Annotated in this window: 51 protein-coding genes, 4 tRNA genes and 2 pseudogenes (1 of these 57 only partly in view); 26 read left to right on the top strand and 31 right to left on the bottom strand. The window is 60.0% G+C overall.

Going from position 1 to position 56,178, the window contains the following annotated elements:
* From clpB to J1G18_RS28355, 7 genes and pseudogenes are all read left to right on the top strand, one after another.
* Window positions 1-1,965, top strand: partial view of an ATP-dependent chaperone ClpB gene (clpB, locus tag J1G18_RS05600; RefSeq protein ID WP_027612807.1) — the 3' portion only. 600 nt of this gene lie to the left of the window's left edge; only the last 1,965 of its 2,565 coding nucleotides appear in the window; its start codon lies off the left edge, out of view; its stop codon occupies window positions 1,963-1,965.
* Window positions 1,966-2,261: 296 nt separating this feature from the next.
* Window positions 2,262-2,337 (top strand) — tRNA-Asn (locus tag J1G18_RS05595).
* Between the two features lie 9 nt (window positions 2,338-2,346).
* A tRNA-Pro gene (locus J1G18_RS05590) sits at window positions 2,347-2,423 on the top strand.
* A gap of 5 nt (window positions 2,424-2,428) precedes the next feature.
* A tRNA-Lys gene (locus tag J1G18_RS05585) sits at window positions 2,429-2,504 on the top strand.
* A 97-nt stretch (window positions 2,505-2,601) separates the two neighbouring features.
* A tRNA-Pro gene (locus J1G18_RS05580) sits at window positions 2,602-2,678 on the top strand.
* A gap of 162 nt (window positions 2,679-2,840) precedes the next feature.
* Window positions 2,841-3,611, top strand: a pseudogene (locus J1G18_RS28360) (MCP four helix bundle domain-containing protein); the annotation flags it as partial.
* On the top strand, window positions 3,603-4,466 hold the full coding sequence (locus J1G18_RS28355; protein ID WP_410477706.1) for a methyl-accepting chemotaxis protein: 864 nt from the start codon (window positions 3,603-3,605) through the stop codon (window positions 4,464-4,466). The pseudogene J1G18_RS28360 and the gene J1G18_RS28355, both read left to right, overlap by 9 nt.
* Window positions 4,467-4,608: 142 nt before the next feature.
* On the opposite strand, the gene J1G18_RS05570 is transcribed toward J1G18_RS28355, so the two are convergent.
* From J1G18_RS05570 to J1G18_RS05555, 4 genes are all read right to left on the bottom strand, one after another.
* The gene (locus J1G18_RS05570; RefSeq protein WP_003228306.1) at window positions 4,609-5,907 is read right to left on the bottom strand and encodes an NAD(P)/FAD-dependent oxidoreductase; all 1,299 of its coding nucleotides are present in this window, start codon (window positions 5,905-5,907) and stop codon (window positions 4,609-4,611) included.
* 63 nt (window positions 5,908-5,970) lie between these two features.
* Complete coding sequence (locus J1G18_RS05565) at window positions 5,971-6,144, bottom strand: DUF3094 family protein (RefSeq protein ID WP_003228304.1); 174 nt, start codon at window positions 6,142-6,144, stop codon at window positions 5,971-5,973.
* Window positions 6,145-6,195: 51 nt separating this feature from the next.
* The gene (locus J1G18_RS05560) at window positions 6,196-6,723 is read right to left on the bottom strand and encodes an MOSC domain-containing protein (protein WP_096795222.1); all 528 of its coding nucleotides are present in this window, start codon (window positions 6,721-6,723) and stop codon (window positions 6,196-6,198) included.
* Entirely contained in the window at window positions 6,720-7,346 is a 627-nt protein-coding gene (locus J1G18_RS05555) for a DUF1780 domain-containing protein (RefSeq protein WP_025108806.1), read from the bottom strand. The genes J1G18_RS05560 and J1G18_RS05555 overlap by 4 nt, the downstream gene beginning before the upstream one ends.
* A 117-nt stretch (window positions 7,347-7,463) precedes the next feature.
* Between J1G18_RS05555 and J1G18_RS05550 the strand changes: the two genes are divergently transcribed.
* Window positions 7,464-8,153: an energy-coupling factor ABC transporter permease gene (locus tag J1G18_RS05550; RefSeq protein ID WP_115988876.1), complete on the top strand. Its 690-nt coding sequence runs from the start codon at window positions 7,464-7,466 to the stop codon at window positions 8,151-8,153.
* A gap of 65 nt (window positions 8,154-8,218) precedes the next feature.
* The gene (locus J1G18_RS05545) at window positions 8,219-8,434 is read left to right on the top strand and encodes a hypothetical protein (protein ID WP_003228298.1); all 216 of its coding nucleotides are present in this window, start codon (window positions 8,219-8,221) and stop codon (window positions 8,432-8,434) included.
* 6 nt (window positions 8,435-8,440) lie between these two features.
* Here J1G18_RS05545 and yacG read toward each other — a convergent pair whose 3' ends face one another.
* From yacG to pilB, 5 genes are read right to left on the bottom strand one after another with little or no spacing between them, the layout of a single operon-like run.
* Complete coding sequence (gene yacG, locus J1G18_RS05540) at window positions 8,441-8,638, bottom strand: DNA gyrase inhibitor YacG (RefSeq protein ID WP_003228296.1); 198 nt, start codon at window positions 8,636-8,638, stop codon at window positions 8,441-8,443.
* Window positions 8,635-9,258, bottom strand: coding sequence for a dephospho-CoA kinase (gene coaE / locus J1G18_RS05535; protein ID WP_139054392.1), 624 nt, complete (start codon window positions 9,256-9,258; stop codon window positions 8,635-8,637). Before coaE ends, yacG begins: the two co-directional genes overlap by 4 nt.
* Window positions 9,255-10,127, bottom strand: a complete 873-nt coding sequence (locus J1G18_RS05530; RefSeq protein ID WP_223007211.1) for a prepilin peptidase — start codon at window positions 10,125-10,127, stop codon at window positions 9,255-9,257. The genes coaE and J1G18_RS05530 overlap by 4 nt, the downstream gene beginning before the upstream one ends.
* Before the next feature lies 1 nt (window position 10,128).
* Complete coding sequence (locus tag J1G18_RS05525) at window positions 10,129-11,346, bottom strand: type II secretion system F family protein (RefSeq protein WP_098965663.1); 1,218 nt, start codon at window positions 11,344-11,346, stop codon at window positions 10,129-10,131.
* A gap of 2 nt (window positions 11,347-11,348) precedes the next feature.
* Window positions 11,349-13,049, bottom strand: coding sequence for a type IV-A pilus assembly ATPase PilB (gene pilB / locus J1G18_RS05520; protein ID WP_097089222.1), 1,701 nt, complete (start codon window positions 13,047-13,049; stop codon window positions 11,349-11,351).
* A gap of 228 nt (window positions 13,050-13,277) precedes the next feature.
* On the opposite strand from pilB, the gene J1G18_RS05515 reads away from it, so the two are divergent.
* Entirely contained in the window at window positions 13,278-13,715 is a 438-nt protein-coding gene (locus J1G18_RS05515) for a pilin (RefSeq protein WP_097089220.1), read from the top strand.
* Between the two features lie 297 nt (window positions 13,716-14,012).
* Window positions 14,013-14,369 carry a BON domain-containing protein gene (locus J1G18_RS05510; RefSeq protein WP_025108814.1) on the top strand — a complete coding sequence of 119 codons (357 nt, stop codon included), beginning with the start codon at window positions 14,013-14,015 and terminating at the stop codon, window positions 14,367-14,369.
* Window positions 14,370-14,634: 265 nt separating this feature from the next.
* Here J1G18_RS05510 and J1G18_RS05505 read toward each other — a convergent pair whose 3' ends face one another.
* From J1G18_RS05505 to dksA, 16 genes are all read right to left on the bottom strand, one after another.
* Window positions 14,635-14,931 (bottom strand): DUF2845 domain-containing protein, encoded by a 297-nt coding sequence (locus J1G18_RS05505; protein ID WP_115988878.1) that lies wholly within the window; start codon window positions 14,929-14,931, stop codon window positions 14,635-14,637.
* The gene (locus J1G18_RS05500; protein WP_223007210.1) at window positions 14,931-17,879 is read right to left on the bottom strand and encodes a DUF748 domain-containing protein; all 2,949 of its coding nucleotides are present in this window, start codon (window positions 17,877-17,879) and stop codon (window positions 14,931-14,933) included. Before J1G18_RS05500 ends, J1G18_RS05505 begins: the two co-directional genes overlap by 1 nt.
* Window positions 17,880-18,098: 219 nt before the next feature.
* The gene (locus J1G18_RS05495) at window positions 18,099-19,115 is read right to left on the bottom strand and encodes a class I SAM-dependent rRNA methyltransferase (RefSeq protein WP_098965654.1); all 1,017 of its coding nucleotides are present in this window, start codon (window positions 19,113-19,115) and stop codon (window positions 18,099-18,101) included.
* Window positions 19,116-19,265: 150 nt separating this feature from the next.
* Window positions 19,266-20,138: an oxygenase MpaB family protein gene (locus J1G18_RS05490; RefSeq protein WP_223007209.1), complete on the bottom strand. Its 873-nt coding sequence runs from the start codon at window positions 20,136-20,138 to the stop codon at window positions 19,266-19,268.
* Between the two features lie 50 nt (window positions 20,139-20,188).
* Window positions 20,189-22,126: an acetate--CoA ligase gene (gene acs, locus J1G18_RS05485; protein WP_223007208.1), complete on the bottom strand. Its 1,938-nt coding sequence runs from the start codon at window positions 22,124-22,126 to the stop codon at window positions 20,189-20,191.
* A 262-nt stretch (window positions 22,127-22,388) separates the two neighbouring features.
* On the bottom strand, window positions 22,389-24,053 hold the full coding sequence (pgi, locus tag J1G18_RS05480; protein WP_027614102.1) for a glucose-6-phosphate isomerase: 1,665 nt from the start codon (window positions 24,051-24,053) through the stop codon (window positions 22,389-22,391).
* 230 nt (window positions 24,054-24,283) lie between these two features.
* Window positions 24,284-24,664: an aspartate 1-decarboxylase gene (gene panD / locus J1G18_RS05475; RefSeq protein ID WP_003228271.1), complete on the bottom strand. Its 381-nt coding sequence runs from the start codon at window positions 24,662-24,664 to the stop codon at window positions 24,284-24,286.
* A 199-nt stretch (window positions 24,665-24,863) separates the two neighbouring features.
* Window positions 24,864-25,724, bottom strand: a complete 861-nt coding sequence (gene panC, locus J1G18_RS05470) for a pantoate--beta-alanine ligase (RefSeq protein WP_223007207.1) — start codon at window positions 25,722-25,724, stop codon at window positions 24,864-24,866.
* A complete protein-coding gene (panB, locus tag J1G18_RS05465) occupies window positions 25,721-26,521 on the bottom strand; it encodes a 3-methyl-2-oxobutanoate hydroxymethyltransferase (protein ID WP_135296579.1) in 801 nt (266 codons plus the stop codon). The genes panC and panB overlap by 4 nt, the downstream gene beginning before the upstream one ends.
* A gap of 398 nt (window positions 26,522-26,919) precedes the next feature.
* Window positions 26,920-27,405 carry a 2-amino-4-hydroxy-6-hydroxymethyldihydropteridine diphosphokinase gene (folK, locus tag J1G18_RS05460; RefSeq protein WP_223007206.1) on the bottom strand — a complete coding sequence of 162 codons (486 nt, stop codon included), beginning with the start codon at window positions 27,403-27,405 and terminating at the stop codon, window positions 26,920-26,922.
* A gap of 3 nt (window positions 27,406-27,408) precedes the next feature.
* Window positions 27,409-28,809, bottom strand: a complete 1,401-nt coding sequence (locus J1G18_RS05455; RefSeq protein ID WP_223007205.1) for a polynucleotide adenylyltransferase PcnB — start codon at window positions 28,807-28,809, stop codon at window positions 27,409-27,411.
* Between the two features lie 723 nt (window positions 28,810-29,532).
* Window positions 29,533-30,969 (bottom strand): sigma-54-dependent transcriptional regulator, encoded by a 1,437-nt coding sequence (locus J1G18_RS05450; protein ID WP_134787346.1) that lies wholly within the window; start codon window positions 30,967-30,969, stop codon window positions 29,533-29,535.
* Between the two features lie 22 nt (window positions 30,970-30,991).
* On the bottom strand, window positions 30,992-33,946 hold the full coding sequence (locus J1G18_RS05445; RefSeq protein WP_027614096.1) for a sensor histidine kinase: 2,955 nt from the start codon (window positions 33,944-33,946) through the stop codon (window positions 30,992-30,994).
* A complete protein-coding gene (locus J1G18_RS05440) occupies window positions 33,930-34,106 on the bottom strand; it encodes a hypothetical protein (protein WP_003176118.1) in 177 nt (58 codons plus the stop codon). Before J1G18_RS05440 ends, J1G18_RS05445 begins: the two co-directional genes overlap by 17 nt.
* A 77-nt stretch (window positions 34,107-34,183) precedes the next feature.
* Complete coding sequence (gluQRS, locus tag J1G18_RS05435; protein ID WP_223007204.1) at window positions 34,184-35,080, bottom strand: tRNA glutamyl-Q(34) synthetase GluQRS; 897 nt, start codon at window positions 35,078-35,080, stop codon at window positions 34,184-34,186.
* 339 nt (window positions 35,081-35,419) lie between these two features.
* Entirely contained in the window at window positions 35,420-35,863 is a 444-nt protein-coding gene (gene dksA / locus J1G18_RS05430; protein ID WP_003228250.1) for an RNA polymerase-binding protein DksA, read from the bottom strand.
* Window positions 35,864-36,197: 334 nt separating this feature from the next.
* On the opposite strand from dksA, the gene J1G18_RS05425 reads away from it, so the two are divergent.
* Both J1G18_RS05425 and sfsA read left to right on the top strand, forming a co-directional pair.
* Window positions 36,198-37,370 (top strand): pyridoxal phosphate-dependent aminotransferase, encoded by a 1,173-nt coding sequence (locus tag J1G18_RS05425; RefSeq protein ID WP_135296576.1) that lies wholly within the window; start codon window positions 36,198-36,200, stop codon window positions 37,368-37,370.
* Window positions 37,370-38,083 (top strand): DNA/RNA nuclease SfsA, encoded by a 714-nt coding sequence (gene sfsA / locus J1G18_RS05420; RefSeq protein WP_223007203.1) that lies wholly within the window; start codon window positions 37,370-37,372, stop codon window positions 38,081-38,083. The genes J1G18_RS05425 and sfsA overlap by 1 nt, the downstream gene beginning before the upstream one ends.
* Here sfsA and J1G18_RS05415 read toward each other — a convergent pair.
* Window positions 38,080-38,397, bottom strand: a complete 318-nt coding sequence (locus J1G18_RS05415; RefSeq protein ID WP_223007202.1) for a Rieske (2Fe-2S) protein — start codon at window positions 38,395-38,397, stop codon at window positions 38,080-38,082. The genes sfsA and J1G18_RS05415 overlap by 4 nt on opposite strands.
* Before the next feature lie 162 nt (window positions 38,398-38,559).
* Here J1G18_RS05415 and J1G18_RS05410 point away from each other — a divergent pair, with 162 nt between their 5' ends.
* The 4 genes and pseudogenes from J1G18_RS05410 (at window position 38,560) to J1G18_RS05395 (ending at window position 42,108) form a co-directional block, all read left to right on the top strand.
* Entirely contained in the window at window positions 38,560-39,432 is an 873-nt protein-coding gene (locus J1G18_RS05410; protein WP_223007201.1) for a hemin ABC transporter substrate-binding protein, read from the top strand.
* A 50-nt stretch (window positions 39,433-39,482) separates the two neighbouring features.
* Complete coding sequence (locus J1G18_RS05405; protein ID WP_209318241.1) at window positions 39,483-40,466, top strand: FecCD family ABC transporter permease; 984 nt, start codon at window positions 39,483-39,485, stop codon at window positions 40,464-40,466.
* Window positions 40,466-41,236, top strand: coding sequence for a heme ABC transporter ATP-binding protein (locus tag J1G18_RS05400; RefSeq protein ID WP_223007200.1), 771 nt, complete (start codon window positions 40,466-40,468; stop codon window positions 41,234-41,236). The genes J1G18_RS05405 and J1G18_RS05400 overlap by 1 nt, the downstream gene beginning before the upstream one ends.
* 20 nt (window positions 41,237-41,256) lie before the next feature.
* Window positions 41,257-42,108 (top strand): annotated as a pseudogene (locus J1G18_RS05395) (ChaN family lipoprotein).
* A 226-nt stretch (window positions 42,109-42,334) separates the two neighbouring features.
* Here J1G18_RS05395 and J1G18_RS05390 read toward each other — a convergent pair.
* From J1G18_RS05390 to J1G18_RS05375, 4 genes are all read right to left on the bottom strand, one after another.
* The gene (locus J1G18_RS05390) at window positions 42,335-43,135 is read right to left on the bottom strand and encodes a Crp/Fnr family transcriptional regulator (RefSeq protein WP_223007199.1); all 801 of its coding nucleotides are present in this window, start codon (window positions 43,133-43,135) and stop codon (window positions 42,335-42,337) included.
* Window positions 43,136-43,151: 16 nt separating this feature from the next.
* Entirely contained in the window at window positions 43,152-43,424 is a 273-nt protein-coding gene (locus J1G18_RS05385; protein WP_003228231.1) for a TfoX/Sxy family protein, read from the bottom strand.
* A gap of 287 nt (window positions 43,425-43,711) precedes the next feature.
* Window positions 43,712-44,056 carry a pentapeptide repeat-containing protein gene (locus J1G18_RS05380; protein ID WP_139054376.1) on the bottom strand — a complete coding sequence of 115 codons (345 nt, stop codon included), beginning with the start codon at window positions 44,054-44,056 and terminating at the stop codon, window positions 43,712-43,714.
* Between the two features lie 91 nt (window positions 44,057-44,147).
* A complete protein-coding gene (locus tag J1G18_RS05375) occupies window positions 44,148-45,704 on the bottom strand; it encodes an AAA family ATPase (protein WP_223007198.1) in 1,557 nt (518 codons plus the stop codon).
* A 116-nt stretch (window positions 45,705-45,820) separates the two neighbouring features.
* Between J1G18_RS05375 and mrcB the strand changes: the two genes are divergently transcribed.
* Genes mrcB through J1G18_RS05360 form a run of 3 tightly spaced genes read left to right on the top strand, consistent with a single transcriptional unit; the run spans window position 45,821 to window position 49,252 of the window.
* Window positions 45,821-48,145 carry a penicillin-binding protein 1B gene (gene mrcB / locus J1G18_RS05370; protein ID WP_223007197.1) on the top strand — a complete coding sequence of 775 codons (2,325 nt, stop codon included), beginning with the start codon at window positions 45,821-45,823 and terminating at the stop codon, window positions 48,143-48,145.
* 16 nt (window positions 48,146-48,161) lie between these two features.
* Window positions 48,162-48,917, top strand: coding sequence for a hypothetical protein (locus tag J1G18_RS05365; RefSeq protein WP_098965620.1), 756 nt, complete (start codon window positions 48,162-48,164; stop codon window positions 48,915-48,917).
* A complete protein-coding gene (locus tag J1G18_RS05360; RefSeq protein ID WP_097089181.1) occupies window positions 48,917-49,252 on the top strand; it encodes a YqcC family protein in 336 nt (111 codons plus the stop codon). Before J1G18_RS05365 ends, J1G18_RS05360 begins: the two co-directional genes overlap by 1 nt.
* 45 nt (window positions 49,253-49,297) lie before the next feature.
* On the opposite strand, the gene J1G18_RS05355 is transcribed toward J1G18_RS05360, so the two are convergent.
* Entirely contained in the window at window positions 49,298-49,714 is a 417-nt protein-coding gene (locus J1G18_RS05355; RefSeq protein WP_223007196.1) for a DUF4124 domain-containing protein, read from the bottom strand.
* Between the two features lie 399 nt (window positions 49,715-50,113).
* Here J1G18_RS05355 and J1G18_RS05350 point away from each other — a divergent pair, with 399 nt between their 5' ends.
* The 6 genes from J1G18_RS05350 (at window position 50,114) to msrQ (ending at window position 56,089) form a co-directional block, all read left to right on the top strand.
* A complete protein-coding gene (locus tag J1G18_RS05350; protein WP_027614081.1) occupies window positions 50,114-51,838 on the top strand; it encodes an acetolactate synthase 3 large subunit in 1,725 nt (574 codons plus the stop codon).
* A gap of 2 nt (window positions 51,839-51,840) precedes the next feature.
* On the top strand, window positions 51,841-52,332 hold the full coding sequence (gene ilvN / locus J1G18_RS05345; protein WP_003205610.1) for an acetolactate synthase small subunit: 492 nt from the start codon (window positions 51,841-51,843) through the stop codon (window positions 52,330-52,332).
* A gap of 48 nt (window positions 52,333-52,380) precedes the next feature.
* Window positions 52,381-53,397 (top strand): ketol-acid reductoisomerase, encoded by a 1,017-nt coding sequence (gene ilvC / locus J1G18_RS05340; RefSeq protein ID WP_007959661.1) that lies wholly within the window; start codon window positions 52,381-52,383, stop codon window positions 53,395-53,397.
* A 146-nt stretch (window positions 53,398-53,543) separates the two neighbouring features.
* Entirely contained in the window at window positions 53,544-54,401 is an 858-nt protein-coding gene (pssA, locus tag J1G18_RS05335; protein ID WP_027614080.1) for a CDP-diacylglycerol--serine O-phosphatidyltransferase, read from the top strand.
* 63 nt (window positions 54,402-54,464) lie between these two features.
* Window positions 54,465-55,478 carry a protein-methionine-sulfoxide reductase catalytic subunit MsrP gene (gene msrP / locus J1G18_RS05330; RefSeq protein ID WP_135296568.1) on the top strand — a complete coding sequence of 338 codons (1,014 nt, stop codon included), beginning with the start codon at window positions 54,465-54,467 and terminating at the stop codon, window positions 55,476-55,478.
* The gene (gene msrQ / locus J1G18_RS05325; protein WP_134787334.1) at window positions 55,478-56,089 is read left to right on the top strand and encodes a protein-methionine-sulfoxide reductase heme-binding subunit MsrQ; all 612 of its coding nucleotides are present in this window, start codon (window positions 55,478-55,480) and stop codon (window positions 56,087-56,089) included. Before msrP ends, msrQ begins: the two co-directional genes overlap by 1 nt.
* Window positions 56,090-56,178: the final 89 nt, after the last annotated feature.

Here is a 56,178-nt window from a genome sequence, read left to right as displayed (position 1 = left end):
AACCCGGTGCTGATCGGCGAACCTGGCGTGGGTAAAACCGCGATTGCCGAAGGTCTGGCCCAGCGCATCATCAACGGCGAAGTGCCGGACGGCCTCAAGGGCAAACGTCTGCTGTCGCTGGACATGGGCGCGCTGATTGCCGGTGCCAAGTATCGCGGTGAGTTCGAGGAACGCCTGAAAGCGCTGCTCAACGAACTGTCGAAGCAGGAAGGGCAGATCATTCTGTTCATCGACGAGCTGCACACCATGGTCGGCGCCGGTAAGGGCGAAGGCTCGATGGATGCCGGCAACATGCTTAAACCGGCACTGGCGCGCGGTGAGCTGCACTGCGTCGGCGCTACCACGCTCAACGAGTACCGCCAATATATAGAGAAGGATGCGGCCCTCGAACGGCGTTTCCAGAAAGTGCTGGTGGACGAGCCGAGCGAAGAAGACACCATCGCCATCCTGCGTGGCCTCAAGGAGCGTTACGAGGTTCACCATAAAGTGGCGATCACCGACGGCGCGATCATCGCCGCGGCCAAGCTCAGCCATCGCTACATCACGGATCGGCAGTTGCCGGACAAGGCCATCGACCTGATCGATGAGGCTGCCAGCCGTATCCGCATGGAGATCGACTCCAAGCCGGAAGTGCTGGATCGTCTGGAGCGTCGCCTGATTCAGCTCAAGGTGGAATCCCAGGCGCTGAAGAAAGAAAGCGATGAAGCGGCGATGAAACGCCTGGAAAAACTCCAGGAAGAAATTGTTCGCCTTGAGCGTGAATATTCGGATCTGGAAGAAATCTGGAACTCGGAAAAAGCCGAGGTACAGGGTTCGGCGCAGATTCAGCAGAAGATCGAGCAGTCGCGGCAGGAGCTGGAAGCGGCGCGCCGCAAAGGCGATCTCAACCGCATGGCCGAATTGCAGTACGGGGTGATCCCGGATCTGGAGCGCAGCCTGCAAATGGTCGACCAGCACGGCAAGAGCGAAAACCAGTTGCTGCGCAGCAAGGTGACTGAAGAGGAAATCGCCGAAGTCGTGTCGAAGTGGACCGGTATTCCGGTATCGAAAATGCTCGAAGGCGAGCGCGACAAGCTGATGAAGATGGAAAGCCTGTTGCACCAGCGTGTGATCGGTCAGGACGAAGCGGTGGTCGCGGTCGCCAACGCGGTACGGCGCTCGCGTGCCGGACTGGCGGATCCGAATCGTCCGAGCGGCTCGTTCATGTTCCTCGGCCCGACCGGTGTCGGTAAAACCGAGCTGTGCAAGGCGCTGGCCGAATTCCTCTTTGATACCGAAGAGGCAATGGTGCGGATCGACATGTCCGAGTTCATGGAGAAACATTCCGTGGCGCGGCTGATCGGGGCGCCACCAGGCTACGTGGGTTACGAGGAGGGCGGTTACCTGACCGAAGCGGTACGTCGCAAGCCTTACTCGGTGATCCTGCTGGACGAGGTCGAGAAGGCGCATCCGGATGTATTCAACATCCTGCTGCAAGTGCTTGAGGATGGACGGCTGACCGACAGCCACGGACGCACGGTGGATTTCCGCAATACCGTGATCGTCATGACCTCGAACCTCGGTTCGTCGCAGATCCAGGAACTGGTCGGTGATCGTGAGGCCCAGCGTGCAGCGGTGATGGACGCGCTGACGTCGCACTTCCGTCCCGAGTTCATCAACCGGGTCGACGAAGTAGTGATCTTCGAGCCACTGGCGCGGGATCAGATCGCGGGCATTACCGAGATCCAGCTGGGCCGTCTGCGCAGTCGTCTGGCCGAGCGCGAGCTGAAGCTGGAACTGAGTCCGGAAGCGATGGACAAGCTGATTGCCGTGGGTTACGACCCGGTTTATGGCGCACGTCCACTCAAACGTGCGATCCAGCGCTGGATCGAAAACCCGTTGGCGCAGTTGATCCTGTCGGGGCATTTCCTGCCGGGCGATACAGCAACCGGCAAGGTCGTGAACGACGAAATCGTTTTCGACTGAGCGGCAACGCCAATGAAATAAGGAAGGCCTCGCTTTGCGAGGCCTTTTTTTCGTTAGGCTGTTGAAGTCTAAGGAAAAGGCTTGTAAAGTGCGCCCCGCAGTCAGTCACCCGCAGCATCTCAGCTCACTGAGCTGAAATCTGAAATAAGTTGCAAATCATTAACTTGAAAGCGATTTAGGGGGTTGACAGAGGTGTTCTAGGTTGTAGAATAGCGCGCCTCAGACACACGAACGCAGCGATGCGAACGGAAGTCTAAGAGCTGTAAGTTTCACCGTTGTAAATTGAAATATGTAGTTCCGTGATAGCTCAGTCGGTAGAGCAAATGACTGTTAATCATTGGGTCCCAGGTTCGAGTCCTGGTCACGGAGCCAATTTCAAACCGGGGTATAGCGCAGTCCGGTAGCGCGCCTGCTTTGGGAGCAGGATGTCAGGAGTTCGAATCCCCTTACCCCGACCATTTTTGGGTCGTTAGCTCAGTTGGTAGAGCAGTTGGCTTTTAACCAATTGGTCGTAGGTTCGAATCCCACACGACCCACCATTTTTGAAACCAGGTAACACTGGGATCGAATCTTAAGATCAGAGGCCAAAAGCGCTGATCGAAGAAGGCGATCTTTGATAGGTCGCCTTTTTTTTACCGGGGTATAGCGCAGTCCGGTAGCGCGCCTGCTTTGGGAGCAGGATGTCAGGAGTTCGAATCCCCTTACCCCGACCATACTAAAAATCCTCGTATCGAAAGATACGGGGATTTTTTTTGTCCTCGCGAAAGACGATTCCCTTCAAGTCATCGTACAACTTGCCGATAGCCCGCTAACGAGAGGGGACTGCCGCTGTTCGCCCCTTCAATCTGGCCAATACAAGAATAAGGGCGTCCGTCATGTTGCTTCGTCAGTTGAATATTGCTCCACGTGCCGCACTGGGTTTCGCCCTGATCGCGGTCTTGGTGGCGTTGCTCGGCGTATTCGCCTTGGGGCAGATGTCGAGCATCCGTAACAGTGAGGTCGCGGTAGAGAGCCAGTGGTTGCCTAGCATTCGCGGCGGTGACGAGATTCGCGAGCTGATGTTGCGGATCCGCACGATTTCCCTGCGCATGGCGCTTGATCAGGATCCGAAGAACGTCGCGACTTACCGCAGCCAGATGGATACCCGCGACAAGGAGCTGAGCGAGAAGATCGCCGCCTACGACAAATTGGTCACCACGGCGGAAGGCCAGCAGCTCTATGACCAGTTCAAAACAACCTTCGCCGCGTATCGCACCGGCATCGCGCAATCCTTCACCCTGGCCGATCAAGGCAAGCGTGATGAACTGACCAAATTGTTGCTGGTTGATATGAAAACCGTGGTCGACGGCTCCGGCAAGCAGCTCAATGACCTGGCGGATCTGTTCGCCAAACAGGTTGCTGCGGAGAGCCAGAAATCCGCTGACCACTACCAGACCTCACGCACCATCGTCAGTCTGTTCATCGCGCTGGCGGCGCTGGCCACCGTGGCGCTGGCCATGTTGCTCACCCGCAGCATCATTCGTCCGTTGAGCACGGCCGTCAGCGCTGCCGAAAGTGTGGCCCAAGGCGACCTGACCCGACCGATCGAAACCCACGGTAACGATGAAGTCAGCCGTTTGCTCAAGGCGCTGGCAACCATGCAGCAGAACCTGCGGGAAACGCTGCAAGGCATCAGCGGTTCGGCCACGCAATTGGCCACCGCTGCCGATGAGCTCAACGCGGTGACGCTCGACAGCACACAAGGCCTGCAGCAGCAGAACAACGAAATCGAACAGGCCGCCACGGCGGTCAATGAAATGACCACGGCGGTTGAAGAAGTCGCGCGCAACGCGGTGTCGACGTCCGATGCCACCCGCCAATCCAGTGAGTCGGCGCAACTGGGGCAGGCGCGGGTCAGTGACACCGCATCGGCGATCAATGCGCTGGCCAGCGATGTGCAGCACACCGGCGAGTTGGTGCAATCGCTGGCCAACCAGTCACAGGACATCGGCAAAGTGCTGGATGTCATCCGTGCGATTGCCGAGCAGACCAACCTGCTTGCGCTCAACGCGGCCATTGAGGCAGCTCGCGCAGGGGAGAGCGGACGCGGTTTTGCGGTGGTTGCCGATGAGGTGCGGGCGCTGGCCTATCGCACTCAGCAATCGACGCAGGAGATCGAGCAGATGGTGCAGGGCATGCGCACCGGTTCAAGCCTGGCGCTGGACTCTATGCAGGCCAGCGCTGCACGGGCCACGACCACGCTGGCGTTGGCCGAGCGCGCCGGGGAGGCGCTGGAAACCATCACCGCGTCAGTGCATGAGATTCATGAGCGCAATCTGGTGATCGCCAGTGCCGCCGAAGAGCAGGCGCAAGTTGCGCGGGAAGTGGATCGTAATCTGGTGAACATTCGCGACCTGTCGGTGCGTTCGGCAGCGGGAGCCGATCAGACCAGCGCGTCGAGTCACCAACTGTCGCAACTGGCCAACGCGCTGCAAGGCATGGTACGGCGCTTCCAGCTCTGATGTGCAGAGATCGATTGCTGGATTTTTGAGCTGCGCAAAACAGTGTGGGAGCGGGCTTGCTCGCGAAAAGCGGTGTATCAGTCGACATGAATGTTGAATGACACAACCTCTTCGCGAGCAAGCCCGCTCCCACAGTTTTAGATCAATGCAGCTTCAAGCGTGGCTCGGTGCCGCGACCGATCTTGCTGCCCAGCATCAGCATCGCCGTGCGGAACGGTCCGTACAGTGCCATCTGGTGCATGCGGTACAGCGACACGTAGAACATCCGCGCCAGCCAGCCCTCCAGCATCACACTGCCGGTCAGGTTACCCATCAAGTTACCCACAGCCGAAAAACGCGACAGCGAAATCAGCGAGCCGTAGTCGGTGTACTTGTACTCCGGCAGGGTTTTGCCTTCGATACGCAGCTTCAGCGACTTGGCCAGCAACGAAGCCTGTTGGTGCGCGGCTTGCGCACGCGGCGGCACGTTGCGATCCGAACCCGGTTGCGGGCAGGCGGCGCAGTCACCGAAGGCGAAAATGTTTTCGTCGCGGGTGGTCTGCAACGTCGGCAGCACTTGCAACTGGTTGATGCGGTTGGTCTCCAGGCCGTCGATGTCCTTGAGGAAACCCGGCGCGCGAATCCCGGCAGCCCAGACTTTCAGGCTGGCCTTGATCACGTTGCCATCGGCGGTGATCAGGCTGTCGGCGGTCACTTCGCTGACCGAAGCGTTGGTCATCACATTGACCCCGAGTTTCTCCAGGGTCTTGTGCACCGGGCCGCTGATGCGCTCCGGCAGGGCTGGCAACACCCGTGGGCCGGCTTCGATCAGGGTGATGTGCATGTTTTCCGGTTTGATTCGGTCCAGACCGTAGGCCGCCAGTTCGTGTGCGGCATTGTGCAGTTCTGCCGCCAGCTCGACACCCGTGGCGCCGGCCCCGACGATCGCCACACTGATCTGCTCGATCACATCGGTCTGCCCGGCATGCGCGCGCAGGTAGTGGTTGAGCAACTGCTGGTGGAAGCGTTCGGCCTGTTTGCGGGTGTCGAGGAACAGGCAGTGCTGCGCTGCGCCCTGGGTGCCGAAATCGTTGGTGGTGCTGCCGACGCTGATCACCAGCGAGTCGTAGGCCACTTCACGCGCAGGAACCAGTTCCACGCCGTTTTCGTCGTAGGTGGCGGCCAGCTGGATTTTCTTCTGCGCGCGATCAAGCCCGCTCATGCGCCCGAGCTGGAACTCGAAGTGGTTCCATTTCGCCTGGGCAACATAGTTGAGTTCATCCTCGGAAGAGTTCAGCGATCCGGCGGCCACTTCGTGCAGCAGGGGCTTCCAGATGTGCGTGAGGTTCGCGTCGACCAGCATCACACTGGCCGTGCCGCGCTTGCCCAGAGTCTTACCCAGACGGGTAGCCAACTCCAGACCGCCGGCGCCGCCGCCGACAATGACAATACGATGGGACATAGGGATAACTCGCAAGGTTTTTAAAGGAAATCGGTGCAATCACCTTCGCGAGCGCAATGCTGCTCATAGCGTCAGGTAACTGATAAGTCGGCTCAGCAGGCCCAGACCAATGGTCACTGCCAGCACCAGCACCAGGAGCATCCACGGCCGAAAAGGCCGGCGCTCGACACGGTGTTGGGACAGTTGCAGGTACTCTTCGACATGCTTTTGGTCTTCGGGGTTCAGGCGGCTGGTCATAAAGGCCTCGTCAGGTAGACGTTGCTGAATGTGCAGAAGCTACAGCGGTTTTCAACCGGGGTTGAACGCAGCATAGCCGCTGTCCGGAACCGGTTCGACAGACACACCGTCGTCGAGGCGAATGATCCCGCTTTGTAACACCCGCGCGGTAATTCCGCCATGCCCGCGCACCGCTTGAAAGGTGCCGGGACCGAGGTTGTTTTGCAGGCGCGCGCAGGGCTGGCACCAACCGGTGGTCTCGAATATTGCCTGACCGATGCGAAAGCGCCGACCCTTGAGACTAAACAGATTGATACCGCTGATGACCAGATTGCGCCGCAGGTCTTCAGGCCGCACGGGTTGATCTTCAGGCCGGCCCATCAACGCGCTGATGACCGCCAGGTGTTCGAACTGAATCAACGTTACTTGCCGCGCGTTCCGCACGCCGGGGCGGGCGTGGTCACCGGTCAATCCGGCTTCGAGCCGTGCCTCGACGGCGTCGAGCTCGATCATCGGGCCGCGAGACTCGGGGCGCACGCCGATCCAGCGTACGCGGCCAGTCTGCGGGACGTCGGCAATCAACTGCTGCAGCGGCGTCACAGGCTGATCCCGACATCGAAGACAATGCTGCGACCGAGGTTGCTGCGCAGAAAGTCCGGCGCATCGGGATGGGCGAACAGCACCCGGGCGAAGGTCGGGCCGACCAGCGACAGCGAGCGCCAACCCTGACGCAGATACTCGGTCGGCGGTGGAAAATGGCTGTTGAGGTCCAGCACCTCGCGCTTGAGGCTGGCGAAGGCAATGATGTCCAGTTCGCCCAGATCCATGCCGCGTTCCTTGTAGTTGTGCGCTTTTTTGCGCAAGGTCGGCGCCAGTCGCAGCAAGAACTCATTGGCCGGGATACGCCGTGGCTTGGCTTCACGGCGCACCAGTTGGCTGAGGGAAAACGCACTGCGGCGGCGTTGCAGTTCATCGCGCCATTCATCGTTGAGTCGGCGGCCTTCATCGAGAACGAAGAACACTTCGAAATTGGCATCACGAAACAGCACGTCCGGCGGCTCGCCGGCGGGGGCGAACTCATCGACACGGTAGGGAATGTTCAAGCCTTGCAGCAGGCGCTGGCAGACCCAACGCTCACGCTCCCATTTGCGGGCATTGGACAGGAACGCGTTGGCTTGCTCGGCCGCAATGGTCAGCAGGCGTAAGTAATCTGAGTCATCCATAGGCCAAGCTTAGCGTTCAAATGCGACAAGCAGAAAGCTTTGCATCGGCTGATGCCCGGAAGAGGGCGGTGTAGACTCCGATGAAGGAATCAAACCCATGGAGAAGGTAAGGGATTCATGATCGGTGCAGAACTGCTGTCGTCGACGAGCCTGACACTCGGCTGGTTGATTTACCTGCCGGTGTTGTTGTGGGCGATCTGTCGTGCGCCGTGGGTCGAGTTGTTCACTGACAGTCGCCGCCAGCATCTGCTGTTCGGCACTGTGTTCGCCTTGTTTCTGCTGTGGATGGTGCGCAGGGATTTCGACACCGGGGTTTCTTATCACTTCATCGGCATGACCGCCGTGACATTGCTGCTCGACTGGCCGCTGGCGATCATCGGCGGGCTGGTGGCGCAGCTCGGGCTGGTGTTGCTCGGACGTCAGGATCTGGCGGCGGTCGGGGTCAACGGTACGTTGCTGATCCTGTTGCCGGTGTTGATCACCGAGTGCGTGGCGATGGTGGTCGAGCGCGCCCAGCCGCGTAATCCGTTTGTGTATATCTTCTGTTCCGGGTTCTTTGCCGCAGCGTTGTCCGCATTGCTGTGTCTGACGCTGAGTCTGGGCCTGCTGTGGTACGACGGTCTGTTTGCCATGCCGGAATGGCTGGAAGATTTCATCGGCTACCTGTGGCTGCTGATCTTTCCCGAAGCGTTCATCAACGGCATGGTGATCAGCGCGCTGGTGGTGTTCAGCCCCGAGTGGCTGGAAACCTTCAACCGCACCCGCTACCTTTCGGCGCCCTGGAAGGACGACGATCCCAAGTCTTGATCCACATCAAATCCGTCATCCACGCGGCATTTCATGCTCGGCCAAATTCCTTCAGGAGCAGCGGCATGAGTGTTTACGAGTGGGCGAGGCAGGAGACCCGGCAGAGTCTGGACATGGCGCTGGAGGTGGGCTTCGATCCGGGCCTGAGTTTGCGCGCCTTGCTCAGCGCGGTGGTGCAACAGAGCAAGACGGTGCGCAACGCCGAAGACCTGGCCGACGAGTTGCGCTTTCTCGCGGAAAACCTCGACGACGATCAGGACTACGGCTTCATGCGGCCCTGATCGCGATCAGTGACGCGGGTCGAAATCGCCGGAGAACATTTCGTCTTCGGCATCCGGGGCGACCGGAATCTTGTGCTCTTCGGACGCCCAGGCGCCGAGGTCGATCAGCTTGCAGCGATCGGAGCAGAACGGGCGGAATTTGTTCTCGGGGGTAAATTCCACGGGGGCGCCGCAGGTTGGGCATTCGACGGTTGTAGGGCTCATGACTGGCCTCCGGATAAAGTCAGGTAAAAGTGATGCAGGCGCTCGACTTCGCTGTGCAACGAGGCGAGGTCGCGGTCGTTGACCACCACATCATCGGCACGGCTCACGCGGTCTTCACGGCTGGACTGGGCCTTGAGGATCGCCTGGACCTGCTGTTCGCTGGTCTGGTCACGCTGCAAGGTGCGTTCGATCTGCAGTTGTTGCGGGGCGTCGATCACCAGGATGCGCTGGGTCATCGCGTATTGCCCGGATTCGATCAGCAGCGGCGACACCAGAATCGCATAAGGCGATTTTGCCAGCGCCAGATGGTGAGCGATTTCCTCGGCGATCAACGGATGCAGCAGGGCTTCGAGCCAGCGGCGTTCTTCAGGCACTTCAAAGATCAACTTGCGCAGGGTCGCACGGTCCAGCGTGCCATCGGCTTGCAGGACACCGGAACCGAAGTGTTCAGCAATCTTCGCCAGTGCCGGGCGCCCCGGCTCGACCACCCAGCGCGCCGCGTGGTCGGCGTCGACCACATGGATCCCGAGATCGATGAAGTGCTGGGCCGCGGCGCTTTTGCCGCTGCCGATGCCGCCGGTCAGGCCGAGAATCCAGGGTTTTTCCACAGGGGTATTCATTTCAAACCGACAAACTGCCAATAGAAGTCGGTTATTTGACCACCCCAGAGCAAGGCAATCCAGCCGGCAATTGCCAGATACGGGCCGAAGGGGATCGGCGTCGAGGTTTTCTGCTCACGCAGACGTAGCAGAATCACTCCGACAATCGCCCCCACCAGCGACGACAGCAGGATTGTCAGCGGCAGAATCTGCCAGCCGCCCCAGGCCCCGAGCAGCGCCAGCAGCTTGAAATCGCCGTGGCCGATGCCGTCCTTGCCGGTCAGCAGCTTGAACAGCCAGAACACCGACCACAGCGCCATGTAACCGGCCACCGCACCCCACAACGCCGCGTGCAGCGAGACGAACAGCCCGAAACTGTTGACGATCAGCCCCAGCCACAACAACGGCAACACCAGCACATCGGGCAGCAGTTGATGTTCGGTGTCGATCAGGCTCATCGCCAGCAGCCCCCAGGTAAGGACGATCAACAGGCCCGCCGGCCAGCCGAAACCCAAATGCCAGGCAACGAATGCCGAAAGCAGGCCGCAGGCCAGTTCGGTCAGGGGATAACGTTTGCTGATGGGCGCGGCACACGCCGAACAGCGTCCGCGCAGCACCAGGTAACTGAGCAGCGGAATGTTTTCCCAAGCCCGAATCCGGTGGCCGCAGTGTGGGCACTGGGAGTGCGGCAGCATCAGGTTGTAGGTCGGCAGTGGTGTTTCGCTTGGCAGACCGAGGACATCCTGCGCCTGCTGGCGCCAATCGCGCTCGAGCATTTTCGGCAGGCGCCAGACCAATACATTGAGAAAACTGCCGACCACCAGACCCAGCAGCAGGGCGGTGCACACAAAGGCCAGCGGATACAGACTGAAGAGTTCGTCGATAGGCATGTCAGATCGCTGAGCCAAGCTGGAAGATCGGCAGGTACATGGCCACGACCAGCCCGCCGACGATGACCCCGAGCACCACCATGACGAACGGCTCCATCAGGCTGGTGAGGTTGTCGACCATGTTATCCACTTCCTCTTCATAAAAACCGGCGACCTTGTCGAGCATGTCATCCAGCGCGCCCGATTCCTCACCGATGGCGGTCATCTGCACCGCCATGTTGGGGAAGACTCCGGTGCTGCGCATGGAAAAATTCAGCTGCATGCCGGTGGCGACGTCCTGACGGATGCGCAGCACCGCGCGTTTGAACACCACGTTACCGGTGGCACCCGCCACCGAATCCAGTGCCTCCACCAGCGGTACGCCAGCGGCAAAGGTAGTCGACAGGGTGCGGGCGAATCGCGCCACCGCCGATTTGTACATCAGCGTGCCCACCAGCGGCAGCTTCAGCAGCCAGGTGTCTTTGCGGTCGCGCAAGGCCTGGGATTTCTTCAGCGCATGGCGGATGCCGAACACCGCCGCGATCAGCGCACCAAGTACCGCCCACCACCATTGCTGCAGGAACTCCGAGATACTGATTACCATCAGGGTGAAGGCCGGCAATTCGGCGCCGAAGCCGGAAAATACCGACTGAAACTGCGGCACCACTTTTACCAGCAGAATCCCGGTAACGACCATTGCCACCAGCACCACGGCGCTGGGGTAGGTCAGGGCTTTCTTGATCTTGGCCTTGAGCGCTTCGCTTTTTTCCTTATAGGTCGCGACCCGCTCAAGCAACGTATCGAGGGCGCCGGATTGCTCGCCGGCATCCACCAGGTTGCAATACAGCTCATCGAAATACTGCGGTTTCTTGCGCAGTGCGGCGGCGAAGCTGTTGCCGGCGGCCACTTCCTGCTTCACCTCGTCTACCAGTTTGCGCATCGCCGGGTTGTCGAAGCCTTCGCCAATGATGTCGAACGACTGCAGCAGCGGTACGCCGGCTTTCATCATGGTTGCCATCTGCCGGGTGAACAGGGCGATGTCCTGGGCCTTGATGCGTTTGCCGAGGCTGAGCAGGGAGGTGGATTTCTTCCGTACCTTGCCCGGATTGATTCCTTGCTTGCGCAGTTGGGCCTTGATCAGCGCGGGGTTCTGCCCGCTCAACTCGCCCGTGACTTTGCTGCCTTTGCGATCCGTGCCTTCCCAGGCGTAGATGCTGATTTTCGCTGCCTTGACCGCCATGTTCAGTCCTTGGTGACCCGGTTGATTTCTTCCAGGCTGGTGATGCCTTGCATGGCCTTGTGCAGGCCCGAGGTGCGCAGGTCGTCGAAGCCGTCGCGACGCATCTGGCTGTCGATTTCCAGCGAATTGCCTTCGGCCATGATCAGCCGTTGCAGGTCAGGGGTGTTTTTCACCACTTCGTAAATCCCCACGCGTCCCTTGTAGCCGCCGTTGCAGAGGTCGCAACCGACCGGCTCATAGATCGTGAAACTGCCGATCTGTTCCGGCGGGAAACCTTCCTTGATCAGTGTTTCGCGGGGGATCTCGATCGGTTTCTTGCAGTGGCTGCACAGCTTGCGCGCCAGGCGCTGTGCGATGATCAGGCTGACCGAGGTGGCGATGTTGAACCCGGGAATGCCCATGTTGTGCAGACGGGTCAGGGTTTCGGCGGCGCTGTTGGTGTGCAGCGTGGACAGCACCAGGTGGCCGGTCTGCGCGGCCTTGATCGCGATTTCGGCGGTTTCCAGGTCGCGGATTTCCCCGACCATGATCACGTCCGGATCCTGCCGCAGAAACGAACGCAGGGCCTGAGCAAAATCCAGCCCCTGTTTCGGATTGACGTTGACCTGGTTGATGCCTTCCATGTTGATTTCCACGGGGTCTTCGGCGGTGGAAATGTTGATGTCGACGGTGTTGAGGATATTGAGGCCGGTGTACAGCGATACGGTTTTCCCCGACCCGGTAGGTCCGGTTACCAGAATCATCCCTTGGGGCTGCTTGAGCGCTGCCATGTACAGCTCTTTCTGCGCCGGTTCGTAACCCAATGCATCGATGCCGATCTGCGCGCTGGACGGGTCGAGAATCCGGATCACCACTTTTTCGCCCCACAGGGTCGGCAGGGTGTTGACCCGGAAGTCGATGGACTTGGTCTTCGACAGGCGCATCTTGATCCGCCCGTCCTGGGGTTTGCGGCGCTCCGAGATATCCAGGCTGGCCATGACTTTCAGGCGTGCGGCGATTCGCCCGGCCAACTGGATCGGCGGTTTGGCCACCTCGCGCAGGATGCCATCGGTGCGCACCCGCACCCGGAAGGTCTTTTCGTAAGGTTCGAAGTGCAGGTCAGAGGAGCCACTCTTGATCGCGTCGAGCAGCATCTTGTGCACGAAGCGCACGACCGGCGCGTCATCGGCGTCGAGTCCGCCGATGGCGTCCTGGCGGCTGTCGTCGACGGACTCGACATCCACGCCGTCGAGATCGACGTCGGCCATTTCTTCGAGGCCGCTGGCGTGGGTGTCGAAGAATTTCTCGATGGCCTCGGTGAGCTTGTCGTCCTCCACCAGAATGGCTTCGGTGCTCAGCCCGGTGCTGAACTGAATGTCATTGATCGCCTGATGATTGCTCGGGTCGGAAATGCCCACGAACAGCTTGTTGCCACGCCTCCACAAGGGCAGGGCGTGATGCTGGCGCACCAGTTTTTCACTGACCAGGCCTTTGGGCTGGGTTTCCTTGTCCAGGCAATTGAGGTCCATGAAGGCCATGCCGAAATGCTCGGAAGCGATCTCGGCCACCTGTGAGCTCTTCACCAGTTTGTTCTGCACCAGGTAGCTGACCAGCGACAGCCGATTGCGCTGCGCCTGTTGCCAGGCCTGCTGGGCGCTTTTTTCCGTAAGCAGTTCGGCCTGCACCAATTGCTTGGCCAGACCGCTCAGAGCGATGTCATTCATGGGGATTCCGGATGCTGACAGTTCATGACTTATAGCCTAGTCAAGTGACAGCGCCAAACACGCCCGGTACAGGTGACAAAAAGTGTCAGATAGTGCGGTTACGGGTTGTAGGAAAGCGCGACACGGCACCTTTATGCCGAGCGTGCGGGGTCTGCAAGCGGTTGGCACGGCCTATGCTGAGCCCTTTGCAGATCATGAGATTCCGACTCATGCATGGAGAGCCTGTCTATGAACAACCAAAAAGGTTTCACTCTGATCGAGCTGCTGATCGTGGTGGCGATCATCGGGATTCTGGCGACCATCGCCCTGCCGCAGTATTCGAAGTATCAGGCGCGATCAAAAGTGACTGCGGGGCTGGCGGAGATCAGTGCGATGAAGGTGCCGTTTGAGGACACCATCAATCAAGGTACCGCTCCGGATATAACCGCTGTGAATGGCGGTACAACCACCACCTCCAACTGTACGGTGGCGGTTACAGGCACAGCGGCGACGGGGGCGGGCAGCATCAGCTGCACGCTGCTCAACGCGCCGGGACCGGTACTGGGCAAAACCATCACGCTTACTCGTTCGGGCGCTGCTACGGGTAATACCTCTGGTGTGTGGACCTGTGCCACGACAGTCAATCCCGATTACTCGCCAAAAGGCTGCACTGCCAGCGGCACTTGATGCGATGGCCTGATTGGCAAGTGCCCCGCTTTGCGGGGCATTTTTTTGTCTTTTGACGCTGGAAAAAAGCTTCAAGAATTTCAGCGTGTTAGGAACTTTCCGAAAAGCCGCAACTTGCATGTCGATAATGCACTTGTCATGCAAATTGCATGATTCCGAAAATTTTCCTAATTGTTAACTCATTGATTTAAAAGGATTTATTGTCTTTCGAAAAGTTGGCACAGCCTTCGCAATATACCTAGTAACCCTGCTGACAAGACAACCAGCAGACTTTCCAGAAAAACAGGAGTTACTCGTATGAAGAAGTTCGCTATCACTGCCGCTGCTGCTACCGCGCTGACCCTGACCATGGCTTCCGGTGCTTTCGCACAATCCACCCAGGCTACTCAGGCTCCAATGACTCTGGCTGCTGGTGAAATGACCAAGGCTAAAGAAGCTACTTCCGATACCTGGATCACTACCAAAGTCAAAAGCGACCTGGTAACCGAAAAAGGCATCCCAGGTACCGATATCAAAGTTGAAACCAACAAAGGCGTTGTATCACTGTCCTCCACTGTTGCAGTGACCGAGGCTCAGAAAACCACCGCCGTGGCTATCGCCAAGAAAATCAAAGGCGTCAAAGCGGTCTCCGCTGACGGCCTGAAAGCCGAGTAAGGCATGACTTCTCGCCTGGACCGGGAGAAGGCGCGACAGACGGGCCGAGCAATACGTCTGCCGCAACTTTAGAGTTCATGCGAACGGTCACACGGACGTGACCATTACGGGCCCCGGCACTTGTGTCGGGGCCTGTTCTATTTCAGGGGCACCACAAAACAATTGTAGGAGTGAGCCTGCTCGCGATAGCGGTGTGTCAGATTGAGAAATCTGCTGACTGACACACCGCTATCGCGAGCAGGCTCACTCCTACAGGGGGGGTGAATTAATTACCGCGCTTGCTGTTGATCTGCCGCAGACGATTGCCTTCAAAGCGCAGGTACTGGTACATGCCGTTGCTCGGACCGTAGGTCCATTCCTCGACCTGAAATTCTTCGCGGCGGTTGGCGCTGCGCTTGTAGCCGAGGACATCGCGGCTCACCGGTTCGCCACACTTCTGCAGTACTTCGCTGGCGCGGTCACCGAGGCTGACCAACTGACTGCCACAGCGCAGCGTGTCGGAGGCCAGTGCAGGGCTGCCAGCGAGCAGCAGCGTCAACGCTGCCAGCCATTTGCGCTTCATCATTCGGCGTCCAGATGCATTTGCGTCACGACCCGACCATCGCTTTCGGCCTCGCCAAGGTTGGCATCGATGAAGTACACCCGGTCATCCGCCAGTTGGCCTTTGTCGACCAGATAATCCTTGATGCTGCTGGCGCGTTCCTGACCCAACTGCCGCAGCAGCACATCGCTGGAACTCCAGAACTTGATCACACCATCACGCATTTTCGCCGTGCGTTCTTCTTTGCCCAGATCTTTCCATTCGGCCGGTGGCTGAGTTTTCAGACGGGTGCGGTAGATGCCTTCGAGCAGCGGGCCTTTCTCGCTCTCCGGCACTTGCAGCAGGGACGCCTGAGCCGGCACCTTGTCGCCACGGCGCTGGAGCATCTTGTAGTAGTTGTACTGGTATTCGCGCTCCAGACGCTGCTCGGCAATCAACGGGCCGTCGCTGCTCTGTGCGGCAGTGCCTTCGATTTCCAGACGCAGGGCTGGACGTTCCTTGAGGGCTTGGGACAGTTTATCCAGCGCTGCTTCGGCATCCTTGCTCAAATCGCTTGAGCCCGCAGCAAATGACACGGTACCGAGGTCTTCGGAGCCGCCACCGTTGATCAGCCCGCCAATCATCTTGAACGGTGCGGCGGCGGCCTTGACGATCAGGTTGCGCAGGGTCTGCCAGACAATCGGCATCACGCTGAACTGCGGGTTGTTGAGGTCGCCGGTCACTGGCAGTTCGATGGAGATCTTGCCGTCTACGTCCTTGAGCAGGGCAATCGCCAGTTTCAGCGGCAGGCTCACGGCATCCGGGCTGTCGACTTTTTCACCGAGTTGCAGTTGCTCGACCACCACTTTGTTTTCAGCCTTCAACTGGCCCTTGGTGATCAGGTAATGCAGGTCGAGGTTGAGCCGGCCCTTGCGGATGCGGTAACCGGCGAACTTGCCGGAATACGGGGTCAGGGTAGTCAGCTCGACGCGTTTGAAACTGGTGGCGATGTCGAGGCTGGCCATCGGGTCGAATGGATTGACCGCGCCTTTGATGGTCACCGGGGCATAGCGGTCGACCTTGCCCTTGATGTCGACGCTGGCCGGTTTCGCCTGACGACTGTCGATGGTGCCGATCTGGCCGTTGAGCTGTTGAACCGCCGTAGCGAAATTCGGCGTCAGGCTGAAGTCGGCGAAGTTGGCCGAGCCGTCGTTGATCGCAATCGCGCCGATGTGAATGCCCAGTGGTTTGTCTTTACTGGCCGGTTTCGCCGCTGCGGTTTTCGCACCATTGTCGGCGGGCTGCGGGATCAGCAGATCGTCGATGTTGGTGGTGCGGTCGTCGTTGATCATGAACCGCGCGTACGGCTGGAACAGGTTGATCTTGTCGATCGACAGGCTGTCACCGTGTTGATAGTTGATGCCTTCAACCACCACTTGCTGCCACTTGAGGAAGTCGCGGGTTTTCAGGGTGTCGAGGGTGTGCAGTTGATCGATCTGCGCGCGCCCGGTCACGCCGAGTGCGAGCGGTTCGGTGCTCTTGAGGTTGACCTTGAGGTCGCTACCAAGCATGCCGCTGCGCAGTTCCAGGCGAATGAACGGATTGATGTAGGACTGTGCAACGCGCAGGTCGATGTCCTGGGTTTTCACATTGAGCTGGGCGGTGACCGGCGCGAGGTTGACCACGCCATCGGCGTTGATCTTGCCTTGTTTGCCCAAGCCGCTGTCGAGCCTGACCTTGAAGGGCGAACCGTTGAGGCTGTCGAAATCCTGCAGATCAATGTTCAGCGGCGTCACATCCAGCGCCACGGGTGGGTTGGCCGAGCGGTCGGCGAGATGCACGGTGTAGTTGCGTAGCTGGACGTCTTTGAGCAGCACTTGCCAGGGCTTGCTCGGCGCGACCGGCGCTTTCGGCGAGTCGGCGGCGGCCGGAGTGGTCTTGGGTTCGGCGGCGGCCTTGGCGGCAGGTTTCGATGGCTGGCTGGCGAACAGTTTCTGCCAGTCGAGCTGGCCGTCGGCTTCGAGCGCAGCCCAGGTTTCCAGTTTGTTGCTGCGGATCTTGCCGACCACTACTTGCTGTTTGGCCAGGTCCAGCGAAGTTTCGCTGACGTCGAGGCGTTCAAGTTTCGCCAATGGGCGTCCGTCCGGCGCCTTGATCGCGAATGGCGCAATGCTCACCGCGACGTTGTTCAACAGCAGTTCGGTTTCTTTCGACAGATTCAGTTTGTACTCGGTGCTGAGATTCAGCACGCCGTCTTCGAGTACCAGCGGCAGCGCGTCACGCACGTAAGGCCAGAATGATTTCATCTTGCCGTCGGTGACTTTCAAGGTGCCTTCGGAGGTGAACGGGATCAGGCTGAAGTTGCCTTTCCAGTCGATCTGCCCACCGGCCGGGCCGGCGGCGACCAGGGTCATGTCGGCGTTATCGTCGGGGAGGGTGCTGAGGTTTTTCAGCTCGAAGTCGAGTTTGTCGTAGATGAACTCGATCGGCTCACTCGGCCGGGCGTCCTGGAAATGTACGTTGCCACCGGCCAGCTGGATGCGATCGATGCGCAGCGGGAACGGCTTGGCATTCGGATCGGCCGGGGTCGGTTCGCTGGCGGGAATCTTGAACAGGCCCAGCAGATTGAGCTGGCCGTCCTTGGCGAAGAGGATTTCGGTCTTGGGCTTGTCCAGCTCGATATCGGCCAGGTGCAGCGCCTTGGTCCACAGGCTGTCGAGTTGCAGGTTGGCGTACAGCCGCTCGAAGCCGACCTGCTCCTTGCCCGGCTCACCGACGACCAAGCCCCACAGGGTGACTTCCAGGCTGAACGGATTGAGTTCGATGCGCTGGATATGCGCCGGCACCGTGGCGTAGTTCGCCAGTTGCTGGTTGGCGATACGCAGGGCGATGCCCGGCAAAATCAGAAACCCCAGCAGGCTGTAGAGGGCCAGAGCAGTCAACAAGGCGCCAATCGCGCGAATCAATCCTTTGGGCATGTGCGGCGTCATCTCTGAATCGGAGTGCCTTGGAGTATGGCACGCGATTCTGGTTCCGAAGTACCTCGTGGGGGGCAGGATTGTTCAGATTGTTCTGTAGGACCAAGACACTGTGGGAGCGAGCTTGCTCGCGAAAGCGGCGGATCAGTCGAGAAATATGCTGACTGACGCGCCGCCTTCGCGAGCAAGCTCGCTCCCACATTGGATGGTTGCCAGTCCCGCAGGGGGGGGTTACAACTGCAGGATCAGGGTTTTCAGCGGTGGCTGTTGGTCCAGCGACGGGAAATCCGCGCCCGGAGTCATCACGCTCCATTCGCGCACCGGTCGCCCGGCCTTCTCTGCACAACGCAGGACCTGTTCGCGCCAGTCGTCCATGCTGACCTTCGCCAGATTGTTGCAGCAGATCAGCACGCCGTTGTCAGCGGTGGTCAGCAGCGCCGGCTTGAGCAGGCTCTGATAGTCGCGCAGCAGGTCGACGGTGCCGAAGGCGCTCTTGGCCCAAGCAGGCGGGTCGAGCAGCACCAGATCGTATTGGCGCTGGTCGAGGCGCTGATAGCTCGGCAGCTTCTGCCCGCGCCGCTGGCTGATCGGCAGCCCGGCAAGTTGACGGATCGCCGGGAAGTAATCGGACTGGATGAATTGCATCTCGGGCAATTGCGGGTTGAGCAGGCCGTTTTCTCGGCCGACTGCCAGATTGCCTTCGGCGAAGTCGAGGTTACACACCTCGCGCGCGCCACCGGCAGCGGCACTCAGGCCGACGCCACAGGTGTAGGCAAACAGGTTGAGCACGCTTTTGCCCTTGGCGTGATCCTTGACCCAGCCGCGGGTGTTGCGCAGGTCGAGAAACAGCAGCGGATCCTGCCCGGCATGCCGCCCGCGCACGCGATAGTTCAGGCCCCATTCGTGACCGACCAGATCCGCCAGCGCGGCGGCGTCGGCTTTGTAGACGCTGTCTTCGCGATCGATGCGCGAGTTGCCCCGGGAGCGGTCGTTGTAGACCAGCAGGGTGTCAAAGCCCAGGGTCTGATTGACCATGGCGTGCAGTTGCAGCAGGTCGTCACGCTCCAGGGTCTGGTGAAAACTTTGCACCAGCAATTGCGGACCGTAGCGGTCGACGGTCAGGCCACCGGCGCCTTCCTGGCTGCCGTGGAACAGCCGGTAGCAATCGGTGCCCTGGCTGTGCAGCTCAGCGAGCAGGTCCTGGCGTTTATCGAGGGCGGCGCGCAGCGCCTGATTCAAGGAAGACATGCGTGCGCCTTGCTGGTGAGAATTGAGGCGCGGGAGTTTAGCAGTTTGGCGGGCAACCGAGGTGCTTCCATCGCGAGCAGGCTCACTCCTACAAGGGATCAGTGTTGCGCAGGAAGGTCCCTGTAGGAGTGAGCCTGCTCGCGATGCTTTTCAGGTCAGAATTCCCATCCGCCGCTGTGCCCGCTGCACCGAGCCATTGCGCATCGCCCAGCGCAGCATCGGCGCACTGCGCTTCACGCTGGCTCGGATCAACTGGCGTTGCAGCGGGTTCTGCCGTATGCCGAACATGGCGCTGGCCCAGTCCGGCAACAGATCGATGCCGGCCTTCATCATCAAGTCGCCAAACGGACGGGCCAGCACGCTCGGTGCCGGGGCGTCGAGCAGCAGGCGCAGGACTTCGCGGCTGCGCTCATCACAGAGCAATTGCGGACGCATGCGTTGCAGATAGTCGGCCACGGCTTGCCGCGATTTCGGCACATCCCGCGCACCCAGGCGCTCGGCGACCACGGCAATTTCCGCGTAGTAGCGATCTTGATCCGCCCCCGACAATTGCGGATTGCGGTAACGCAAATGTGCCGCAAGAAAATGGCTGACCTCGGCCACATGCACCCAGGTCAACAGGTCCGGATCGCTGGCCGCATACGGCCGGCCATCCGGCGCAGTGCCGACCACTTGCAGGTGAATGCTGCGCACCTTGTCGATCAGCCATTCGGCGTCGCGGCGTGAGCCGAAGGTGGTGCCGGAAACAAACTGGCTGGTGCGGCGCAGGCGTCCAAGCATGTCCTGACGAAAGTTCGAATGGTCCCAGACCCCGGCCAGCGCCAGCGGATGCAGGGCTTGCAGCAACAACGCGCTGATGCCGCCGATCAGCATGCTGCTGAAATCGCCGTGCACTTGCCAACTGATCGAGTCCGGGCCGAACAGCCCGGGATCGCCCTTGGGATTTTCCAGATCGAGCTGGCCAAGGGACAGACCAGTCAGGCTCATGAGTTGGTTTTCGATACGGCTGCGGATGAATTCCATGACAACTCATTGGTGGTGGAGGGCGCGGGCGGTTGGCCGCGCCGGAGATGTTACTGGTTCAGGCGTTTGTCGATCAGGCCCTGGACCACGCTCGGATCGGCCAGGGTCGACGTGTCGCCGAGGCTGTCGAGTTCGTTGCAGGCGATCTTGCGCAGGATCCGCCGCATGATCTTGCCTGAGCGGGTTTTCGGCAAGGCCGGCGCCCACTGGATCAGGTCCGGTTTGGCGAAGCTGCCGATTTCCTTGCTGACGTGGGCCAGCAGTTCCTTCTTCAGATCGTCGCTCGGCTCGACGCCGTTCATGGGGGTGACGAAGGCGTAGATGCCCTGGCCTTTGACGTCGTGCGGGTAACCGACTACGGCGGCCTCGGCGATGCTGTCGTGCAGCACCAGCGCGCTTTCCACTTCGGCGGTGCCGATGCGGTGGCCGGAGACGTTGATCACGTCATCGATGCGTCCGGTGATCCAGTAGTCGCCGTCCTCGTCACGGCGTGCGCCGTCGCCAGTGAAGTAATAGCCGGGGTAGGGTTTGAAATAGGTGTCGACCATTCTTTGCGGATCGCCGTAGACGCTGCGGATCTGCGCCGGCCAGCTGGATTTGATCGCCAGCACGCCGCTGCCGGCGCCTTTGATCTCCTTGCCGTGCTCATCGAGCAGCACCGGTTGCACGCCGAACATCGGCTGCGTGGCGCAACCCGGTTTGATGCGTTTTGCACTGACCAACGGGCTGAGCATGATCCCGCCGGTTTCGGTCTGCCACCAGGTATCGACAATCGGGCAGCGCTGCTCGCCGACCACGTTGAAGTACCATTCCCACGCTTCCGGGTTGATTGGCTCACCGACACTGCCGAGTAATCTGAGGCTGGCGCGCGACGTTTTCTTCAACGGTTCGGCACCTTCGCGCATCAGCGCACGCAGGGCGGTCGGTGCGGTGTAGAAGATGTTCACTTTGTGTTTGTCGATCACCTGCCAAAAGCGCGAGGTGCTCGGATAACTTGGCACGCCTTCGAAGATCAGCGTGGTCGCGCCGTTGGCCAGCGGGCCGTAGACGATGTAGCTGTGGCCGGTCACCCAGCCGACGTCGGCGGTGCACCAGAACACTTCGCCATCGCGGTAATCGAGCACGTATTTGAAGGTCATCGCCGCTTGCAGCAGGTAGCCGCCGGTGGTGTGCAGCACGCCCTTGGGTTTGCCGGTGCTGCCGGAGGTGTAAAGGATGAACAGCGGATCTTCGGCGTCCATCGGTTCTGGCGGGCAATCGTCGCTGACGTCACGTACGGCCTGGTGATACCAGAGATCACGGCCCTCGACCCAATCGACCTGGCCTTGGCTGCGTTCGACTACGACGACGGTGCTGACGTCCGGGCAACTTTGCAGGGCCTTGTCGACGTTGTGCTTGAGTGGCACGAACTTGCCGCCGCGTACGCCTTCATCGGCGGTGATCACCGTGCGGCAGTCGGCGTCGAGAATGCGGTCACGCAATGAGTCCGGGGAGAAGCCGCCGAACACCACCGAGTGAATCGCGCCGATCCGCGCGCAGGCGAGCATGGCGTAGGCCGCCTCGGGGATCATCGGCATGTAGATGCACACCCGATCACCTTTTTTCACCCCACGGCTTTTCAGCACATTGGCCAGACGGCAGACGTGATGGTGAAGTTTTTTGTAGGTGATCTGCGCTGATTCGGCCGGGTCGTCACCTTCCCAGAGGATCGCAGTCTGCTCGCCGCGCTGGGCGAGGTGACGGTCGATGCAGTTGTAACTGACGTTCAGTTGACCGCCGGCAAACCAGGACGCTTCACCGGTTTTCAGGTCGTAACGCTGAACGGTCTGCCACGGTGTGCTCCAGTCGAGGAAGCGGGTGGCCTGTTCGGCCCAGAAGGCGCTGGGGTGTTCAATGGATTCGCGGTACAGACGCTTATAGTCGTCCTGACTCAACTGCGCAGCCCGGCGGACGGCATCGGCTTTGGGGAACGTGCTGATATCGAACATGACGGTTCCTTATTCTTGTTGTGCGAAGAATAAAGATGCGCCGAGAGGGCCAAGGGTTCAAGCCGCATCAGGAATCTGATGTTTGAGCCTGATTTTGAATACACCCTAAAACAACTGTAGGAGTGAGCCTGCTCGCGATCGCGGGGTGTCAATCAGCATTGATGTTGAATGACACACCGCGATCGCGAGCAGGCTCACTCCTACAAGGGATTTTTTGCCCACAGGATCCGGGGAACCAAAACCTGTGGGCCGCACTATCAAATCACCCGCGGTGACGACCGCGGAAGTAGTTGATCAGGCCCTGGGTGGAGGCATCGTCAGCAACGGTTTCATCGCTGCCGACCAGACGGTTGTAAACGCCTTTGCCCAGTTCCTTGCCCAGTTCCACGCCCCACTGGTCGAAGGCGTTGATGCCCCAGACCACGCTCTGCACGAACACTTTGTGCTCATACATGGCGACCAGCGCGCCGAGACGACGCGGGCTGATACGCTCGACCACAATGGTATTGCTCGGGCGGTTGCCCGGGATCACCTTGTGCGGTGCGAGTTTGTGCACCTGCTCTTCGCTCATGCCTTTTTCGCGCAGTTCGGCTTCGGCTTCCGGCAGGGTCTTGCCGAGCATCAGCGCCTGGCTCTGCGACAGGCAGTTGGCGTACAGCCACTGATGGTGATCGGAGACCGGGTTGAAGCTGACGATCGGCACGATGAAATCGGCCGGGATCAGTTGGGTGCCCTGGTGCAGCAACTGGTGATACGCGTGTTGACCGTTGCAGCCGACGCCACCCCAGATCACCGGGCCGGTATCGGTCGACACCGAGGTGCCGTCCTGACGCACGCTCTTGCCGTTGGACTCCATGTCCAGCTGTTGCAAGTGCTTGGTGATGTTGCGCAGGTAGTGGTCGTACGGCAGGATCGCGTGGCTTTGCGCGCCCCAGAAGTTGCCGTACCACACGCCGAGCAGGGCCAGCAGCACCGGCATGTTCTGTTCGAACGGTGCGCTCTGGAAATGCTGGTCCATGGTGTAGGCACCGGACAGCAGTTCCTTGAAGTTGGACATGCCGATGGCCAGGGCAATCGGCAGACCGATGGCCGACCACAGCGAGTAACGACCGCCTACCCAGTCCCACATCGGGAAGATGTTTTCTTCACGGATGCCGAACGCAACGGCCGCGGCGTTGTTGCTCGATACCGCGATGAAGTGGCGATACAGCTCGGCTTCGGAACCGCCCTGAGCCAGATACCAGGCGCGTGCGGCCTGAGCGTTCTTCAGGGTTTCGAGGGTGTTGAAGGATTTCGACGAAACGATGAACAGTGTGGTTTCGGCGCGCAACTTTTGCGTCAGTTCGTGGAACTCACTGCCGTCGATGTTCGCCAGGTAGTGGCAACGCACGCCTTTCTGCGCGTAGGACAACAGCGCTTCGGAGACCAGCTCCGGGCCGAGGAACGAACCACCGATGCCGATGTTGACCACGTCAGTGATCGGCTTCTCGGTGTAACCACGCCACAGGCCGTCGTGGATGCGGCCGACCAGATCCGTGATCTGGTTCAGCACCTTGTGCACTTCCGGCATCACGTTGACGCCGTTGACCGATAGCTTGTCGCCGACCGGACGGCGCAGGGCGGTGTGCAGCGCCGGGCGGCCTTCGGAGGCGTTGACGATTTCGCCGTCGAACAGCGCTTTGATCGCGCCTTTCAGATCGACTTCATTGGCCAGACCCACCAGCAGGTTGCGGGTTTCGGCGTTGATCAGGTTCTTCGAATAATCGAGAAACAGTCCGCAGCTGCTGAGCGTGAATTGATTGAAGCGCTGCGGATCGGCGTTGAAGGCTTCGCGCATGCTGAAATCCTGCATGGCTTGGCGGTGATCTTTCAACGCCTGCCAGGCAGGCAGAGCGGTAACGTCATGAGGAGTGCGGTAGTACGCCATCGCTGCGGTTTTCCTTTTTACTTGAACGGCCTTTTGAACACAGAACAGACCGATACGCCATGTTTGGGCGAGGGTCAAATGCGTCGACACGATTTTTCAACGCAGGGCGAATACAGTAAACCTCGCGCTGCGATCTGTCTTGACTTCTTCTGACCTGTTCCCTGTACTTTTTTAACATCAATACCGGGAACGGGCCGACCAACGGAAGGGGAGTGGCGCGTCGAAGCGGCTCAGGCCACCTGAACCGGAATGGCGTTGCTGGTGTGGCTGAGCTCGTTGCCCGGCGCCATGTACAGCATGCGCGGCTTGAAATTCAGCAGTTCCGCTTCGCTGTAATGGGCGTAGGCGCAAATGATCACGCGGTCGCCGACCTTGGCTTTATGCGCGGCTGCGCCATTGACCGAAATCATCCGCGAACCCTCTTCGCCACGAATCGCGTAGGTGGTGAAGCGCTCGCCATTGTCGACGTTATAGATCTGGATCTGCTCGTACTCACGGATGCCGGACAAGTCCAGCCACTCGCCATCAATGGCGCAGGAACCTTCGTAATCGAGTACCGCATGAGTGACTTCGGCGCGGTGCAGTTTGGCCTTGAGCATGATGGCGTGCATGAGGGATTTCCCGGGTTGGAAGCAAACGGCGGGCAGTGTGCCCGAAGGCTTTGGGGGCGGCAATATGGTCTGTGTGGACACCAGAAACCAATGTGGGAGCAGGCTTGCTCGCGAATGCGGTGTGTCAGTCAACCTATCTGCTGAATGATGCACCGCATTCGCGAGCAAGCCCGCTCCCACAGGGGTATTGCGGTGTTTTTTAGACTGGGGTATCGAGGTTCAGGTGCAGGTTGTCGATCAACCGCGTGGTGCCGAGGAACGCCGCCACCAGAATCACCAGATCGCGGTCTTCTGCCGTCGCCGGACGCAAGGTCAGGGCATGACGGATTTCCAGGTAATCCGGACGCAGGCCGGCGGCTTCCAGCTGTTGCACCTGAGCGGCGATCAGTGCCGGAAAATCACGCTCGCCTTGTTTGATCGACTCGGCAATCGTGCTCAGGGTGCGGTAGACCACCGGGGCCACCGCGCGTTGATCTTCGCTGAGGAAGCCATTACGCGACGACAGCGCCAGGCCGTCGGCTGCACGCACGGTGGGTTCGCCGATGATCTGGATTGGCATGTTCAGGTCATGCACCAGCGCGCGGATCACCGCCAGTTGCTGGAAGTCTTTCTGGCCGAAGATCGCCAGATCCGGCTGAACCATGTTGAACAGCTTGCTGACCACGGTCGCCACGCCCTCGAAGTGCCCCGGACGGCTAGCGCCGCACAGGCCTTCGGACAGTTGCGGCACGCTGACCCGGGTCTGCCCGGCCATGCCGTCGGGGTACATCTCTTCGACGGTCGGGGCGAACAGCAAGTGGCAGCCGGCTTGCAGCAGCTTTTCCTGATCCGCCGCCAGGGTGCGCGGGTACTTGTCGAGGTCTTCGCCGGCGCCGAACTGCAGCGGGTTGACGAAAATGCTCGCGACCACGAAGTCCACGCGCTGGGTGGCTTTGGTGATCAGCGCGACATGGCCGCTGTGCAGGTTGCCCATGGTCGGCACGAAGCCGATGCGCTTGCCTTCACTGCGGGCGCGGGCCACGGCGGCGCGCAGTTCGCGTACGGTTTTAACGGTGTTCATGCAGAGAATCCGTGTTCGATCCCAGGGAACGTGACGCCTTTGACTTCATTAACATAAGCCTTCAATGCTGACTGGATGCTGTCTTGGCCGTTCATGAAGTTCTTCACGAATTTCGGCACGCGACCGGTGATCGACAGGCCGAGCATGTCGTGCAGCACCAGTACCTGGCCGTCGGTATCGCTACCGGCGCCGATGCCGATGACCGGAATCTTCACGGCCTGGCTGATTTCGGCGGCCAGTTCGCTCGGCACGCATTCGAGCAGCAGCATGGCTGCGCCAGCCTGTTCCAGCGAGATCGCGTCGGCACGCATCTGCCGCGCCTGGTTCTCGTTGCGGCCCTGCACTTTATAGCCGCCAAGAATGTTCACCGCTTGTGGGGTCAGGCCCATGTGCGCGCAGACCGGCACACCGCGCTCGGCCAGCAGGCGGATCGACTCCGCCAGCCACAGCGCACCTTCGACCTTGATCATGTGCGCGCCGGCCTGCATCAGCGTGGCGCTGTTGGTCAGGGTTTGTTCGATAGTGGCGTTGGCCATGAACGGCAGGTCAGCCAGAATCAGGGCGTCGGTGTTGCCGCGTTTGACGCACGCGGTGTGGTAGGCCATTTCTGCGATGGTCACCGGCAAGGTGCTGTCGTGCCCTTGCAGAACCATGCCGAGGGAGTCGCCCACCAGCAGCACTTCGACACCGGCCTCGTTGCAGGCGTGGGCGAAGGTCGCGTCATAGCAGGTCAGCATGGTGATCTTTTCACCTTTCTGCTTGAGGCTCTGGAGCGTGGTCAGGGTGATGGCTGGCATGTAAAAAATCCTCGTTCAGGCGCTCTGGAAACTACTGCGAGTAACGCGCGTGATTCTTCGTCTACTCAGGCGCACGCTCTTTTGTCGTGCTTATAAGGCCTGGATTGCGCCCGTATGTGCCGGGTTGGCGGCAGCGGGACGCCTATAGTCGTGAGGAGCCAAGCGGAAGTCAATTGCGTGTGTTACCGCATTGTTACGAGGGGAGTGTTACCGGCGTTACTGATGCGATTCAGCGGCGCGGCGGGGCTGATTGGCGGGTTTTTTGTCCGACAAAAAATCAGAATTGGAATACTCGATGTGGGAGCGGGCTTGCTCGCGAAAGCGGTGGGTCTGTTGACTGATTGAGTGACTGACACGACGCTTTCGCGAGCAAGCCCGCTCCCACAGGAGGTGTGGTTTCAAGCGTGCGCGAGGCGTTCGAGGCCTACGAACGGGCAGGCGGCGAGCAGATCGGACAGCGCGCGGCCATCGGCCAGGCGCAGGTCTGCGGGAGCCAGTTCGGCCAGCGGATACAGAGCGAACGCCCTTTCCTGAATCTGATAATGCGGGACTTTCAGGCGTGGCTCGTCGATAAGCCGATCGCCGAACAGCAGGATATCCAGATCCAGCGTACGCGGCCCCCAACGTTCCAGACGCTCGCGACCCTGATCGTTTTCGATCGCTTGCAGCGCATCGAGCAGATCGAGCGGCGCGAGATCACTGTCGAGGGCGGCGACCGCGTTGGTGTAACGCGGTTGTCCCGGCAGCAGTGAATCGCTCTGATAGAACGCCGAAACACCAGCAAGGGACGTCTGCGGCAATTGCCCCAGCGCGTTGAGCGCGCTGCGCAATTGTTCGGCCGGGTCAGCGAGGTTGCTGCCCAGGCCGATATAGATGCGTTCCATGCCTTATTCGCCCGAGGCGCTCGGAGCTCCGGCGCGCTTGCGCTTGGAACCGCTGCTGCGGCGACGTTTGCGCGGCGCGCCGCTGGCGTCATCGCCCTTGCCGCTGAGTTCGCGAATCATCTCGCGACGTTCGCTGTCGTTGGCGTCCTGATAGTCCGTCCACCATTCGCCCAGACTGTCGGTCTGCTCGCCAGCGCTTTCACGCAGCAGCAGGAAGTCGTAACCGGCGCGGAAGCGTGGATTGTCCAGCAGCAGGTCGGCGCGTTTGCCGCTGCGGCGTGGCAAGCGTTCCTGCATGTCCCAGATTTCGCGGATCGGCATGGTGAAGCGCTTTGGAATGGCGATGCGCTGGCACTGCTCGGCGATCAGCTCGTGCGCACCTTCCTGCATCGCCGGAATCGGCGGCATGCCACGCTCTTGCAGACGCAACACGCGGGCCGGCAGGGCAGGCCAGAGCAGGGCGGCAAACAGGAACGCCGGGGTTACCGGTTTGTTCTGCTTGATGCGCAGGTCGGTGTTGGTCAGCGCTTCGCTGATCAGCGTGTGGGTGTATTCCGGGTTGTGCTCCAGTGCGTCGGCACTGGCCGGGAACAGCGGGGCGAACAGTTGCAGATCGACCAGCATCTCGAACGTGATCGCGCCATGGCCGGAGAGGAACAGCTTGAGCACTTCCTCGAACAGGCGGGCCGACGGAATTTCGCGCAGCATCGGCGCCAGTTCGCGAATTGGCTGCACGGTGTGTTTTTCGATGCCGAAATTCAGCTTGGCGGCGAAACGTACGGCTCGCAGCATGCGCACCGGGTCTTCCTGGTAACGCTGCTTCGGATCGCCGATCAGGCGGATCAGGTGATTGCGGATGTCGTGTACGCCGTTGGCGTAATCGAGAATGCGCTCGCTGACCGGATCGTAATACAGGGCGTTGATGGTGAAGTCGCGGCGTTGCGCGTCTTCTTCCAGGGTGCCGTAGACGTTGTCACGCAGAATCCGCCCGCTCTCGTTGCGCGAAGACTGGTTGCTGTCCTCGTCGTCTTCATTGACCGGGTGATTGGCGCGGAAGGTCGCGACTTCAATGATTTCGCGACCGAAATGGATATGCACCAGTTTGAAGCGGCGACCGATGATCCGCGCATTGCGGAATTCGGCACGGACTTGCTCGGGGGTGGCGCTGGTGGCGACGTCGAAGTCCTTGGGCGTGATGCCCAACAGCATGTCACGCACGCAACCACCGACCAGATAGGCCTGGTAGCCGGCGCCCTGCAAGCGTTCGACGATATTGACCGCATAGCGGCTGAATTGCCCCTTCTGCAGCGAATGTTGGCCGCTGTTGAGCACTTCAGGGGTGCTGCGGATGTGTTGCGTACGACGCACGGGAGTTCGGAATGACTGGAACAGCTTCTTCAGCATGGGATGCACTGTTTGAAGGAATGTTCGGCCATACCAAAGAATGACCGCATGATGGGCGCAGATTCTAGCATTTAGTCGGGGGATGGTGTAGGACGCAGCGGATTTGCGCTGTAAGTCGCAGGCTAAAGGCTTTGGGGGCGGGTTTTTGCGGGGGGGAAGAAACTACAAGGGGAGCCGAAGCTCCCCCAGAAGTAGTTGCGTGCTCTTTTTATTATTGATTCGGGCTTCTTGTTTTTGTTGAGTGCCCTCGCCATGAAGCTTTTCCTTCATGACCCTCCCAATCGGGAGCCAAGAGCAAACGGATTGCTTTGGTCGCTGTGTTGCAGTGATCTTGCGATCCAACCAGTACAGGCTCTGTCTTAGGACAGTTTTTGTTGTTCTCGGCCTGGTCGTGGGGCTAGCCCCAAATACAACGCCTCTCCAAAAGAATCAGTTAGCTGCGCCTCTCGCCGTCTTGTTTTTATTGTGCGTGAGTCGATTCGTCTTATTTTTATTGTCTTGTGCATTGCTTGTTATTGTTCTTGTACCAAACATATAGCAGGTGCCGTGCCAACTTTTGCGAAGCCCAATAAAACAAGGGGTTAGGTCGATATAACGGTTTTCTCGGGGCGAAAAAAAGCCGGGGTTTCGTTACCGATAACCCCGGCTTCTGTTACGTGAAAGGACTGAGGTAACAGTTTTTTCACATCTTCAAGCGTTACGCGCACACTCGACAGGTAACGTTCAGCTCTCGCTGGTGACCCCGGTCTTGCGCCGTGGAATACCCAGGCGCTGGCGGCGTTCCCACAGGCACTTGCGGCTGACGCCCAGTTTGCGCGCCAGTTCGGTCTCGGTCATGTGGTCCTGATGCTCAAGAACGAAGTGCTGGAAGTAATCTTCCAGCGACAGGTCTTCCGTCGGCTCATGGCTGCTGTTGCTGGTGTTACCTGCGGTTTGCGCAGGCAAGCCGATGAACTCGTCGTCTTCCAGATCGCTCAACTCGATGTCGATGCCCAGCAGGTCGGCAGAGATTTCCGGGCTTTCGCTCAGGATCACTGCGCGCTCGACTGCGTTTTCCAGCTCGCGCACGTTACCCGGCCAGGAATAGTGCCGGATGGCCTGTTCGGCATCGGCGGCAAATTTCAGGTCGGTACGGTTGATGCGCGCACTCTGGCGAGCGAGGAACGCCGTGGCGATTTCGTTGACGTCGGCGCCACGTTCGCGCAGAGCCGGCAATTTCAGGGCGATCACGTGCAGGCGGTAATACAGGTCTTCACGGAACTGGCCGATTTTCGCCAGGCTCTTGAGGTCGCGGTGGGTCGCGGCGATCAAACGCACATCGACTTTTTGCGACTGCACCGAACCGACGCGGCGAATCTCGCCTTCCTGCAGCACGCGCAGCAGGCGGGCCTGGGCTTCCAGCGGCAGTTCGCCGATCTCGTCGAGGAACAGCGTGCCGCCGTCCGCCGCTTCCACCAGACCGGCGCGACCGGCGCTGGCGCCAGTGAACGCGCCTTTTTCGTGGCCGAACAGTTCGGACTCGATCAGGCTTTCCGGAATGGCGGCGCAGTTCACCGAAATCATCGGTGCCTTGGCACGCTTGGACAGGTTATGCAGGGCGCGGGCCACCAGCTCTTTACCGGTGCCGGACTCGCCCTGGATCAGGACATTGGAATCGGTCGGTGCGACCTTGCGGATCTTGCTGTACAGATCCTGCATCGGCGGGCACGAGCCAATGATGCCGATCTCGCCGTTGCTGTTGTCGACAGACGACTTGCCGCTGCCGTTGGCTGCTTTGCCGGCAGGCACTTCGCCGGCGGCAGGCGTCGACTGGTGATCACGCAGGATCCGCGCGACCGCCTGAAGCATTTCATCGTGATCGAAAGGCTTGGCGATGTAGTCCACCGCGCCCATCTTCATCGAGTCGACCGCCGAGCGCAGGCTGGCGTAGCTGGTCATGATCAGCACCGGTTTGCCCTGGCCAAGCTTGATCAGCTCGGTGCCGGGGGCGCCAGGCAGGCGCAGGTCGCTGACGATCAGATCGAATGTGGGAATACTGAAGCGTTCTTGTGCTTCCTGCACAGAACCGGCTTCGCTGACCTGATACTGGTTACGTTCCAGCAGGCGGCGCAAGGCGGAGCGGATAATGGTTTCGTCTTCGACGATCAAAATGTGCGGCATTGATTCGATACTCTCGACGGTCTCAGTTCACAGCGGACGTCGCTTCGACATGACGCGGTAAGGTCACCCGGATACGGGTGCCGCGCTGGCTTTGTACATCAGCCGGGCTGTCGATGGTGATTTGTCCATAATGCTCTTCAACGATGGAATAGACCAGTGCAAGGCCCAGACCGGTACCTTCACCCGGATCCTTGGTGGTGAAGAAAGGTTCGAACAATCGGTCCATGATGTTCTGCGGAATACCACTGCCTTCGTCTTCGACGATCAGATCGACCGTGTGTTCGCCGGCTTCACTCTTGACCCGTACGGCACTGTGCGGCGGCGAGGCGTCGCGGGCATTGGAGAGCAGATTGATCAGCACCTGGGCGAGGCGCTGCGGATCGCCTTCGACCCAGTGATCGGGGTCGCACAGGTTGTAGAACTGCACTTCGAAGTTGCGCCGGTTCAGCGCCAGCAGGCCAATTGCATCCTGCGCGACTTCGGCCAGACAGACGGGTTCGTCGCTGTGCTGGTGGCTGCCGGCGTGGGCGAAGCTCATTAGCGACTGCACAATGCGCGACACGCGCTTGGTCTGTTCGAGAATCTGCCCGCTGATTTCCGTCAGTTCGCCATCTTCTTCACGCTCTTCGCGCAGGTTCTGCGCCAGACAGGCGATACCGGTGATCGGGTTGCCGATTTCATGGGCCACACCCGCCGCCAGTCGGCCGATGCTCGCCAGACGCTCGGAGTGCACCAGTTTGTCTTCAAGCATTTGGGTTTCGGTCAGGTCTTCCACTAGCAGCACCAGGCCGCTGTTGCCCGGGGCCAACGGTTCATCGATCGCTGCTTTGTGCAGATTGAGCCAGCGGGTCTGGCCGTCGAGGGCCAGGTGCTGTTTGTGCAAGTGTTCGTCGGGCAGGTTGATGAAGCCTTGCAGCAGTTGCTTCCACGGATTGGCGATGGTGCTCAGGCGCGAACCCACCACCCGTTGCGCGGCGATGCCGGTGAGTTCTTCCATGGCCTTGTTCCACATCAGGATCTCTTGATCCTTGGCCAGCGAGCAGACGCCCATTGGCAGTTCCTGCAGGGTCTGGCGGTGGTAGCGGCGCAAGGCGTCGAGCTCGGCGGCCAGCCCGGTGAGGCGCGAGTGGTAGTCCTCGAGGCGGCTTTCAATGAAGTGGATGTCTTCGGTTACGTAGTTCTCGCCGCCAGCCTTGTACGGCAGGAAGGTTTCGACCATGTCCTGCGCCACGCTCGGGCCCATCAGGCCGGAGAGGTTGGCTTCGATGCGGTCGCGCAAGCGGCGCAAGGCATAAGGACGGCGTTCGTCGAACGGCAGATAGAGGTCGCGCAGGGCCTGCTCGACTTCTTTCTGCGCCGCCTTGGCGCCTAGCGGTTTGGCCAGTTGCGTGGCGAACTCCTGGGGCGAGGCGGCGTGCAGTTCACGACGTTGCGGACGGCGCACGTTATCCACCGCGCAGGCTTCGGCGGCGCTGGCTTCTTCAGGGCTGGCGTTGGTGAACAGAGAGATCAGCGTGAACATCAGCACGTTGGCCGCCAGCGAGGCAATGGCCGCCATGTGCCAACTGGTGTCGTCCAGCACGTAGATCATGTTCAGCAGTGGAATGTAGAAACCCTGCAGGTTGCCGACCAGTGGCAACAGCATGGTCACCACCCACACCAGAATCCCCGCCAGCAAGCCGGCGATAAAGCCGCGACGGTTGGCGGTCGGCCAGTACAGCACCGAGAGCACGCCGGGCAGGAATTGCAAGGTTGCAACGAAGGCGACGATGCCGAGGTTGGCCAGGTCCTGTCCGGCGCCGAGCATCAGGTAAAAGCAGAAACCGGCCATGATGATCGCAACGATCAGCGCCCGGCGGGTCCACTTCAGCCAGCGATAGATATTGCCTTCGGCCGGCGGCTGATAGAGCGGCAGCACCAGATGGTTCAGCGCCATGCCCGACAGTGCCAGGGTGGTGACAATGATCAAGCCACTGGCCGCTGACAATCCGCCGACGTACGCCAGCAAGGCCAGCGGTTTGCTGTTGGCGGCAATGCCGATGCCGAGGGTGAAGTATTCCGGATCGGTGGTGGCGCCGAGCTTCAGGCCGGCCCAGAGAATCAACGGCACCGCCAGACTCATCAGCAACAGGAACAGCGGCAGGCCCCAACTGGCACTGACCAGCGAGCGCGGGTTGAGGTTTTCGGTGAAGGTCATGTGGTACATGTGCGGCATCACGATCGCCGAGGCGAAAAACACCAGCAACAGCGTGCGCCACGGCCCTTCCTGCAGCGGCGTGTGCAACGCGGCGAGGGCGGTCTGGTTTTGCAGCAGCCACAGTTCAAGCTGTTGCGGGCCGTCGAACACGCCGTACAGCGCATAGAGGCCGACGCCGCCGAGGGCTATCAGTTTGATCACCGATTCGAAGGCAATCGCGAACACCAGCCCTTCGTGTTTCTCGCGGGTGGCGATATGCCGGGAGCCGAAGAAGATCGTGAACAGAATGATCAGCGCACAGAACGCCAGCGCGACGCGGCTCTGGATCGGCTCGCCGGTGAGGATGCCGATGGAGTCGGCCACCGCCTGAATCTGCAACGCCAGCAGCGGCAGTACGCCGATCAGCATGAAGATCGTGGTCAGTGCGCCGGCCCAGGTACTGCGGAAGCGGAAGGCGAACAGATCCGCCAGCGACGACAGTTGATAGGTGCGGGTGATTTTCAGGATCGGATACAGCAGCACCGGCGCCAGCAGAAACGCGCCGGACACCCCGAGGTAACTGGAGAGAAAGCCGTAGCCGTACTGATAGGCCAGGCCCACGGTGCCGTAAAACGCCCAGGCACTGGCATAGACCCCCAGCGACAGGGTGTAGGTCAGCGGGTGGCGAATGATCGCTCGTGGGATCATGCCCCGTTCGCTGATCCAGGCGACGCCGAACAGCACCGTCAGGTACGCGGCGCTGACCAGGATCATCTGGGTCAGGCTAAAGCTCATCGGCATCTTTTTGGCTCTGCAGGATGAAGGTCACGACAATCAGGATCAACCAGAGCAGATACGGCCGATACCAGGCGCCCGTGGCGTCGATCCACCAATCCATGATGGCTGGTGAAAACAGATAGATTCCCACGACCAGAAGCAGGACCAAGCGATAGATGTACATCCCGGCCTCTCTTTTTTATGCGCGTGCCCGAAAACGTGCGGCGATGGTAACGGATGGGCGCGCCACTGCAAGTGTCGTCATTGCAGTTGCGCTTCGGGCAGGGTCAGTGTGCGCGGGATCTTTGTCGCATCCCAGTGGGCTGCGCCCCATTTGAGCAATTCCTCGGGTGTGGCATGGGCCAGTTCGGCACCGGGGTTTTGTCCCAGCGCTCGCAGGGCCCGCAGCAGCAAAGGAGTGGCCTGATCCGCCTCAAGCGGCGGCGAACGGTAGGATTTGCCGAGTTTGTTGCCGTCCGGCTGCGTGATCAATGGCAAGTGCAGATAGCGCGGCTGACGCAGGCCCAACAGTTCTTGCAGGTAGAGCTGGCGCGGCGTGGAATCGAGCAGGTCGGCACCGCGTACGATGTCGGTGATGCCTTGCCAGGCGTCATCCAGCACCACGGCCAGTTGATAGGCGTAGAGGCCGTCGCGGCGGCGAATCACGAAATCGCCGACGTCGCGCCCCAGATGCTGGCGGAACTCGCCCTGCACGCGGTCGATGAAGTGGTATTCCAGTTCCGGCACGCGCAGGCGGATCGCCGCGTCTTGCTGCTCATGGCCGGCATTGCGGCACAAGCCCGGGTAAATGCCGTGATACGGCTCCAGCTGCTTGCGCGAACAGGTGCAGGCGTAGGCCAGGCCGTGATTGAACAGACTGTTGAGGACTTCGGCGTAGGCAGCGTGCCGGTCACTCTGGCGCACCATCTCGCCGTCCCATTCGAAACCGTAGCTTTCCAGCGCCTTGAGAATCGCCGCCTGCGCGCCGGGCTCTTCCCGGGGCGGATCGAGATCTTCCATGCGCACCAGCCAGCGCCCGCCGACCGCGCGCGCGTCGAGGTAAGAGGCGAGGGCGGCAACCAGCGAGCCGAAGTGCAGGTGGCCACTGGGGGTGGGGGCGAAGCGGCCGATGTAGGCGGGGGCGGTTTTGGCAGTCATGTGGACAATATAACTTTTCAGGATTCGCGCAGATTACCCCTGTGGGAGCGGGCTTGCTCGCGAAAGCGTCGGCTCAGACATCTTTGATGTTGAATGACACACCGAATTCGGGAGCAAGCCCCCTCCCACCAAAAGCGCAAACAGGGCAAAAGGTAGAAACATTACCCCTGTGGGAGCGGGCTTGCTCGCGAAAGCGTCAGTTCAGACAACCTGGATGTTGAATGGCCGGCCGCATTCGGGAGCAAGCCCCCTCCCACAAAAGCAAGGCAAAAGGGCAAAGGCAAAAGGCAGAAACAAAAACGGAGCGTTCGCACGCTCCGTTTTTCGTTCAGGTCGAGATTACTTGCCGACCTGCTTTTCCTTGATTTCCGCCAGGGTCTTGCAGTCGATGCACAGATCGGCGGTAGGACGGGCTTCGAGGCGCTTGACGCCGATCTCGATGCCGCAGGATTCACACCAGCCGTACTCTTCGTCCTGGATCAGTTCGAGGGTCTTGTCGATCTTCTTGATCAACTTGCGCTCGCGGTCGCGGGCGCGCAGCTCGAGGGCGAATTCTTCTTCCTGGCTGGCACGGTCGGCCGGGTCAGGGAAGTTGGCCGCTTCGTCTTTCATGTGATCAACAGTACGGTCGACTTCCTGCATCAAGTCCTGTTTCCACTTGTTCAGGATCTTGGTGAAGTGCGCGCGCATGGGAGCGCCCATGTACTCTTCGCCGGCCTTCGGAACGTAAGGTTCGAAGCCGCTGATCGTCGCTTGCTGCTGTTGCTTTGCTTGGGTGGGCATGAAATGGACCGCCTCTACTCTTGTAATCCATTGCGCAGGATTGCTCCATCACCGACACCTGCCGGCCCTGCGGCTGCAAGCGGGCGAACTTACCAGATCAATTCGGCCCGCGCTACTCCCGGATGTCGAGGCCCCGGCAGGTGGCGCTTGCAGATGTTTGGCAAGCCGTGTCTGGCGCTGATGAAAGCCTGTTCAATCACTGATTTTAGTCAATCCTGGAGCGTACGCGCATATCGTTACAGTCCAGCGTTCTTGAGGCTGTGACCGCGACGGGTTCTCGCTCGTTCCGGCAGATGGGTAGAATCGTCTCTTTTTCCCCGTCGAAGGAAAACCAATGGCTCAGCCTTACAGTGCGCGCAGTCGTGCGATCGAACCGTTCCATGTAATGGCGCTGCTGGCGCGGGCCAACGAACTGCAGGCCGAAGGTCACGACGTGATCCACCTGGAAATCGGCGAGCCGGACTTCACCACGGCCGAGCCGATCATCCGTGCCGGGCAGGCTGCGCTGACGGCGGGCAAGACCCGCTACACCGCCGCGCGCGGAATTCCCGAGCTGCGCGAGGCGATTTCCGGGTTCTATCAATCGCGTTACGGCCTGAACATTGATCCGCGGCGGATCCTGATCACGCCGGGTGGCTCCGGTGCGCTATTGCTGGCCAGTGCCTTGCTGGTCGATCCGGGCAAACACTGGCTGCTGGCGGATCCGGGCTACCCGTGCAACCGGCACTTTCTGCGACTGGTCGAAGGCGCGGCGCAATTGGTGCCGGTCGGGCCGGAGGTGCGTTACCAACTGACCCCGGATCTGGTGGCGCGGCATTGGGATCACGACAGCGTTGGTGCGTTGGTGGCATCGCCAGCCAACCCCACCGGTACCATCCTGACCCGCGATGAACTGGCCGGGTTATCCACCGCGATCAAGGCGCGGCACGGGCATCTGGTGGTGGACGAAATCTACCACGGCCTGACTTATGGCACCGATGCCGCCAGCGTGCTGGAAGTGGATGACAGTGCCTTTGTCCTCAATAGTTTCTCCAAATATTTCGGCATGACCGGTTGGCGGCTCGGCTGGCTGGTGGCGCCGGATGCGGCCGTCAGTGAGCTGGAAAAACTCGCACAGAACCTCTACATCAGCGCCCCGAGCATGGCGCAGTACGCCGCACTGGCCTGTTTCGAACCGGACACCATCAGCATCCTCGAAGAGCGCCGCGCCGAATTTGGCCGCCGCCGCGACTTCCTGCTGCCGGCGTTGCGCGAATTGGGTTTCAATATCGCCGTTGAGCCTGAAGGTGCGTTCTACTTGTATGCAGATATCAGTCAGTTCGGCGGTGATGCCTTCGCGTTCTGTCGACATTTCCTAGAAACCGAGCATGTTGCCTTTACTCCAGGGCTGGACTTCGGGCGTTATCAGGCCAGTCACCATGTGCGTTTTGCTTACACGCAAAACCTCCCTCGCTTACAGGAAGCGGTGGAACGTATCGCTCGCGGCTTGAAGAGCTGGCAAGGCTGATGCGCTTTTATCCGGCTCTGGAAGAGGCGCGGCTGATTCGTCGCTACAAACGTTTTCTGGCGGACGTTGAAACGGTCAATGGCGAGTTGTTGACCCTGCACTGCCCGAACACCGGCTCGATGCTCAACTGCCAGGTCGAGGGCGGGCAGGTTTGGTTCAGTCGCTCAAACGACCCGAAGCGCAAACTGCCCGGCACTTGGGAAATCGGGGAAACGCCGCAGGGTCGACTGTTCTGCGTGAACACCGGCCGCGCCAACGCCCTCGTTGAAGAGGCGCTGCAGGCCGGTGTCATCAGCGAGTTGAACGGCTTCACGGCGCTTAAACGCGAAGTGGCATACGGTCAGGAAAAAAGCCGTATCGATTTCCGCCTTGAATACCCGAGCGGGCCGGCCTATGTGGAAGTGAAAAGTGTCACTTTGGGTTTTGACGGGACGAATGTCGCGGCGTTTCCCGACGCAGTTACCCAGCGCGGCGCCAAGCATCTGCGCGAGCTGGCGCATCTGGCCCGTGACGGTATTCGTGCGGTGCAGTTGTATTGCGTCAATCTCAGCGGGATTGAAGCGGTGCGGCCGGCCGAAGAAATCGATTCGGCCTACGCCAATGCCCTGCGTGAAGCGGTGGCGTGCGGGGTCGAGGTGTTGGCCTACGGCGTGCGTTTGAACCACGAAGAGATGGTGATCGACCGGCGGCTGGACGTTTTGCTCAACGGTTAAACATCTATCCACAACCCTTGGGCATCTTCGCGGCAGGGGATGGCGGTCAGGGATCGCCCGGCGCAGGGCCCGGCGACGCATTCACCGTCCTCGATCAGAAACAGTGCGCCGTGGGTGGCGCACTGGATAAGGCTGTTGCTCGGGTCGAGAAACTGGTCGGGGTGCCATTCCAGACCGACGCCGCGATGCGGGCAACGGTTGAGATAAACATAGGCCTGACCATTGCGGCGTACGGCAAACAGTTTGTTGCCGTCGATGTCGAACCCACGGCTGCCGGCCTCAGCGAGATCGGCGCCGGCGCACAAAAACTTCATGGCTATCCTCAAGTGTCGGCTCGTTTCAGGAAATGTCCGAGCTTGACGTTTAAATGCAAACAATTATCAAATGGCCGCCTTCGCCCACTGCGCGCAACCGCCGTCAAGGATACTTGGCCCGCTGGTTCGCTGCCCGGGAAAACTTTTCAAGGAAAGCTGCGTATGCGCCTGATTACCCGCGTTGTTGTGCTGTGTGTCGGACTGCTCGCCAGCCTTCAGGCGACAGCTGCCGATTTGCCACAACGTTGGGTCAGTGCCGGTGGTGCGCTATCAGAGTGGGTGAGTGCGTTGGGCGGCGAATCTAAACTGGTCGGCGTCGACACCACCAGCCAGCATCCGCAATCGCTGAAGAAGCTGCCCAGCATCGGCTATCAACGCAGTCTCTCGGCAGAAGGCATTCTCAGTCTGCGCCCGGACATCCTCATCGGCAGCGAGGAAATGGGCCCGCCGCCGGTCATCGCCCAGGTGAAGAGCGCGAAGGTGCGGGTCGAACTGTTCTCGGCACAGCCGGATCTGCCGACCCTGGAAAAAAACGTCACGCATCTGGGGCAGTTGCTCGGCGCGCAAGCCCAGGCGGCGCAGTTGCTGGAAAGTTATCAACAGCAGCTAACCGCGCAGAAAGCCCGAGTCGCCGAGTTGCAGACCAAACATAAAGCGCCCGGTGTGCTGGTGCTGATCGGACATGCCGGCGGCAAGCCATTGATTGCCGGCAAGGACACTGCCGCCGACTGGCTGCTGCAACGGGCCGGCGGACATAACCTGGCGACGCATACCGGTTACAAACCGTTCTCCGTGGAGTCGCTGGCCGGGCTCGATCCTGAGGTGCTGGTGTTTGCTGATCGCGCGTTGAGCGGCGAGGCGGCGAAAGCCGCACTGTTCAAGGAAAACCCCATTCTCAATTCAAGTCGTGCGGCCAAGGCCGGGCGGGTGCTGGAGCTGGATCCGACGCTGCTGGTCGGCGGGCTCGGGCCGCGTTTACCGGCGGCACTGAAGGATTTGTCTGACGGCTTCTACCCGACCGCGAGCGGCCAATGACCGTATTGGTCAAACCACGAAGCCTGTTTATCGGCCTGGCGCTTCTGTGTTTGCTGGCCATCTGGCTGTCGTTGGCGTTGGGGCCGGTGAGTCTGCCGCTGTTCGATACGTTACGCGCGGCTCTGCGCATGCTCGGCGTGCCGCTGGCGCCGGATGGGCTGGAGCAGGCTGAGCTGATTCTCGGGCAAATCCGTCTGCCGCGCACCTTGCTTGGATTGGCTGTCGGCGGTGTGCTGGCGTTGTCCGGTGTGGCGATGCAGGGCTTGTTTCGCAATCCGCTGGCCGATCCCGGGTTGGTCGGGGTTTCCAGTGGGGCAGCGCTGGGTGCGGCGGTGGCGATTGTCGGCGGGTCATTTTTTGGCGGTTTGCCGGAGTGGTTCGGGCCGTACCTGTTGTCGGCGTGCGCGTTTCTCGGTGGACTGGGGGTGACGGCGCTGGTCTATCGGCTCGGTCGGCGCAACGGCCAGACTAACGTCGCGACCATGCTGCTGGCCGGGATCGCCCTGACGGCATTGGCAAGCTCGGCGGTGGGGCTGTTCACCTATCTGGCGGATGACGCGACTTTGCGTACGCTGACTTTCTGGAATCTGGGCAGCCTCAATGGCGCCAGTTACGCGCGTTTGTGGCCGTTGCTGATTATCAGCACTGGCGTCGCGCTTTGGTTGCCGCGGCGTGCCAAGGCGCTGAATGCGTTGTTGCTCGGTGAATCCGAGGCGGGGCATCTGGGGATTGATGTCGAACGGCTCAAACGTGAATTGGTGTTCTGCACGGCGTTGGGTGTTGGCGCGGCGGTAGCGGCAGCCGGGATGATCGGTTTCGTCGGGCTGGTGGTGCCCCATCTGGTGCGTTTATTGGCCGGGCCCGATCACCGGGTGTTGCTGCCAGCGTCGGTACTGGCGGGTGCGAGCCTGTTGTTGCTGGCGGATCTGGTGGCGCGGCTGGCGCTGGCGCCGGCGGAGTTGCCGATCGGTATCGTCACGGCGTTTATCGGCGCGCCGTTCTTCCTCTACCTGTTGCTGCGAGGTCGTGCCTGATGCTGCGTGCGCACAATCTGCACATCCGTCGCGGACGCAAGACCGTCCTCAGCGACGTCACCCTGCAGCTTGAACGCGGTGAGGTGTTGGGTGTGCTCGGACCGAACGGTGCCGGCAAAAGCACCTTGCTCGGTGCCCTGTGCGGTGAGCTGGCGGCCAGTGAAGGTGAGGTGTTGCTCGACGACAAGGTGCTGAGTCACTGGACAGGTACGCAACGTGCCCAGCGCCTGGCGGTGTTGCCGCAGGTGTCGACGCTGGATTTTGCCTTTCGCGTGGAAGAAGTGGTCGGCATGGGCCGTCTGCCTTATCAGAGCGGTCGGGCGCGCGACGACGACGAGATCGTTGCGGCAGCGCTGGCCGCTGCGGATGCCGGGCATCTGAGCGGGCGCAGTTATCTGGCGTTGTCGGGTGGCGAGCGCCAGCGCGTGCATCTGGCGCGGGTGCTGGCGCAGTTATGGCCAGGGCAGGCCGGACAAACCCTGTTGCTGGATGAGCCGACCTCGATGCTCGATCCCTTGCATCAACACACCACGTTGCAGGCGGTGCGCGAGTTTGCCGATCGTGGCGCGGCGGTGCTGGTCATCCTGCATGATCTGAATCTGGCGGCGCGCTATTGTGATCGGGTGTTGCTGCTCGAAGGCGGGCGCCCGGTGGCGCTGGATACGCCGCAGCAGGTCTTGCGACCGGATACGCTCAAGGCCGTGTTCGGTCTCGAAGTATTGGTGCAGCTGCACCCGGAGCGTGGGCATCCGCTGATCATCGCCCGCTGATTTCTCATCGAGGTGATGGTATGCGCGGGATCTGGTTGTTAGCGGTGTTGATGCTTGCTGGGTGTCAGCATGTTGCTGCGCCACCACCGGTCAGCGGTGAGATACGCGATCTGCACAGCGGCCAGGTGTTGACGGCGCAGGAACTGCTGGCGCGTCTGGCCAAGCCGCAACAGCTGATCATTGGCGAGCAACATGACAACGCCGATCATCACGCTGTGCAGTTATGGCTGTTGCAGGCGCTGGGTGAGCAGCGGCCCCAAGGCAGCCTGCTTTTGGAGATGCTCACGCAGGATCAACAGCCGAAGGTTGATCAGGTTCGTCATGCGGCAACGCCGCCCAGCGATCTTGCCGCCGCACTGGCCTGGCAGGATGGCTGGGACTGGAATCTTTATGGACCGATCGTTCGGTTCGCCCTCACGCAACCCTATCCGCTGTTGGCGGCCAATCTGGATGACGGCGAAATCCGCGCTGTCTATCGCCAGTCGCCCACCCTGAGCGGTGTTCGCAGCAATGCGGCATTGGTGAAAGCCACGCTGCTCGAACAGATCAGCGACTCACATTGCGGCTTGCTGCCCAAATCACAGATGCCGGCGATGCTTGCTGTTCAACAACAGCGGGATCGGCGTATGGCCGAACGCTTGATGGCTGCGCCGACGCCAGCGTTACTGTTGGCGGGTACCTAGCATGCGCGCAAGGATGTTGGCGTGCCGCTGCATGTGCTGGATTTGGGCGCAGCCTGGGCGCCAACAGTGCTGATGCTGGCCGAGCAGGGCGCCGAGGTGACTGCGGCGATGGCCGATTACGTCTGGTACACCCCGGCCACGCCCGCGCAGGATTACTGCGCACAGATGCGCAAACAGTTCGGCCAGTGACTTTTCCACAGGCAAAAAAAGACCCGGTAAAAACCGGGTCAAATAACCGTGATTAGCCTGATGAGGAGATAATCTGAGAGTCCGAACCAAGGGCTTTTCAGAATATCGACTGATCTCGCGACCAGTTGTGATAATCATAGCGATTCTCATTAGCGAGTCAACCACTGTTTTTCCGTTTGCTTGATTTAGTCGTGCAAATGGCCGGAATGTCCCGGAAACAGGGGGCTTAACGCGCAGCCTTGATCGCACTCAGTTGCGTGATCTGCTGATTAAGCTGGCCGATGCGCCTGGCCATGCTCTCAATCAGGCTGTGGGCAATCTTCGGATTGTTACGGGTCATGCTCAGAAACTGTTCGCCTGGAATCAGCATCACCGTGCTTGGCTCGCGAGCGATGACAGTGGCATTGCGCGGTTCACCGGTGAACACCGCCATGGCGCCGAAAATCTCGTCCTTGGGCACTTCGCCGACCTTGTGCCCATCAACAAACGCTTCGGCATGCCCCTCGATGATCACGAAGACGTGATCAGCGGCATCGCCCTGCCGGATCAACACCTCACCGCTTTCGACCCGTTTGAAGCCATTGGTGCTGCGAAACTCCCGTGGCTTCAGTTCGGCCACCGCGTGTGCCAGCAGCGCCATCTGCCCCAGCAGATACTCAAGCCATTGCTCGGCCCGGCCCGGCTCGGCGTACAAATGCTGGAACAAATCGGTTCGCCGATAGGGCAGCAAGCGCAATGGCCCGTCGCTGCGCAGTCGGCAATCGGCCCAGGCGTCACCTTGCTGTAGACCGATCAGATCGCCTTCCTGCGAGTAAAACAGCGCACGACCGCCGATATAGCCGTGGATCACGCCTTCTGTCAGCAGAAACAGCTGATTGTGTGGGAGCTGCTCCATCAGGTCGTCAGAGATTTCTGGCTCAAAGGCTGGCCCGCACGGCGCAAGGCCTTCCAGCCAGCGCGCGGGCAAGCTCTGCAAACGATTGATCAGTGCATCGACCGGTGCCGATTGTTCTCCGAGCAGATACATGGCCGTCAGTGCCTGTTCAGTTCTTGTGGCGCGAGGAAATGGCTTCGAGCTGCTTGTTCAAGGCGTCTTTGCGTTCGGCCGGGATGTCGTTCCAGTGCACATCCATCAGTGCCCCTTCGATCGCGTACAACAACACCTTTGATGCGCGAAACCCGCGGGTACGCACGGCCCGATAGGCGTCCACCGCCCCCAGGCGACGCAAGTCCGAGGCGCTGTGGATGCCCACGGCATGCAGCCACTGCGCCGACGTCTTGCCAAGATTCTTCAGGTGTTGCAGTTCATCATTCATCAAGCCTCCTTGCGACGGCCGAATGGTGCGTGGGCGATCTTCTCAGGAGTGTAGCCATCAGTAGGAAAAGCGTGGTTGTTTGGTCGGATTCGACGCAAACGCTTCTAAGAAAGGCGATGAGATCTGGCGAATGCAATAGTAAGGAGTGTGTCGCATACAACTGTAGGAGTGAGCCTGCTCGCGATAGCGGCGTAACAGCCGACATCCATTTTGAATGTCAGTCGGCTATCGCGAGCAGGCTCACTCCTACAAGGGGAGGGTGTTGTGTCAGGGGCTGCCGATGGTGCTCAGCGTGTGCGATAGCGCAGGCGGGTGCCGAAATTCATCGACATCAGGATCTCGTCCGCACTCAGTTCCGGCGGGAAGTACGCGCCGGAAATCTGCGCATGGGCCAGGCTCGCGCCTTCGAGTGATGCATTACGGAAGTCGATGCCACGCAAATCGGCAGAACGGAAGTAGGCGTCCCGGAAATCCACGCCATCGGCGTTCAGTTCACGCAAGTCGAGACCACGAAAGTCGCCACCGACCATGTCGATCGGGCCGTCGTTCGGGCGTTCCTTGTTGAAGCCTGTGATGTCGTCTTTGTGCAGCAAGGCAAAAAGCGGGGTGTCGAGAAGTTTCGGCTGGCTCATGTCACATCACCTGTTGGTTTTATGACGCCAGTATAGTGCCACTATTTGACGGCCGTGAAGCAAGCGAGGGCTTCACGGCCGAAATAGTTTCTTACAGGCCTGGCAGGCGCTGGCGGATCTGTGCAACTACGGTGTCGAGGGTCCCGCTTTCATTGGTTTGTACGCGTTTGCTGCGCAGAATTTCTTCTGGCGTCAGCGCTTCGCGGCTGGCCTGCTGGGCCTCTATTACCGCCAGCGTGGCGTCGGAAGGATCTTTCTTGTCAGCCTGACGAATCGCCAGCCAGCTCTCGATCACGGCTTGCGGTGCGTTGCAGTCGAGGATCAGGAACGGCGTGCCGGTGGCTTCGGCCACTTGAGCGGCGTTGTCGCGTTGCTCGCGCTTGAGGTAGGTCGCATCGATCACCACCGGGAAACCGGCGTGCAGGATCACTCCGGCAATCTCATGCAGGCGGGCATAGGTGGCAACGCTGGCGTCGGCGCTGTAAATCCCGGCCTGCACGTCGTTGGCTACGGTCTGCTCGCCGAACAGGCGCTTGCGCTCGACATCGGAACGCAGGCGAATCGCGCCCAGCGCTTCGACCAGACGCATCGCCACGTGGCTCTTGCCGACAGCCGATACGCCGTGGGTGATGGCCATGAAGCGCGATGGAATGGTGCTGTAGCTTTCCGCCAGGTTGGCGTAGTTGCGGTACTGGCGCAGGGTGGTTGCGCGCTGCACTGGGGTGGCATCCGCCGGCATGCTGAACAGCGCGACTTTGGCACGAACCAGTGCGCGGTAGGCTTTATAGAAGTTCAGCACTTCCAGGCCTTGATAATCGCCGGTCAGCTCCAGGTATTGGCTGATGAAGCGGCGGGCCAGGGATTTCAGGCCACGGTCTTCCAGGTCCATCGCCAGGAAACCGGTGTCGGCCCAGACGTCGGTGAAGCGGAACGGTTCGTTGAACTCGATGCAGTCGAAGATCACCACTTTGCCATTGATGACAGTGGCGTTGCCCAGGTGGATGTCACCGTGGCATTCGCGAGTGAAACCCTCGGCCTTGCGCTGGCTGAACAGTGCCTTGAGACGATCGAAGCTGCTCTCAGCCCAGGCTTGCAGGGCCTCGAGTTGCAGCAGATCGTTTTTGTCGCTGAGGAACGGCAGGATCTGCTCGAAGTTCTGGCGCACCGGGGCCATCACGCTGTCCGGGGTCCCGGCCTCGTGTTCGGCCGGGACTTTTGGCGCACTGAGGTGGAATTTGGCGATCTGCTCGGCCATTTCATCAATGTGCTGGGTGGTCAACTCACCGTTGGCTTGCAGGGTGCTGAGCAGGCCGGTCTGCGGGAATTGACGCATCTTCAGCACATATTCGATCACCGGGCCGTCGCCACCCAGTTGTGGCGCATCAACGCTGCCGGTCACTGGCAACACGTCCAGATACAAATCGTCGGTCAGACGCTGGTTCAGGCGCAGCTCTTCAGCACAGAAATGTGCGCGGGATTCGAGGCCGGTGAAGTCAAGGAAGCCGAAATTCACTGGCTTCTTCACTTTATAAGCAAACGGGCCGGTGAGGATCACCCACGAGATATGGGTTTCGATGACCTGGAACCCTTCGACGGGGTGCGGGTAGAGGGCCGGGTTTTGCAGGGCAGCGATCAGGGACTGGCTCACGGGCGATCCTTCAGAGACTGGGAAATTCGAGGTCGCCATTATGGCCGCTCGCCAGCCTGACGCAAACCTCGGAGCGCTCCTGTTGAGTATGAATAAAGTGCGTATAATCCGCCGCCATGACTCGAACTCGATCCCCCCGTACCAAGAAAAAACCAGTCTCCAAGGGCCTCAGCCCATGGTTGAGCTGGGCCATTAAACTCAGTCTGGTCGGCCTTGTGGTGCTGGCCGGCTTCGCCGTTTACCTCGATGCCGTGGTGCAGGAGAAGTTCTCCGGCAAGCGCTGGACCATCCCGGCCAAGGTATACGCGCGTCCGCTTGAGCTGTTCGTCGGACAAAAGCTCAGCAAGGACGATTTCCTCACCGAGCTCGATGCCTTGGGCTATCGCCGCGAAGCCGTGAGCAATGGCCCCGGTGCTGCTGCCGTCAACGGCAATACCGTTGATCTGAACACTCGTGGCTTCCAGTTCTATGAAGGCCTGGAAAAAGCCCAGCCGGTGCGCGTGCGCTTCTCCGGCGACTATGTGGCCGAGCTCTCCGGGCTCAATGGCGGAAAATTGTCCGTGGTGCGGCTTGAGCCGCTGATGATCGGCGGCATCTACCCGAAAAACCTCGAAGACCGCATCCTGATCAAGCTCGATCAGTTGCCACCGTACCTGCTGGAAACCCTGGTAGCAGTGGAAGATCGCGACTATTACAGTCACTGGGGCGTGTCGCCGAAGTCGATTGCCCGGGCCATCTGGGTCAACACCTCTGGCGGCAAGATGACCCAGGGTGGCAGTACGCTGACCCAGCAACTGGTGAAGAACTTCTACCTCACCAACGAGCGCAGCCTGAGCCGCAAGCTCACCGAAGCCATGATGGCGATGCTGCTGGAGCTGCACTACGACAAGAAGGAAATTCTTGAGGCCTACCTCAACGAAGTCTTCGTCGGGCAGGACGGTCAGCGTGCCGTGCACGGTTTCGGTCTGGCCAGCCAGTTCTTCTTTGGTCAGCCACTGTCCGAGCTGAAGCTGCATCAGGTCGCGCTGCTGGTCGGCATGGTCAAGGGCCCGTCCTACTACAACCCGCGCCGCAACCCCGAGCGCGCGCTGGAGCGGCGTAACCTGGTGCTCGACGTGCTTGAGCAGCAAGGCGTGGCGACTGCCGAACAGGTTGAAGCGGCGAAGAAAATGCCCTTGGGCGTGACCACGCGCGGCAAGCTTGCCGACAGCTCGTTCCCGGGCTTTATCGATCTGGTCAAACGCCAGTTGCGCGAAGACTATCGCGACGAGGACTTGACCGAAGAAGGCTTGCGGATCTTCACCAGTTTCGACCCGATTCTGCAGATGAAGGCCGAAGCGTCGGTGAATGACACCTTTAAACGCCTGGCTGGACGCAAGGGCTCCGATGACGTGGAAGCGGCGATGGTCGTGACCAACCCGGAAACCGGCGAAGTGCAGGCGATGATCGGCAGTCGTCAGGCCAGTTACGCCGGTTTCAACCGGGCGCTGGACGCCGTGCGGCCGATCGGTTCCCTGGTCAAGCCAGCGGTGTATCTGACCGCACTGGAAAAACCGAGCCGTTACACGCTGACCAGTTGGCTGTCGGATGATCCGCTGTCGATCAAAGGCGCGGACGGCCAGGTGTGGAAGCCACAGAACTACGACCGTCGCTCCCACGGCACAGTCTTCCTCTATCAAGGGCTGGCGCATTCGTACAACCTGTCGACCTCGCGCCTGGGTCTGGAAGTCGGTGTGCCGAATGTGCTCAAGACCCTTGCGCGTCTGGGCGTGACCCGGGAATTCCCGGCGTTCCCGTCGATGCTGCTCGGGGCTGGCGGCATGACCCCGATCGAAGTGGCGACCATGTATCAGACCCTCGCCAACGGTGGTTTCAATACGCCGATGCGCGGGATTCGCAGTGTGCTGACCGCCGATGGCGAACCACTCAAGCGTTATCCGTTCCAGATCGAGCAGCGTTTCGATCCGGCGTCCATCTACCTGATCCAGAACGCCATGCAGCGTGTGATGCGTGAAGGTACCGGCAGCTCGGTTTATAACGTGCTGCCAAAGACCCTGACGCTGGCCGGCAAGACCGGTACCAGTAACGATTCGCGTGACAGCTGGTTCGCCGGTTTCAGTCAGGATCTGCTGGCGGTGGTCTGGCTGGGTCGCGACGACAACGGCAAGACCCCGTTCACCGGGGCGACCGGTGCATTGCAGGTCTGGACCAGTTTCATGCGCAAAGCCGATCCGCTGCCGCTAGACATGCCGCAGCCGGACAACATTGTGCAGGCGTGGGTCGATTCGCGTACCGGGCAAGGCTCCGATGCCAACTGTCCGGGGGCGGTGCAGATGCCGTATATTCGCGGCAGCGAACCGCCACCCGGCGCCGCGTGTGCAAGCGAAACGCCTGCCTCGCCGGAGTCGGTGATGGATTGGGTCAAGGGCTGGATGAATTAAGCAAAGAGGGTTTCAAGTGAACAAGTGGTTGATTCCAGCGGTGACTGCCGTGGCTTTGCTCAGCGGCTGCTCTACCGTGCAGCGTGGTTCGATCCCGGTGGTGGACTCCGGCACAGCCGTATCCAACAGCGAACGGCTGTCGGCCAACGGCGGTTTCCGCAAGACGACGGTCAAACGCCCAGTCCAGGGCCAGGCGCAATCCCAGGCCATCCCGCAAGGCGATACCGGCGTGGTGGTGATGGTGCCGGGTGGCGGCGCCACAACATCGGCACCGATCAGCTCCTCGCCGATCGTTCCGGGCCCGGCTTCCGGCGGAATCACCGCAGGGCCGTACAACCCGTCGCCGGTCGAATCGGCACCGATCAACTCCGGCAGCTACAGCATGCCTTCGACGCCAAGCGGGATTCCTTCGGCCAGCAGTGGCGGTGGTCTGTCGGCGGACGAACAGCTCGATGGCCCGGTGCTCGCCTTGCTGACCACTGCGCAACAGCAGCAGGCCGGTGGCGACCTCAACGGTGCGTCTTCCAGTCTGGAGCGCGCTCAACGCGTTGCCCCGCGTGAACCGCAAGTGCTCTATCGTCTGGCGCAAGTACGCATGGCTCAAGGTGATGCGCCACAGGCCGAGCAGTTCGCCCGTCGTGCACTGACCATGGCCAACGGTCGTCCGGACTTGCAGGCCAACCTGTGGGAGATCATCGCGCAGTCCCGTGAGAAACAAGGCGATTCCGCCGGCGCAGCGCTGGCTCGTCAGAAGGCCAAGGTTTCGCTGTGATGGATTCCCGTTTCCCGAAAATCGCCGATCAGTTGCTGCTGATCGAGCGCGAACTGCGCGCGCAGGGTTGGTGGGATGACGTTCAGCCATCGGCCGAAGCCCTGAGCAGTGTCGAACCGTTTTCGGTCGACACGCTGGATTTCGAGCAATGGCTGCAATGGATCTTCCTGCCACGGATGAAAATGATCCTTGAGCAGGATCTGCCGTTGCCCAATGCCTCGGGCATTCAGGAAATGGCTGAAATGGTCTTCGCCCAGCGCAATCTGCAGGGCAAGGATCGACAGCTGCAGGTGCTGCTCAAAGAGTTTGACCTGCTGATTACCGCTTCCCGCTAGAGCCGATCCCCTGTAGGAGCTGCCTGCGGCAGCTCCTACAGATTTTTATTCGCAGTTCTGCGCAATCTGCTTCTGCGCTTCGACAATGCGCTCCTGCCGCTGCGCATCATCCAGCCGCCGTAATTGTCCTTCCACGTCCTCCCTCAACCGCGGATTGTTCTGCAATTGCGCCAGGTTCGTCCGTGCCTGTTCGCAAAATGCCTTGAGCTGCGCCTGCTGCTCCGCCACCTGTTTCTTCACCTTGTCGTCGATGGCTTTCTGATCGCCCAGCGCACCACTGCCAGGCATGGCGGCAGGTTTCGTTGGGGGCGAGGAGGGCGTCTGCACAGTCGTCGCCGGCAGCCCTTGCGGTGGCTGCGCATCGAAGTGCGTGACGCCCTGGGCATCTACCCATTTGTAGATTTGAGCGGCCGAGCACCAGGGGCTGAGGCCGATCAGCAGAGTTAACAGAAGCGTTCGCATGCTGATTCCTTGGCAAAATTGCGCAATTGACGCTAACAGAGTAGCTGTTTTCAGGTTTTTTCTTGCGTTCTCATGTGCTTACCCACAATTAAGCACATTGACGGCTTGACTTGGAGAGGGCGAAACAGAAGAATCCAAAGTCCGCTGTAGAGGGACTGCCAGAAGCAGACCCACTCGGTAGATCATGAGGCGCATATCCGCGTCGACCTGTTACACCCGCAACGCGTTACCTCGCGCTGGGTGGGAAAGGCCCGCAACACTTGGGACGATCCCAATACTTGCTCAGTCAGTGCTGACGTAGTCGGCGACCACCGTCGCTCATGCTCTGCCGAGAAGTAAACCTATTAAGACCCGCCCCTTTTGTGTGGACGGTATTCTGGCGTTTTAGAGGTGAACAACGTGGAGCTTTTATCTGGCGGTGAGATGCTCGTCCGCTTCTTGCGTGACGAAGGCGTCAAATATATCTACGGGTACCCGGGTGGTGCTCTTCTTCATGTTTACGATGCCCTGTTCAAAGAACCGGAAGTGACCCACATCCTGGTTCGTCACGAACAAGCGGCCACCCATATGGCTGACGGTTACGCCCGTGCCACCGGTAAAGCCGGCGTGGTATTGGTGACATCAGGTCCTGGCGCCACAAACGCCATCACCGGTATCGCCACCGCCTATATGGATTCGATTCCAATGGTGATCATTTCCGGTCAGGTGCCAAGCACCATGGTCGGCACCGACGCGTTCCAGGAAACCGACATGATCGGTATCTCCCGGCCGATCGTGAAGCACAGCTTCATGATCAAGCACGCCTCGGAAATCCCGGAAGTCATGAAGAAGGCCTTCTACCTGGCGCAGTCCGGTCGTCCGGGCCCGGTCGTGGTCGATATCCCGAAAGACATGACCAACCCGGCCGAGAAGTTCGAATACATCTTCCCGAAAAAAGCCAAGCTGCGTTCCTACAGCCCGGCCGTCCGCGGTCACTCCGGGCAAATCCGCAAGGCGGCAGAAATGCTCCTGGCAGCCAAACGCCCAGTGCTCTATTCCGGTGGCGGCGTGATCCTCGGCAACGGTTCCGCACCGCTGACTGAACTGGCGAAAATGCTCAACCTGCCAGTGACCAACACCTTGATGGGCCTGGGCGGTTTCCCTGGCACCGACCGGCAGTTCATCGGCATGCTCGGCATGCACGGCAGCTACACCGCCAACCTGGCGATGCACCATGCCGACGTGATCCTGGCTGTCGGCGCGCGTTTCGATGACCGTGTGATCAACGGCGCGGCGAAGTTCTGCCCGAACGCCAAGATCATCCACATCGACATCGACCCGGCTTCGATCTCCAAGACCATCAAGGCCGACGTGCCAATCGTTGGCCCGGTGGAGAGCGTCCTGACCGAAATGGTCGCGATCCTCAAGGAAATCGGCGAGACCCCGAACAAGGAGTCCGTTGCCAGTTGGTGGAAGCAAGTCGATGAGTGGCGCGGTGATCGCGGCCTGTTCCCATATGAAAAGGGCGACGGCAGCCTGATCAAGCCACAGACCGTGATCGAGACCCTGTGCGAAGTGACCAAAGGCGATGCCTTCATCACTTCCGACGTGGGCCAGCACCAGATGTTCGCGGCGCAGTACTACACGTTCAACAAGCCGAACCGCTGGATCAACTCCGGTGGTCTGGGCACCATGGGCTTCGGTTTCCCGGCGGCCATGGGCATCAAGTTGAGCTTCCCGGATGACGACGTTGCCTGCGTCACCGGTGAAGGCAGCATCCAGATGAACATCCAGGAGCTGTCGACCTGCCTGCAATATGGCTTGCCGGTGAAAATCGTCATCCTGAACAACGGTGTTCTGGGGATGGTTCGTCAGTGGCAGGACATGAGCTATGGCAGCCGCCACTCGCACTCTTATATGGAGTCGCTGCCTGACTTCGTCAAACTGGCTGAGGCCTACGGTCACGTCGGCGTGCGCATCACCGATTCGAAAGACTTGAAGTCGAAGATGGAAGAGGCGTTCGCCATGAAAGATCGTCTGGTGGTGATCGATATTTCGGTCGATACCAGCGAGCACGTCTATCCGATGCAGATCAAAGACGGCTCCATGCGCGATATGTGGCTGAGCAAGACGGAGCGTACTTAATCATGCGGCACATTATTTCCCTGCTTCTGGAAAACGAACCCGGCGCTTTGTCTCGCGTAGTCGGCCTGTTCTCGCAGCGCAACTACAACATTGAAAGCCTGACGGTGGCGCCAACCGAAGACCCGACTCTGTCGCGTCTGACGCTGACCACTGTTGGCCACGATGAAATCATCGAGCAGATCACCAAAAACCTGAACAAGCTGATCGAAGTGGTCAAGCTGGTGGACCTGTCGGAAAGCGCTCACATCGAGCGCGAGCTGATGCTGGTCAAGGTCAAGGCCACTGGCGCCCAGCGCGCCGAGATCAAACGCACCACCGATATTTACCGTGGACAGATCGTCGACGTCAGCGCCAGCGTGTATACCGTTCAACTGACCGGTACCAGCGACAAGCTCGACAGCTTCATTCAGTCCATCGGCACCGCATCGATTCTGGAAACCGTCCGTAGCGGCGTGACCGGCATTGCCCGCGGCGACAAAGTACTCAGCATCTAAACCAAATTAGCGAATGGCCTGAACGGCCTGGATATATAGGGGAAATTCATGAAAGTTTTCTACGATAAAGACTGCGACCTGTCGATCATCCAGGGCAAGAAAGTTGCCATCATCGGTTACGGTTCCCAGGGCCACGCCCAAGCGTGCAACCTGAAAGATTCCGGTGTCGACGTAACCGTCGGTCTGCGTAAAGGTTCGGCTACCGTTGCCAAAGCCGAAGCTCACGGCCTGAAAGTGACCGACGTGGCCGCCGCTGTTGCCGGCGCCGACCTGGTCATGATCCTGACCCCGGACGAATTCCAGTCCCAGCTGTACAAGAACGAAATCGAGCCGAACATCAAGAAAGGCGCCACCCTGGCCTTCTCCCACGGTTTCGCGATCCACTACAACCAGGTTGTTCCGCGTGCCGACCTCGACGTGATCATGATCGCGCCGAAAGCGCCGGGTCACACCGTGCGTTCCGAGTTCGTGAAGGGCGGCGGTATCCCTGACCTGATCGCGATCTACCAGGACGCTTCGGGCAACGCCAAAAACGTTGCACTGTCCTACGCAGCTGGCGTGGGTGGCGGTCGTACCGGCATCATCGAAACCACCTTCAAGGACGAGACCGAAACCGACCTGTTCGGCGAACAAGCCGTACTGTGCGGCGGTACCGTTGAGCTGGTGAAAGCCGGTTTCGAAACTCTGGTTGAAGCTGGCTACGCGCCGGAAATGGCCTACTTCGAGTGCCTGCACGAACTGAAGCTGATCGTTGACCTCATGTACGAAGGCGGTATCGCCAACATGAACTACTCGATCTCCAACAACGCTGAATACGGCGAGTACGTGACCGGCCCGGAAGTGATCAACGCCGAATCCCGTCAGGCCATGCGCAACGCCCTGAAACGTATTCAGGACGGCGAATACGCCAAAATGTTCATCAGCGAAGGCGCGACCGGCTACCCTTCGATGACCGCCAAGCGTCGTAACAACGCCGCTCACGGTATCGAAATCATCGGCGAGCAACTGCGCTCCATGATGCCGTGGATCGGTGCCAACAAGATCGTCGACAAAGCCAAAAACTAAGTCGTCATCCTTGTACGAAAAACGCGGCCTCGGCCGCGTTTTTTCGTTTGAAACCGATGGTTCTGGTATAAAGCTGCATCGTTTGTGGCCGAACCGTCGTCACAGGCACCTGTCGAAACTTTCCAAACCGTTGCAAGGTAATGTCCATGAGCGAACGTCCCGAAGAGCCGAACCAGGCTTCTGACGCCGAAAGCCTGCTGCCCATCGATGAACATGTCGAGGAAGGGCACGACGCAGAAGGTCGTAAAGTCCGGCATCGTGGTATCTATCTGCTGCCGAATCTGTTCACCACTGCGAACCTGTTCGCAGGGTTTTATTCCATCATCAACTCGATGAGTGCCCAGGCTGCCTTGAGCGCCGGTGACTCTGCGAATGCGAGCAAGTATTTCGCCTTCGCCGCGATCGCGATTTTTGTGGCCATGGTGCTCGATGGTCTTGATGGCCGTGTAGCGCGCATGACCAATACGCAAAGTGCCTTCGGCGCCGAGTATGACTCGTTGTCGGACATGGTCGCGTTCGGTGTAGCGCCGGCGCTGCTGGCCTTTGGCTGGGCATTGGGCGACATGGGCAAGGTCGGCTGGATGGTCGCCTTCATCTATGTAGCCGGCGCGGCATTGCGTCTGGCGCGTTTCAATACCCAGGTCGGTACGGCTGACAAGCGATACTTCATCGGCCTGGCCAGCCCGGCAGCTGCCGGCGTGGTCGCAGGCATCGTCTGGGCGTTCAGCGATTACGGCATTCAGGGTTCGAAGATGTCGTTCCTGGTCGCCTTGATGGTGGCGGCTGCCGGCATGTTGATGGTCAGCAACATCAAGTACAACAGCTTCAAGGAGCTGGACTTGAAGGGGCGCGTGCCGTTCGTGGCGATCCTCGCCGTGGTGCTGGTGTTCGCCGTGGTGTTCAGCGATCCACCGCGAATTCTACTGCTGGTGTTCCTCGGTTACGCCGCTTCCGGCCCTGTGCAATATCTGTTGCGTCTTCGTCGTCACAAAAACGCCGAGTGATGTAATTTCCCGCATACTCCGCAGTCTATGGGTGCATCTGTCCTCCAAAGCTGCGGAGTTGCCATGCTGATCAAAATCCCCAAAGCGTCCGACTGCCATGAGTCGGATGTCACGCCTGAATCCATTTATCTTTCTCGTCGCCAATTGCTCGGAGCTACCGCGGCCGGTATCGCCGTGAGCAGCCTGCCGCGTTGGGCCAGTGCCGGGGATGCGGCGCGTTATGCCGATGTCGAGCCGGGCAAGACGCCTGCCTGGTTTGCCGAGAAGCTTCCTTCTACCAAGTGGGGCGCCGTCAACGCCAAGGACGAGGCGATCACGCCTTATAAAGACGCGACCCATTACAACAACTTCTATGAGTTCGGCACCGACAAGGGTGATCCGGCCGCCAATGCCGGTTCGCTGAAAACCGAGCCGTGGAGCGTTGTCGTCGACGGGGAGGTGGGTAAGCCAGGGCGTTACGCGCTGGAAGACCTCATGAAGCCGTACCAGTTGGAGGAGCGTATCTATCGCCTTCGCTGTGTTGAAGCGTGGTCGATGGTCATCCCGTGGATTGGCTTTCCGATTTCTGCACTACTCAAGCAGGTCGAACCGACCTCTAAAGCCAAATACATTCGCTTCGAAACCCTGCAGGATCCCAAGAGCATGCCAGGGCAGCGCTCGGGTTTTGCCCTGATCGACTGGCCTTATGTAGAAGGCTTGCGCCTGGATGAGGCGATGAATCCCTTGGCGATTCTGGCGGTAGGCATGTATGGCCGCGAGTTGCCGAATCAGAACGGTGCGCCGCTGCGTCTGGTGGTGCCGTGGAAGTACGGCTTCAAGAGTGTGAAGTCCATCGTGCGTATCAGTCTGGTCAGCGAGCAACCGAAAACTACCTGGCAGAGCATCGCGGCTGATGAATACGGGTTTTATGCCAACGTGAATCCGACGGTCGATCATCCGCGCTGGACTCAGGCGCGGGAACGGCGTCTGCCGAACAGTCTGTTCAAGCCGAATGTGCGTGATACACAGATGTTCAACGGCTACGCGGATGAAGTCGCTTCTTTATATACAGGGCTCGATCTGCGGAAGAACTACTGATGCGATATCCGTTCTGGCGTGTAGGCGTTTTTATCGCTGCGGCGATTTGGCCATTGCTTTGGTTTTATCAGGCGTTCGCCGATTTGCTCGGGCCGGATCCTGGCAAAGTCCTGGTTGATCGATTGGGGCTGGGGACGCTGGTATTGCTGCTGATCACTTTGAGCATGACGCCGTTGCAGAAATTGACGGGGTGGGCGGGCTGGATTGCTGTGCGCCGTCAGTTGGGACTTTGGTGTTTTGCCTATGTGGGTCTGCATTTGTTCAGCTATATGGCGTTTATCCTCGGCTTCGACTGGTCGCAGTTGGGCGTGGAGTTGCGTAAGCGGCCATACATTATTGTCGGCACACTGGGTTTTCTCGGGTTGTTGGCGTTGGCAGTAACCTCTAATCGCTACAGCCAGCGTCGTTTAGGTGTGCGCTGGAAGAAACTGCATCGGTTGGTCTACGTGATTCTGGGGCTGGGATTGCTTCATATGTTGTGGATCGTGCGTGCTGATCTCAAGGAGTGGGCGATCTATGCCTTTATAGGTGCAGTGCTTTTACTGCTGCGTGTGCCTGCCGTTGCCCGTCGAATCCCGCGTTTATTGGCTAAAAAGCAGGTTTTGCAATAAAACTGAAATTAACGGTTGACGGCAGATTCAGGAGGTCTATAATTCGCCCCACTTCCGGCGCAGTCGAAACGGAAAACTCCTTGAGATTC

The sequence above is a fragment of the Pseudomonas sp. MIS38 genome (assembly GCF_019891575.1).
Lineage (GTDB): Bacteria > Pseudomonadota > Gammaproteobacteria > Pseudomonadales > Pseudomonadaceae > Aquipseudomonas > Aquipseudomonas putida_A.
This window is presented reverse-complemented; position numbering and strand designations above follow the sequence as displayed.

What these genes read in the sequence shown, in the direction of transcription:
- coaE (WP_139054392.1), bottom strand. Translation starts at nt 9,258, where the DNA reads ATGAATACCCCTGTGGAAAAACCCTGGATTCTCGGCCTGACCGGCGGC.
- J1G18_RS05440 (WP_003176118.1), bottom strand. Translation starts at nt 34,106, where the DNA reads ATGTACATCTATCGCTTGGTCCTGCTTCTGGTCGTGGGAATCTATCTG.
- J1G18_RS05495 (WP_098965654.1), bottom strand. Translation starts at nt 19,115, where the DNA reads ATGTCTTCCTTGAATCAGGCGCTGCGCGCCGCCCTCGATAAACGCCAG.
- J1G18_RS05385 (WP_003228231.1), bottom strand. Translation starts at nt 43,424, where the DNA reads ATGAATGATGAACTGCAACACCTGAAGAATCTTGGCAAGACGTCGGCG.
- yacG (WP_003228296.1), bottom strand. Translation starts at nt 8,638, where the DNA reads ATGAGCCCTACAACCGTCGAATGCCCAACCTGCGGCGCCCCCGTGGAA.
- J1G18_RS05525 (WP_098965663.1), bottom strand. Translation starts at nt 11,346, where the DNA reads ATGGCGGTCAAGGCAGCGAAAATCAGCATCTACGCCTGGGAAGGCACG.
- gluQRS (WP_223007204.1), bottom strand. Translation starts at nt 35,080, where the DNA reads ATGACTGCCAAAACCGCCCCCGCCTACATCGGCCGCTTCGCCCCCACC.
- mrcB (WP_223007197.1), top strand. Translation starts at nt 45,821, where the DNA reads ATGACTCGAACTCGATCCCCCCGTACCAAGAAAAAACCAGTCTCCAAG.
- J1G18_RS05555 (WP_025108806.1), bottom strand. Translation starts at nt 7,346, where the DNA reads ATGGATGACTCAGATTACTTACGCCTGCTGACCATTGCGGCCGAGCAA.
- pssA (WP_027614080.1), top strand. Translation starts at nt 53,544, where the DNA reads ATGAGCGAACGTCCCGAAGAGCCGAACCAGGCTTCTGACGCCGAAAGC.
- J1G18_RS05415 (WP_223007202.1), bottom strand. Translation starts at nt 38,397, where the DNA reads ATGAAGTTTTTGTGCGCCGGCGCCGATCTCGCTGAGGCCGGCAGCCGT.
- J1G18_RS05425 (WP_135296576.1), top strand. Translation starts at nt 36,198, where the DNA reads ATGGCTCAGCCTTACAGTGCGCGCAGTCGTGCGATCGAACCGTTCCAT.
- J1G18_RS05505 (WP_115988878.1), bottom strand. Translation starts at nt 14,931, where the DNA reads ATGAAGCGCAAATGGCTGGCAGCGTTGACGCTGCTGCTCGCTGGCAGC.
- J1G18_RS28355 (WP_410477706.1), top strand. Translation starts at nt 3,603, where the DNA reads ATGCAGCAGAACCTGCGGGAAACGCTGCAAGGCATCAGCGGTTCGGCC.
- J1G18_RS05530 (WP_223007211.1), bottom strand. Translation starts at nt 10,127, where the DNA reads ATGCCTATCGACGAACTCTTCAGTCTGTATCCGCTGGCCTTTGTGTGC.
- J1G18_RS05390 (WP_223007199.1), bottom strand. Translation starts at nt 43,135, where the DNA reads ATGTATCTGCTCGGAGAACAATCGGCACCGGTCGATGCACTGATCAAT.
- panB (WP_135296579.1), bottom strand. Translation starts at nt 26,521, where the DNA reads ATGCCAGCCATCACCCTGACCACGCTCCAGAGCCTCAAGCAGAAAGGT.
- J1G18_RS05570 (WP_003228306.1), bottom strand. Translation starts at nt 5,907, where the DNA reads ATGTCCCATCGTATTGTCATTGTCGGCGGCGGCGCCGGCGGTCTGGAG.
- pgi (WP_027614102.1), bottom strand. Translation starts at nt 24,053, where the DNA reads ATGGCGTACTACCGCACTCCTCATGACGTTACCGCTCTGCCTGCCTGG.
- J1G18_RS05380 (WP_139054376.1), bottom strand. Translation starts at nt 44,056, where the DNA reads ATGAGCCAGCCGAAACTTCTCGACACCCCGCTTTTTGCCTTGCTGCAC.
- J1G18_RS05510 (WP_025108814.1), top strand. Translation starts at nt 14,013, where the DNA reads ATGAAGAAGTTCGCTATCACTGCCGCTGCTGCTACCGCGCTGACCCTG.
- J1G18_RS05360 (WP_097089181.1), top strand. Translation starts at nt 48,917, where the DNA reads ATGGATTCCCGTTTCCCGAAAATCGCCGATCAGTTGCTGCTGATCGAG.
- ilvC (WP_007959661.1), top strand. Translation starts at nt 52,381, where the DNA reads ATGAAAGTTTTCTACGATAAAGACTGCGACCTGTCGATCATCCAGGGC.
- J1G18_RS05490 (WP_223007209.1), bottom strand. Translation starts at nt 20,138, where the DNA reads ATGGAATTCATCCGCAGCCGTATCGAAAACCAACTCATGAGCCTGACT.
- J1G18_RS05400 (WP_223007200.1), top strand. Translation starts at nt 40,466, where the DNA reads ATGCTGCGTGCGCACAATCTGCACATCCGTCGCGGACGCAAGACCGTC.
- J1G18_RS05515 (WP_097089220.1), top strand. Translation starts at nt 13,278, where the DNA reads ATGAACAACCAAAAAGGTTTCACTCTGATCGAGCTGCTGATCGTGGTG.
- panC (WP_223007207.1), bottom strand. Translation starts at nt 25,724, where the DNA reads ATGAACACCGTTAAAACCGTACGCGAACTGCGCGCCGCCGTGGCCCGC.
- acs (WP_223007208.1), bottom strand. Translation starts at nt 22,126, where the DNA reads ATGTTCGATATCAGCACGTTCCCCAAAGCCGATGCCGTCCGCCGGGCT.
- J1G18_RS05565 (WP_003228304.1), bottom strand. Translation starts at nt 6,144, where the DNA reads ATGACCAGCCGCCTGAACCCCGAAGACCAAAAGCATGTCGAAGAGTAC.
- J1G18_RS05455 (WP_223007205.1), bottom strand. Translation starts at nt 28,809, where the DNA reads ATGCTGAAGAAGCTGTTCCAGTCATTCCGAACTCCCGTGCGTCGTACG.
- msrP (WP_135296568.1), top strand. Translation starts at nt 54,465, where the DNA reads ATGCTGATCAAAATCCCCAAAGCGTCCGACTGCCATGAGTCGGATGTC.
- J1G18_RS05410 (WP_223007201.1), top strand. Translation starts at nt 38,560, where the DNA reads ATGCGCCTGATTACCCGCGTTGTTGTGCTGTGTGTCGGACTGCTCGCC.
- pilB (WP_097089222.1), bottom strand. Translation starts at nt 13,049, where the DNA reads ATGAATGACATCGCTCTGAGCGGTCTGGCCAAGCAATTGGTGCAGGCC.
- folK (WP_223007206.1), bottom strand. Translation starts at nt 27,405, where the DNA reads ATGGAACGCATCTATATCGGCCTGGGCAGCAACCTCGCTGACCCGGCC.
- ilvN (WP_003205610.1), top strand. Translation starts at nt 51,841, where the DNA reads ATGCGGCACATTATTTCCCTGCTTCTGGAAAACGAACCCGGCGCTTTG.
- panD (WP_003228271.1), bottom strand. Translation starts at nt 24,664, where the DNA reads ATGCACGCCATCATGCTCAAGGCCAAACTGCACCGCGCCGAAGTCACT.
- J1G18_RS05355 (WP_223007196.1), bottom strand. Translation starts at nt 49,714, where the DNA reads ATGCGAACGCTTCTGTTAACTCTGCTGATCGGCCTCAGCCCCTGGTGC.
- J1G18_RS05445 (WP_027614096.1), bottom strand. Translation starts at nt 33,946, where the DNA reads ATGCCGATGAGCTTTAGCCTGACCCAGATGATCCTGGTCAGCGCCGCG.
- dksA (WP_003228250.1), bottom strand. Translation starts at nt 35,863, where the DNA reads ATGCCCACCCAAGCAAAGCAACAGCAGCAAGCGACGATCAGCGGCTTC.
- J1G18_RS05545 (WP_003228298.1), top strand. Translation starts at nt 8,219, where the DNA reads ATGAGTGTTTACGAGTGGGCGAGGCAGGAGACCCGGCAGAGTCTGGAC.
- sfsA (WP_223007203.1), top strand. Translation starts at nt 37,370, where the DNA reads ATGCGCTTTTATCCGGCTCTGGAAGAGGCGCGGCTGATTCGTCGCTAC.
- J1G18_RS05550 (WP_115988876.1), top strand. Translation starts at nt 7,464, where the DNA reads ATGATCGGTGCAGAACTGCTGTCGTCGACGAGCCTGACACTCGGCTGG.
- J1G18_RS05450 (WP_134787346.1), bottom strand. Translation starts at nt 30,969, where the DNA reads ATGCCGCACATTTTGATCGTCGAAGACGAAACCATTATCCGCTCCGCC.
- J1G18_RS05500 (WP_223007210.1), bottom strand. Translation starts at nt 17,879, where the DNA reads ATGACGCCGCACATGCCCAAAGGATTGATTCGCGCGATTGGCGCCTTG.
- msrQ (WP_134787334.1), top strand. Translation starts at nt 55,478, where the DNA reads ATGCGATATCCGTTCTGGCGTGTAGGCGTTTTTATCGCTGCGGCGATT.